This is a genomic window from Streptomyces sp. NRRL F-2664, from assembly GCF_000719345.1.
Taxonomy (GTDB): Bacteria; Actinomycetota; Actinomycetes; order Streptomycetales; family Streptomycetaceae; genus Streptomyces.
Genome location: NZ_JOFX01000003.1, coordinates 225,660 through 282,320, shown reverse-complemented (window position 1 = coordinate 282,320; position 56,661 = coordinate 225,660). Strand labels below are relative to the sequence as shown.

Here is a 56,661-nt window from a genome sequence, read left to right as displayed (position 1 = left end):
GAGCGGTTGCGGCCCTTCTGTTGACGGTGGTCCGCGGTATCGAGGCGGTGGGCAAGGCCGGCCTGGACCCGGAGACGCTGCGGACCATTGCAGACACCGCACTGGCGGTCCTGCCCGTGCCCGAGGGGCGGAAACGCCTCGCCACCGGGCGCAGTCCGGCCCGCGAGAACTCACGTGGTGCCGTCACGGCTTCGTCGTAGTGGGCGCGGGATGTCGGGTCGGTCGGCGCGGCGGACGCGGAGTGGGAGAAGGCCTGTGTGAGCTGCTCGTTTCCGCGTCGGGATGGTTGCTCGCCGTGGATCGAGGAGCCCGAGCTGCGGGTCGCTGGGGCGAGGCCGGCGTAGGCGGCGGACGGGAAGCTGGATCCGTCGTTGCGGGCCGGGGCCGAACTGGTCGATGGGTTGAGCACGGCCGGGGTATGGCGTGGAAATACCGCACCAACTCGCCCCGGCGGGGCCGGCCCGCCGAGCTCGGGCCGTTGCAGACCGCCCACAAACGCTTCATGAGATCGGCGTCGACGGCACGGGTGAGATGATCACTGCCGCCGTCCTGTCCTTTACCCCCGACCCTGAGGCGCTGAACGACAGAGCGGCGGCGCCCTCCCGGAAGGGGGGCGCCGCCGCCGGTCCGTGCTCCCCGGTCAGTAGGTGTAACTCAGGCCCGACTTGTACGGGGTCAGGGTGCGCTGGGACACCACACCGCGGTAGGTGTACCAGCCCCACTTCTTGCACATCGTCTGGTAGCTCAGGGTGTTGTACGCCCCCGACCCCACTCGCACGCGGGGGTAGATGACGTTGTCGCCCCAGTCGCCGCCGGCCGGACCGCTCGAGTAGGCGTCCACGGCCCAGTAGACGCCGACGACCGATCCGCCCGCCGGACAGTTCCAGCTGCCGAAGTTGACCCAGACGTTCCCGCCGGACCAGGCGCTGGCCGGGGCGGCGCTCAGGCCGACGACCCCCAGCGCCATGAACGAGCCCGCCAGCACGGCCCGGCACTTCCGCAACAGTGATCCACGCATGTGACCTCCCCAGTGACGGCTGCGCGCGTTGGTGCGCCGCCGCGCGCAGCAGCCTCCCATAATCGGCCACCCGATGGTCCGACTTTCGCTCAAATTACTTCTATATCGAACTATTGCGTGATATACGGACGCTCGTGCGGCAGGAGTGCGGCTCCGTAGGCGGTCTGGTCCGCATGCAGGCCATTGCCCCGCCCAGGCAACGACTCAGGCGGCAGGGCTACTTCTGGCCGACGGCGCCGAGCCGGGGCGGTCACGGTTGCCGTCGCTGTCGCTCCGCAACGAACTGCTCCAGGACCGCCGCGACTTCGTCCGGGACAACCGCTCGGACATCGCCACCCTGGGCGACAACCACGGCCGCGCCGTCGACACAGAGTCCTGGGGCCGCCGCTGGCTCCCCGTCCTGCGTAGGCCCCGGACGCTTGCCGCCCGGGGGTCCTGCCTGACGGGCCCGTGGGGGCGTTGCCTCACCGGGTGACGGCCTGCACTGCCGCGCGTAAGGGGCGGCGCGGAAGGGGGTGTCGGTGGTGGCGGTGACCATGGAGGGATGAGCGCCGGTATCGCACCCAGGGGCTCGCGCGCGGGTGTCGAGGGGTTGTGCGAGAAGGTCCCGGGCGCCCTCGCGGCCGCACATACTCCTGGAACTGCTTCAAATCACCGCCTCGGGCACCGTTGAGCAGTCCGCCTGCGCCGCCCGGGCCACCGCCCGCTGTTCCGCTCGGGCCGCCGGCTGTTGTCCCGCCCGGGGCGTCACCCGGCCGCTCGGTTCCCGCGACCGCCCGCTCCTGGAATGCCGCCCTGGCGCCCTGTCCCGGCGGCATGGCCCCCTGCGGTTCGACTACCGCGTCACCCCGACGCGCTGCTCGCCGGAGCGGCCATCAACGCGGGAACGCGCGCCGTGATCGCCCGCGGGCCTGTTCTGCTGTGGCTGGCGGGCGGGACCGGAACGGCCGGCTGCATCGAGCAGTGCAAGGCGGCTGGAGCTGGACGTTCTCTGCACTGTGTTGAGCGAGAGCGAGGTGGGGGACCGCCAGGCGTGTCAGGGGCTCGGCGGCTTTCTCGGCGCTCGGCCGGCCTCATGGGCCCAAATTTCTCGAGCGCCTGGCGAGTCTGATTCCTGGCGGCCTTCCAGCGCCCTACCGGCCCCTGGCTCCGGCGCATACGAGTGCCCGGCAAGCCTCAGGGATGCGGTGCGGTCAGGTACCGCTGGATCGTCGGTGCCAGCCATGCCACGATCTCCGCCCGCGCCAGCCCCACCGCCGGCGGCATCCGCAGCACGTACCGCGTGAGCGCCAGCCCCAGGAGCTGCGACGCCATGAGTGCCGCCCGTGCCGGGACCTGCTCGGGGTCGGGGCACACCTGCCGGGCGACCGGCAGAAGCTGGTCCCGCAGGATGCCCTGCATGCGCTCAGCCCCGGCCTGGTTGGTCACGCCGACCCGCAGCAGGGCGGTGAGGACCTCGTTGTCCTCCCACATGTCGAGGAAGTGCTCGACGAGGATCCGTCCCGCGGCCTGCCGACGGTCCGCCCCGCTCACGTCCGGAAGCCGTAGGTCGATGGCGACGGCCGCCGCGAAGAGGCCTTCCTTGTTGCGGTAGTACCGCATCACCATCGACGGATCGATGTTCGCGTCCTTGGCGATGGCGCGGATGGTGGCTCGCTCGTAGCCGTCGGTCGCGAAGCGCTCGCGGGCCGCCGCGAGGATCGCGCCGCGCGTGGCGTCGGAGCGGCGGGGGGTGCCGTTGCCGGGAACCGGGGAGGTGTTGTCGCTGCCGTTCATGCCAACAAGCGTAGGCCAACGGACGTAGGTCAACAACTGTTGGCCAACAGGTGTTTGCCAACGACTGTTGACGCCGGGCTCAGCGCCTCGCTATCGTCGTCAACGAGCGTTGGCCAACATCTGTTGGCGATAGACGACGACAATGCAAGCGTTGGCAACAGGAGGCCACCATGAACGGCACCGCCACCCACCGCACCGTGATCGTTGTCGGCTCCGGCCCCACCGGCCTCCTCCTCGCCGGTGACCTCGCCACAGCCGGCGTCACCGTGACCCTCGTCGAGAAGCGGCCGCGCAAGATCAGTAACCTCTCCCGCGCCTTCGGGGTGCACGCCCGCACACTGGAGCAGCTCGACGCCCGCGGCCTCGCCGACGAGCTCCTCACCACCGGGGACACCATCACCGGCCTGCGGCTCTTCCGCCGCCTCTCCCTCGATCTGAGCACGCTGCCCTCGCGTTTCCCGTTCCTGCTCATCACCCCGCAGTACGAGGTCGAGCGGCTCCTGGAGCGGCGGGCCCGGGAGGCCGGGGTCGAGTTCGCGTACGAGAGCGAGGTCGTGGGGCTGCGGCAGGACGACGAGGGGGTCGACCTCGACGTGCGCGGCGCGGACGGGTCGGTCGTCACCCGCCGGGCGGCCTATGTCGTCGGCGCCGACGGCCACCGGAGCGCCGTGCGGGAGGCGATCGGCCTGGATTTCCCCGGCGTCTCCGTCATCAAGTCGCTGATCCTGGCCGATGTCCGGCTGGCCGAGAAGCCCGAGGGCGTCCTCACCGTCAACGGGCGCGGCGACGCCTTCGCGATGATCGCCTCCTTCGGCGACGGCTGGTACCGGGTCATGGGATGGAACCGCCGCAACGAGGTCTCCGACGACGCCCCGCTCGACCTCGACGAGGTCAAGGAGATCACCCGTCGTGCCCTGGGCGCCGACTACGGTATGCACGACGCCCGCTGGCTCTCCCGGTTCCACAGTGACGAGCGCCAGGCGCCGCACTACCGGGTCGGGCGGGTCTTCCTCGCCGGGGACGCCGCGCACATCCACTCCCCGGCCGGCGGGCAGGGCATGAACACCGGCCTCCAGGACGCCGCCAACCTGAGCTGGAAGCTCGCCGCGGTCGTCCGGGGCCGGGCGCCCGAAGGGCTCCTCGACAGCTACGAGGCCGAGCGCCACCCGGTCGGCAAGGCGGTGCTCCGCAGCAGTGGCGGACTGGTCCGGCTGGCCCGCGCGCGGAATCCGCTGCTGCGTGCAGCCCGCGCCCTTGTCTCCGCATTCGTCGACATGGCCCCGCCCGTCCAACGCAAGGCCCTGGGGCAGATCACCGGGATCGGCTACGCCTACCCCGCCCCCCGCGGCGCCCACCGCCTCACCGGCACCCGCGTCCCCGACGTCGCCCTGAAGGACGGCCGGCTCTACGATTCTCTGCGCGGCGGCCGGTTCGTGCTGATCACTCCCGGGACGTACGAAGGCCCCGGTGTCCGTGAGGGGTGGCTCACCGTGGAGCGCTGGGCGGGCGACCGCCGGACGACCGTCCTGGTACGGCCCGACGGATACGTGGCCTGGGCGGCGGAGGGTGCGGACGCGGCGGGGATCGAGGAGGCGGTGGCCCGGTATCTGGGCGAGAACGTGTCCCCGTGATTCGTTTTCGGTGGATCGGATACGCCCGTCCGGCTGGTGATCACTGATGCGATGTGGGACCGGATCAAGCCGTTGGTGCCGGCCGATCCGGTCCGCGGCCGGCGAGGCGTTCGTGCGGCAGACCCATCAGCCCGGCATGGAGGCTGAGGTCGACTTCGGCGATGCGCCCTGGCGGCTCGCCGACGAACTGTTCAACTGCTGCCTGTTCACCTTCCGCCTGTCCTGCGCGGGCAAGGCCGTCCACCGTGTGAGCGCCTCCTGCGGGCAGGAGCCTTCTTCGAAGGGCCTGTGCAGGCGCTCCGGACGTTGGGCGGCGTCCCGGCAAGCAGGTCCACTACGACAATCTCCGTTCGGCGGTCGCCCAGGTGCTGGGCTGAGCCGGGCGAGGATGGCCGGCTGATCACTCCTCGTTCCCGCCCGATGGCCCGCGGCCCTCCGGGCGCCGGGCCGTCACCGTGCAGGTTGCCCGATCTCTTCCGACCCGGACGGCTGTCGCAGCCACAGGTCGAGAGCCGCATAGTCGCTGTCAGTCATACCGAGGCGGGCATCGACTCGGTGGAGCAGTGCGTGTCCCGAATGGTGGGCGGCGACCCAGGCCCGGTCCGTGTCGGTGATCTCGTCATCGACCCAGACGAACGGCCGCCCCGCCGCCCATTCGACCAGGGCACGGGTTTTCCAGTGCAAGCCGTCGCGTTCGTCTTGCTCATCGGTATCGACCGGCTCTGGCCAGACCACCACGGCCAGCTGACGCAGACCGATCAACGGAGCAATGCACTCGTTCGCGTCATCCATCCATGTCGTGGCCCAGACCACCTCGCACGGAAGGGCGGCCAGCTTGGGCCCGTGCTCAGGATTGATCCTGGTCAGGAGCGGATTCGCGTCGGCTCGCAGCGAGACCTGTCGCATAAGTCGGATACGGCTCCGATTGTGCGCCGAATGGTATGAGCGGTCCGTCGACATCAAGGAACAGTAGGGGACGACGCAGAGAGCTGGTCACGACAGCACGATAGGCGACAGGCGCGAGGGGGCACTGCCCCGATTACGACTCCGTACAGCCCTCGCCTGCATTGAGTGCTGCCATCTCTCGGGTTCTGGCTCAGGTTCTGTGGAGTGGTCACCACGAGCTGGGGTGAGGTGAGCTCCAGAGCCCGGTTGTCTTGTCCGGCAGCCATGGGGTTGAGCCATCGTTCATACCAGGCGAGAAAGTCCGGGGCTGGGGAGACGTCCGGGCCCCAGAAGCCGTCCGCGATGCCGATGAGCATGCGCCCGGTGAGAGGGCCGGTCATGCCCATGAGGACGAGATCGCTGCAGCCGCGTTCGATGCAGGAACAGGTCACCACGGCGGGTGGGGCGATGGGCTCGGCTGAATCCTCTTGAGCCCGTACTGGCGTCTCTGGAGTTCATCGTGAAGAGCGTGCAGTCCTGCAACGGGATCAGTCCGTAGTACGGAGACGCACCACTGCCGCCCATGTGAGTGAGCCAGTCTCGATATGGCTGCGGGAGTTCCATGTCGTGCTCGGCCTGAAAGGCGTCTGCCCGACCTTTGGTGAGGCGGGGGCCGAGGCGAAATGCGTGCCGCTCCTCGCCGAAGGAGTGGCTTCGGTTGCGCGTGTAGGGAATGGGTGCCAGCTTGCGTCGCAACCGCGGGATGCGGGAGTCCATGCGGGCTCTTCTCTCGTGTCCCCGCCCCCACCCTTGGAGAGCACGCCTGCAACCCTGAGCGCCACCACGCCGCACACCGTGCGTGTGCCGGCCACGCAGAACGAGACGCGTGTCCGCGGTTCCGGCCCACGTGTACGTCATGACACACGCCGTCTGCCAGTCGGGGAAGGTGGGCGTGGCCGCCCTCGATTCCACCCGCATCCAGCAGCACCGGCGCGGGGGATGGGCCCCGTACCGGGCCCCTGCTGCTCCCGTCTCTGGAGGGACGCGCGGCAGGTGGAGGGGGCGGTGCTGCGGCGCCTGCAGTTCGAGGGGAAGGCCGTACACCTGCGTGCCGCCCGCATGGCGCAGGGCGGGCACACCGAGTCGGTGAGCCTGGACCGGGTGCTGCCGTCCGAGCTGTGGGTGCGGGCCGCTTTGAGGCGCATCGGTGATCCGGACTCGGCGGCCGTGACCTGCTGGGCCTACCAGTACACCGGGGACGACGCAGGCCCCCGCCTGGAGTGGCCCCCCGCCCCTCTCACCTGTTGCCGCGTGCGTGGTGGCAGCAGGTGGTCAGGTCCGGACTCAGCAGCCCCATTGCGAGGCTGTTGAGCGAGCCGGGTTCCGCGGGGTCTGCTGCACGGCATCGTCGGGTCAGGGGTGCGGGGCGTGGAGGGGCAGGGCGGCGGTGACGGTTTTCCCGCCGCGGCGGAAGCGGATGAACACCGTCGGCGCGAGGGCCTTGACCAGGCGCCATCCGAAGCGGCCGGGCGTGCTCGGCGCGTGCGGCCGCGCATGGGGCAGGCGCAGGGAGTGGTCGGACACCTCGATGGTGATCCGGCCGGCCCGGTGGTGGACGTCGAAACCGGTGACGCCGCCCGCGTGGCGGATGGCATTGGCGACGAGTTCGCTGACCACCGTCAGCACGTCCGTGACCACTGCCGACGGCGCATCGCAGTCGGCCAGCACGCGCTGGGCCCGCTCCCTGGCCTGCCGACAGCTCATTCCGGCCGGGAGACCCGGACCACTCGACGAGGACCTCATGCGGAGCCCCTGCCCCCGCCACCGCAAGAGATGCCGGGCGCGAGCGGGATTCAGCCGGTGAGGCCAATGGCAGCTGGTGCGGGAGCGGTCCCTGAAGGGCCGTCGGCGGCCGTGCGGCCCCCGCCAGGCGTTGTCCTACGCTGCGATACGGGTCAGTGCGGCGGCCATCTCTCGAACGGCGTTCTCGGCGTCGGCGAACTGCCCCGGGGCCGGGTAGGTGGTGTGGAAGGCCGGTCCGTCGTCCGCCGGCAGAGCCCGCCAGTGGAGGACCGGCGAGAGCGCCTCGATGCATGCGGCGAGGAACCAGGCGAGGCGGCCATGGGTGCCGGCCAGCGCCATCGCCAGCGCAGCCAGGGCCTCGCGCAGATGCGCCAGCCGTTGGATGTCCGGCAGGGCCTGCTGATGGTGCGCGTCGCCGATGGCCGTGCTGAGGCCGGCCGCCGTTGCCAGCGCCAGGTCCCGGTTGCCCGGCGTGAGGTCCCACGCCTGCTCCCTACCCGGCTGCTCCGCCTCTTCGATCAGTGCCGCGACTGCCGACTCCACCTTCATGGCTGCACGATAACCCGTGTCGATCTGTGTCTTCGCCCGCCGGGAGACCGTGCTCGCCGAGCAGAAGATGGTTCTCTCGCGATCGGGGCCGAGGCTGCGGTTCCTGCGCGTACGGTCGACCGATCCGGTGTCGTCAGGGCAGACGCGGGCCAGAGGGCAAGAGAGGGGCGACGACCGCACCGCTGATACGGCCGCGCGAGCCGCAGAGGGTGCATCGCGGTGGGGACCGCCGTTGGCGGCCGAGGTCGCGCCGGCCGGGAGGCCGTACGCACGCAGTACCTGCGCCGCACTCCCGAGTTCACCAGCCACCAGGTCGACACCATCAGCCCTCACTCCTGGCTGGGGACCTCTCCGGCCGAACCCCGGCTGATCCGAGCACCGGTCCGTCCGGGAGGGCGGGAACCCGGGGGCGCTGACCAGGGTCATTTCGGCGCGCGATAGAACACTGACCTGTGGGTATCCAGGAGCGCGAACGCAAGATGTATCGGCCGCTGCGGCGGGCCGGCCTCGAGGTGATCCCGAACGCCGCGCCGGACGGCACGATGCCGTTCGTGTACGGATACGGTCCCGAGGACATCGTCGGTGGCTTCTCTCACCGGTACGAGACCCCACGGCTTGTCGAGCGTCTCAACGAGGACTGGTACGACCTGGCCGTTTCCCTGGGTCTTTTCGACCAGCGGCGCGAGTTCCTCGTCCTGCTTCCGGAGGGCACCCGTACACACGGTGCCTTCTTGCGGGACTTGCACAGGGGCAGCCGCGCCGCACCGGCGGTATGGACCAAAGTGCGGCTCCTGGAGCGCTGGGACATCATGGGCCGGGGTGCGGCCTCGGCGTTCCTCGGCATCCACGCGGGCCACCCGGGTTTTGGCATGATGGCGCTCGACAGCAGCGTGTACCTCTGTTGCTCGACGGGTGAGAGGGGCATCGACGTAGTCGCGGTGGGTCACCCGGACCGTTCGGAGAACGTCCTGCGGCAGTTGGAATGGTTCGCGTCCCGGAGGGACAGCTCCGACCGCGAGTTGCAGGAGCGGATCGCCGTCTGGCTCGCGGGCCGCGCACGGTTGCCGCTGTCCAGCTGATCACGTGACTACTCCATGGCCCAGTCGTCCAAGTGGTCACGGGGCGGGGTGACCTGACAGATGCAGAACGGGAGCGGCTTCGGCCCCACCGGATCAGCGACTCGGTGCCGTCGTCGGTGACCCACACCTACGACAGCGCCGACCGGCTCACCGGCGCCGGCACCGCGTACGACGCCTTCGGGCGGACCACCGCGCTGCCCGGAAGCACGCTGGAGTCGCACGTGCGCATGCCGCCCCCGTCCGCATGGGCGTCCCCGAGCCGGCGGGCTCAGCCGGAACAGCCCCGTTCACACGCCGGGAGCGGTCTCCGCGCCGCCGGCCTCGGGGGGCGGAGGGTGCGTGCCCTGCGGAGCTCGTCGGCGACTTCGTGCGCCCGGGTGGGGTCGTAGACCGTCGCCGTGGACGTCGAGGCAGCCCGGGGCGTGTACGAGTGCCTGCGGACGGCGTGGCGATCGGCGATGTCGTCGACCGCGGCGGCGGGCACCTGCCACAGGGCGGCGAGGTCCGACTGCGTCCACCACTCGGACGGCGGTGGAGAGGTCCGGTCGATCTCCTTGCGGTACTCCACTCCCACCCGCGAGGGACCCAACCGGCCCGTCAACCAGTCGAGCAGCAGCTCCCTGTCGACCAGGGACAGCGGGGCGCGGAGGGCGGGCTCGCAGTCGAGCGTCCCTCCGCGGCGTTGCAGCACCACTTTGATCGACGTGCGCCGCCCGAGTCGGAACCGCTCGACGACGGCGACGCGCTCCAGATCGGCCACCGCAATGGCCGACGACCGCAGGAAGTGCGCGATCACGAGGCGCGTCGTGTCCTCGTGGGGCCGGAACTCGATCCATCGGATCTGCGTGGCCGCCACCACCCACAGCGAGCCCACGGCGAGCCCGACCACGGCGAGGACGGCCAACCCGAGGACGACCCGGACGAGGGCCCACGCCACTGCGGACTCCGTGAGCACGGCGACGAACAGGAACGCCAGCAGGAGGGGGGCCGCGATGCACAGGGGGACCAGGACGCTGGAGCCGAGCGCGACACCCGACTCGCGCAAGCGGCTCGGCAGGAACACCAGCCGCTCACCCGCTGCTGTCCTCGACACAACTCCCGCCAGCGGGTCCGGGTCACGAGTGGCCATGGGACGAATACAGGCACCGGCCGCGGAACCGGTAAGGGCGCGGACAGCCCGGTGCCTCGGCGACCGATCCGGCTGTGCCACGACGCGGCGGGGTCGTTCGGCCGACGGTCCTCACTCCGGCCCGGCCGTGGCGTCAGGCCTTGCGGGCCAGCAGGAAGCCCTGCGGGCCGTGCTCGTGGGGGGCCGGTCCGCGGAGCAGGCGGGCCACCTCGGTCAGGCCGGCTCCGGCCAGCAGGGCGGCGATCCGGTCGGGCGGCATCCGGTACACGTCGAGGTCGACGGGAAGCCCGTACGCCTGCTCCAGCCGTACCCGCTCGTCACCCGCCTCGAAGGCGACCAGTGCGTGACCGCCCGGGGCCAGCACGCGGGCGAACTCCCGGTAGAGAGCGGGTTGTTGCGCAGGCGGCGTGTGCAGGGTGGAGTACCAGGCGAGGACCCCGCCCAGTACCGCGTCGGCCACGTCCAGCGCGGCCATCGAGCCGACCTCGAACCGCAGCCCCGGATACGTCCGGCGGGCCACCGCCACCATCGCGGGCGACAGGTCCACGCCGAAGGCCCGTACGCCCAGCCCGCCCAGGTGCGCCGTCACCCGTCCCGGCCCGCAGCCCAGGTCGGCGACGGCTCCGCCGCCGCCCTCCGCACCGCGCACGCATTCCGCGAAGGCGGCCAGCATGGCCCGGTCCAGCGGCTTCCCGGCCAGTTCCGTGCCGAGCTGCCGCGCGGAGGCGACGGCGACGGCGTCGTAGGACGCCCGTACGGAGTTGAGGTACGAGGAGGCTGTCATGCCCCTGAACAGTAGCCCGCCCGGCGGCCCGGATCATCCTCCGCTCAGCGGATTGGGTAGTTCCGTCCACTGGTCGCCCGGGACCGCCGGGCTCAGCCGCATGAGGGTGAGGGCCTTGGTCGGCAGCGGCCGGGTCAGCAGTGACGCGGTGTCGGCGGTGGCCGGCAGCGCGGTGGCCTCCGCGAACGCCTCGGCGAAGGCTCCGGCCGAGCCCGCCGTGGCACCGAGGGCCCCCGTCAGCAGGGACCCGAAGAGCTTGCGGCGCAGCACGGTCACGTCGTCGGTGACCAGCCTGCCCGACAGCGGGGGCACCGGCAGCCCGTGCGCCCGCAGCCGGTCCGGGCTGATCCGGATGTCCGCCAGGTCGCGGTAGACCAGCCGCAGGGGCTCGCCGTCGGGGGAGAGGACGACGAGGAGGTTCTGCCCGTGGGCCTCCAGGGCCACGCCGAGCTCCAGCACGCGCAGGCACACGGACAGGGCGAGGCGGGCGAAGCGGGCCCGCCAGGCCGCCGACCGGGCCGGTGGGTAGCAGGCCAGGGCCGCCACCGGCAGCACCTGCTCACCGGCGGCCGCGTCGGCGTACGCCTCCGGCGGCTCGCGCAGCACGGCCGCGAGGTCGGGACTGTGCGCGGTCGCCGCACCCAGCGTACGGGTGATGTGCAGACGCCCGTCGAGCCGCTTGGCCAGGCCCTCGGCGAAAGCGGACAGGGCCGCCGCCGTCTCGACGGAGTAGACCGAGATGTCCCGGACCGAGGAGGTCAGCCGGGCGTTCAGCGCCGTCTTCACGTGCGGCCCGCCGTCGACCGGCGCCAGCGTCCGCAGGGCCATCAGCGGATGCGCCGAGAACCCGGCCGCCACCCGCTCGTGCTTCAGTACGTGCGCGGCCTGCCACGGGTGCACGGGAAGCAGGACGCGTCCGCCGGCGTCCCGCAGCCGCTCCGGCCAGTCCCCGGTGACCAGGCATTCCCCGGCCCGTACGGAGACCAGGCCGAGGTCCACCACCGGTCGGTGCTCGGGCGCGTAGGCCAGCTGCTCCGCGACCGAGAAACCGGGCCGCGAGCGGCAGTTGGGATGGTACGGATGGCCGTCCACCACCCGCTGCTCCCACTCCCGGACGGTCCGCGCCGCGCGCTCCCCGCCGGCGGGCGGCTGCCCGGCGCGGGACAGCGCGAGCGACGCCGTACTGGAGTCCAGTTCGGCTGCGAAGTCCTCCCCGTGGGGGACGCGCAGCGCTCGGACGAGCTCTCCTGCCCCGCGGTGGGCCCTGCCGTCCAGCAGCAGCCGGTCCACGTACGGTGCGGTCGCGTACGGGTCCGGTGGCGGGCCCTCCAACCGGCGTCCCCCCGTCAGCAGCAGCACCAGGCCGTCCGGCCCCGTCTCCCGGCCCACCACCCACGGCAGGGGCTCGAAGGCCAGGGCCCGCCACAGCCGGGTGAGCACGGCCGCGCGGGCACCGCGCAGCGCGGCGTCGTACGCGGGTGCGAGGGCGGGCCGTACGGTGGCCAGTTCGGCGGCGACGGCTTCTTCGGCCACGGAGGAGGGAATGGGCATGCTGGGCTCCGCCTTCGGAATGTCGCTTCACGGGATGATCAAGTAATCATTGCGGATACCGACGATCATGGCTGGTCGTTCCGCTTGGCGGAGCACCGGCCCACCGGATGGACCGAATGGAACCAGTGGACCTCAACGCCGCCGCCGACGCCTACGCCGCCGCACCGCTCCTGAACTGCCTGCTCCGGGAGGCGGCCGAACCGGCGGGTACGACCGACCCCGAGGGTGCGGAGGACCGCGCGTGCGCTCCCGACCCCGAGGACGCGGCCGCCCCCACCGGCGCGGCCGCCCCCACGACCCGGACCGGAGCGGGGCCCGCAGGCGCGGCCGTGTCCGTGCACCGGCTGCGGGGGAGCGGGCGGCTGCTCCGCGTGCACGGAGGCCGCCGCCCCATCCGTCCCGAACTGCGGACGGCCGGCGGCTGGCACCCGCTCAGCCACACCGAGCTGGTCAAACTCGTGTCCGACGAACTCCGCCGGTTCACCGGCGTCAGCAACGACGAACTCCCCGTCGAGATGACCGACAGCCGCGACGCGCTCCTCGCGCTGCTGACCGCCCGCGCCGCCGCCGAACCCCCGGCCGACCCCTACGTGCTCTCCGAGCAGTCCCTGGTGACGGGCCACCCGCACCACCCCGCTCCCAAGGCCCGGGGCGGGGCGCCGGCCGGGAGCTGGCTGCCGTACGCGCCCGAGGCGCACGCCCGTTTCCCGCTGGTCTTCCTGGGGCTGCGCGAGGACCAGTGCGTCGAGGAGGGCGGACCGGCCGTCTCCGAGAGCATCGACTCCCTCGCGGGGCTGCTCGACGGGCCGCGCCCGCCGGCCGGCTATCGGCTGCTGCCGGCCCACCCCTGGCAGCTCGACCTGGTGGGTGACCACCCCGAGGTGCGGGAGGCGTTCGCCGACGGGCGACTGCTGCGGCTCGGCGAGAGCCGCCGGCCGGTCTGGCCCACCGCGTCCATCCGGACCCTCCACGTGCCGGACGCGACGGCCGACCTCTTCGTGAAGTTCAGCCTCGACGTGCGGATCACCAACGACGTGCGCCGGCTGTGGCGGCACGACCTGCTGAAGCTGCGCCGCACCGACGCGGCCGTCGCGGCGGGCTTCGCCGCGCTGCGCCGGACCGGCTCGGACGCGGCCTGGCTCTCCGACCGCGGCTACCGCACCGCCGCCTTCGCCTTCGAGGAACTCGCCGTCCTGGTCCGCGACGGCCTGCGCGCCCACACCGCGCCCGGGGCCACGCCGCTGCTGGCCGCCGCGCTCGCCGAGGGCGGCCCCGAGGGCCTGCCGGCCGCCGCTGCCGACCCGGTCGCCTGGTGGCGGGCGTACCTGCGGCGGGTCGTGCCGCCGGTACTCGAACTCTTCGCCCGGCACGGCGTCGTCCTGGAGGCCCACCTCCAGAACACCCTGGTGGCGGTCGACGCGGCGGGCCTGCCCGTGCAGGCCCTCTTCCGGGACGCCGAGGGCGTCAAGCTCCTGCCGGACCTGCCGCGGGCGGACGGCTGGCAGCGGCTGGTGTACTGCCTGGTCGTCAACCACCTCTCGGAGCTCGCGGGTGCGCTCGCCGATCGGTATCCGGACATCTCGTCGCTGCTCTGGCCCGCCGTACGGGAGGAGCTGCTGCGCTACGACTCCCTGCGCGGGCTGCCCGAGATCGCCGCGCTCCTCGCGGCCCCGACCCTGCCCGCGAAGACCAACCTGCTGCTGCGCTGGACCCGGGCCGACGGTGCGGACGCCCGCTACCGCCCGCTGCCGAATCCGCTGCGGGAGCGGTGAGGGCCGTCCCTCGTCCGGCCCCGGGGTCGGGAACCGGCCAAGGTGGGCGGCGTACCGCGCTCCGCTCTCACCCAAAGGTATAGACCAATGCTAGGTTGGTCGGGCACCGCGCAGCCCTTGACCACCCGTCAGAGGAGAAGCCATGCCCTCCCCTTCGCGGGGCGGCGGCCCGGCCGCCATGCCCAAGTACCAGCGGATCGCCGCGGCGCTGCGCGGCGAACTCGACCGCGCAGCGCGCATCCCCGGCGGAAAACTGCCCTCCGAACGGAGTCTGGCCGCCCGCTACCAGGTGAACCGGCAGACCATCAGGGCCGCACTCCAGCACCTGCGTGAGGACGGCCTGGTGGTGACGGGGCGCCGCGGCTCCCGCCCGGCCCTCCCGACGGACGTCGGCCCCACCGCGGTCGACCCCACCGCCGCCGGCCCCACCGCCGTCGATCCGGTCGCCCTGCGGCCCGCGCCCCGGCGGCCCGCCCTCACGCGCGACTGGGTCACCGTGGTCACCGTCCCGCCCTCCCTCGCCCTCCTCCTGGGGATGGCCGGCGGGGACCGCACCCTCGTGCACCACCACCGCGAGCGCGGCCCGGCAGGCGAGACCCTCCGGCACGCCGTCACCTACTTCAACCCCGGCGTCGTCGCACGCAGCCCGGAGCTGGCCGCCTGCCGGAGCCGGGCGGGTCAGGCCCGGGACCAGGACCTGGCCTCCCTCCAGGACTGGCTGGAGCAAGCAGCGGCGGGCGGCCGGGTCGCCGAGACCATCACCGTGACCCGCACCACGCACCCGCCCGCACCGGCCCCCCTCTCCGCCGCTGCCACCGCATACGCGTCCGGCGGCGCATCCGGACCCGCCTGCGGGCTGACCGTGCGGCGCACCGTCCACGCCCCCTCGGGCCTGCTCCTGGCCGTGACCGACCTGGCCTTCCCCACCTGGGACCACTTGACGTTCCACCGCGACCACCGTTACCCCGCCACCGCGGGCTTCCGCGTCGTCCGAGACCGGTTTCCCTGACCGGTGGGTGCCCCGCTGCGGTCGGCGGACTCGCCGCCCGACCGGTCCGGGCGGCGGCTCCGTGCTCCGGACTGCCTCCCGGGCGCCCGCGCAGGCCCGACGTCCGGCGCGCCGCCCTCGGCATCGACAGGTGCGGCGACGCGAACGGCCGGGGGGTGCTCTCCTACGTGCCGGTGAAGCCGATGCGGGCGAGGAGCAGGGCGATGTCGTCGTCGGCGGATGTGGGCACCAGGTGGGTGATGAGGGAGTCGCACAGGTGGCTCAGGGATCCTCGCGGATGACTGAGCAGGCGGGTCAGCTCGTTCAGACGGTCGTCGATGTCGCGGCTGCGGGTCTCGATGAGGCCGTCGGTGTAGAGGGCAAGGACACTGCCTCGGGGCAGGGTGATGTCGGTGGTGGTGAAGTCGATGCCGCCGACGCCGAGGGGGACCCCGGCCGGAGTGTCGACCACATAGGCGTTCCCGCCGGGTTCCGCCGCGACCGGGGGCGGATGTCCGGCGCGGGTGACGGTGCAGTGTCCGGTGGCGGGGTCGCACACCAGGTAGAGGAAGGTCGCGAGCATCGGCTCGGCGAGGTCGGCGAGGGTGGCTTCCAATTGGCGCAGCAGCGCGATGGGAGACATGTCGAGGCGGGCGAGAGCCCGGACGCTGGCGGACAGGCGCCCCATGACGGCTGCGGCCGCTATGCCGTGGCCCATGACGTCCCCCATCAGGAGGGCCGCCTTCCCTCCGGGCAGTTGCAGGACGTCGTACCAGTCGCCGCCGACTTCGTTGAGGTCGCTCGCGGGCAGGTACCGGTGAGCCGTCTCCATGTCCGGGGGCGGGGTGATGTGCTGCGGCAGCATGCTGCGCTGGAGGATGACCGCTGTGTCGTGTTCGTGGCGGTACAGGCGTGCATTGTCGATACTGACGGCGGCTCGGGCGCACAGTTCGCCGGCGAGGGTCAGGTCGTCGCGGCCGTAGGGCTCGGCGGTGCGTGTGCGGTAGAAGGTGGCGACACCGATGACCAGTTCTCGGGCGATGAGCGGGACCATCATCAGGGAGCGGACGCCCGCAGCGTGCAGCTGCGCGGGTTTGGGCGAGTAGCGGGCGCCGAGGCCGATCCGCTCTTCGAGGCGGGTGATCAGGTGGGACTGCCGGGCCACCAGGGGGTGGGTGTACGGGGCGGCCGGGGGGAAGGCGAGGGTTCTGCCGAGCGGGGCCAGCAGGTTGCTGACGGCGGAGCCCGTGAGCGGTGCTTTGCCCAGGCGCCGCAGGTCCACCCCGCCGGCGAGACCGGCGCCCGGTTCGTCGCCGCGTGCGAGGGCGTCCAGCACGTCGACGGTCACGGTGTCGGCGAGGTACGGCACGGCGAGATCGGCCAGCTCCTGGGCCGTGCGCTCGAGATCGAGACTGGCGCCGATGCGAGCGCTGGCCTGACTGAGGAGGGCGAGGCGGCGGCGGGCCGCTTCCACCTCGGTCCGGGCGCGATCCTGCTCGGTGATGTCGACCACGGAGGCGATCACACCGACCGACCGGCCTGCGGGGTCCTCCAGGCGCACGTAGGAACACGACCACACGTGGTCGTGGTAGGGATCGGCAGGGGTGCGGCCGGTGCGGATCCGGTCGCGGACGGCCTCGCCCCTTTCGAGCGCCCGGCGCATCGCGTCTTCCATCTCCGGGGCGTTCACCTCGGGGAGGACCTCGGCGAGGCGTCGACCGAGGTGGGCCGCCTCGCTCAGCCCGTTCATGGCCTCCAGTGCCGCATTGACCTGCAGGAATCGCAGCTGTGTGTCCATGATGGCGATGCCGACCGGTGAGCGTGCGAACAGTCCGTCCCATATGGCCGACGATCCCCGGATGCGCCGGGTGGCGTGTGCGTCGGCGGCGAAGACCTGCACCGCCGACGCACCCTCGCGTCGGTCCGGGACGGGACCGGCCCAGATTTCCAGTTCGATCGGATGCCCGTCGCGATGCCATGCGGTGACCGTTCCCACCACACCCCGACCGGTGGCCGCCGTCTCCCACAGGGACCGGCCAAGACCGGGGTCGGCTGCCGGGTGCAGCAGATCCGCGATGTGCCGCCCGACGACCTCCGGCGCGGTGTAGCCGAGAAGTTCCTGCGCGGCCAGGTTCCAGCGCACGATCGACCCGTCGGAACCGGTGGCCATCTGCGCCAGGGGCAGCGACCCCAGCCGCCCCCCGGCATTCTGGGCGGCGCTGCTGATCAACTCCTCAAAGGGCATCTCGTCATACATCCGGCCCTCCTCCGCTCGGGCGGAGTACCGCACTGTCAACGGTGGAGCGCGGCACTGTCAGGCATCCCACCAGGCCTGTACGGCTGGAGCGGCGGTCGGCGGGGCCGCCCCGAAAAGCTGCGCCGCACGTGCCCACTACCCATCGTCGCCCCCGCCACCGGAAACCACCGGGTGCAGCGAACCGGAACGCGTCTTCGGCAACACGGCCACCACGACGTCCGCCCGGGACGCGGCGGGGGCCGGCTGCCAGCCGCCGGACGGCTCTGCGCACACCCCGCCACCGCCGGGGAACGCGCCGTCACGGTCCCCGCCGCTGCGGCATCGGAGGCGGTGAGCACCACCCGCACGATCCTGACCCCTGCCACCGGGGGGTCGAACTGCGCGAACCAGATGTGCTCGGATCGAGGAGACAGGCCTCGGGGGTCGATGCCGGGACCGCCCGCGCGTGTCCCTCACGTGAGGTGGATCACGTGCGAGTTTGCCGAAGTGAATGCCGGGCATCGGCACATCTGGAGCGGAGCCACGCCCTCCGGTACGTCGTGCCGGGGGGCCGTCGCGCGTGCGGGCGGATCCCGTCCCGCTCCACGGCCGCGCCGGACCGATCCGCGCGTGCCGTACCCGGTACGACCCGCGAGGTGTATGTGTCCACGCTCCAGGCCGAGCACGTCTACAAAGTGTTCGGCGACCGGCCCGACGACGCCGTGCGCGCACTCGAAAGCGGTGGTGACCGTGCCGAACTGCGCGCCGCCGGAGCCACGGCCGCGGTCGTCGACGTCTCCTTCGACGTCGAACCCGGCCAGATATTCGTCGTGATGGGCCTGTCGGGATCCGGCAAGTCCACCCTGCTGCGCATGCTCAACGGCCTGCTCCGGCCCACCGCGGGACGCATCCTCTTCGACGGCCAGGACCTCACCGCGCTCAGCGCGCGCGAACTGCGCCACGTCCGGTCCACGAAGATCTCCATGGTCTTCCAGCACTTCGCTCTCTTCCCGCACCGGAACGTTCTGGAGAACGCCGGCTACGGACTGGAGGTCCAGGGTGTACCCCGCGCCGACCGCGAACGCCGCGCCGCGGAGGCCCTGGCCCTGTGCGGGCTGGAAGGCTGGGAGACGGCCTGGCCCGACGAGCTCTCCGGCGGCATGCAGCAACGGGTCGGCCTGGCCCGCGCCCTGGCGACCGACGCCGACCTGCTGCTGATGGACGAATCCTTCAGCGCGCTGGACCCGCTGATCCGGCGCGACATGCAGGACCAGCTCCTCGAACTGCAGCGCACCCTGAAGAAGACCATCGTCTTCATCACCCACGACCTCAACGAGGCCATGCGCCTCGGCGACGGCATCGCCGTCATGCGCGACGGCCGCATCGTCCAGCAGGGCACCGCCGAGGACATCCTCACCCGCCCCGCCGACGACTACGTCGCCTCCTTCGTCCAGGACGTGGACCGCTCCCGCGTGCTGACCGCCGACGCGGTGATGACGACGACCCGTCCCCACCGGCCGGGCGCGGACTCCTGCGGTTGCCCCACGGTCACCGCCGACACCCCGCTCGCCGACCTGTGCGCCGTCAGCGCCCGCGTCCCCCACCCGGTCGCCGTCACCGACACCGACGGCGCCGTCGTCGGCTCCATCCCCCAGGACCGCCTCGTCGCCTTCATCGGCGACGAGCAGCGCGCCCCCGTCCGCTGTGCGGAGGTGGCCGCCTGATGCCCCGCATGCCCCTCGGCGCCTGGGTCGACAGCGGAGTCGACTTCCTCCAGAGCCACCTGTCCTGGCTGTTCGACGCCATCAGCGCCCTCGTCACCGGCGTCTACGACGGCCTCGTCGCCGTCCTCACCGCCCCGGCCCCGCTGCTGTTCGCGGGCATCCTCGCCCTGGCCGCCTGGTGGCTGCGCGGGCTGCTCGCAGGTCTGCTCGCCCTCGCAGGTCTGGCGCTCGTCGACTCCGTCGGGCTCTGGCCCGACGCCATGGCGACCCTGTCGCTGGTTCTGGTCGCCACCCTGGCCACCCTGGTGTTCGCGATCCCCCTCGGCATCCTCGCGGCCCGCTCCGACCGGGTCAGCGCCGTCCTGCGGCCGTTCCTGGACTTCATGCAGACCATGCCGGCCATGGTCTACCTGATCCCCGGCATCATCTTCTTCGGGGTCGGCGTCGTGCCCGGCATCATCGCGACCATCGTCTTCTCACTGCCGCCGGGCGTACGGATGACCGAACTCGGCATCCGCCAGGTCGACGCCGAACTGGTCGAGGCCGCCGAGGCATTCGGCACCACCCCGCGCGACACCCTCGTCCGCGTCCAGCTGCCCCTGGCGCTGCCCACCCTGATGGCCGGCATCAACCAGGTCATCATGCTCGGCCTGTCCATGGTCGTCATCGCCGGCATGGTCGGCGGCGGCGGCCTCGGCGGCGCCGTCTACCGGGCCATCGGCAACGTCGACATCGGTCTCGGCTTCGAGGCGGGCCTGTCCATCGTCATCCTCGCCATGTACCTCGACCGGATGACCGGGGCCCTCGGCCGCCAGGTCTCCCCGCCGGGCCGCCGCAGCCTCGCCCGGGCCCGGTCCGCCGCCACCGGCGCCGCCCGGGTGTGGAACCACCGGCCCCGGCCCGCGTACGCCGTCACCGGAGCCGTCGTCCTGGCCCTGGTCGCGGGCGGCCTCAACACCTTCACCGGCTCCACGGGCGAGGACGGCCGGGAGGGCTCGGAGAACATCGGCAAGGGCCGCACCGTCTCCATCGGCTACATCCCGTGGGACGAGGGCATCGCCTCCACCTTCCTCTGGAAGGAGCTCCTGGAACGCCGCGGCTTCAAGGTCGACACCCGCCAGCTGGAGGCCGGCGCGCTCTACACCGGGCTCGCCGGCGGCGGCCTCGACTTCCAGACCGACGCCTGGCTGCCCGTCACCCACGCCCAGTACTGGGAGAAATACGGCGACAAGCTGGAGGACCTGGGCTCCTGGTACGGTCCGACCTCCATCGAGCTCGCCGTCCCCTCGTACGTGAACGACGTCCGCTCCGTCGCCGACCTGAAGGGCAAGGCCGGCCGGTTCAAGGGCCGCATCATCGGTATCGAGCCGAGCGCCGGCGCCATGGCCCTGCTCAAGGACAAGGTCATGAAGGAGTACGGCCTGGAGGGCGAGTACCAGGTCGTCGACGGCTCGACCCCGGGCATGCTCGCCGAACTGGGGCGGGCCTACGAGAAGAAGGAGCCGGTGGTCACCGTGCTGTGGTCGCCGCACTGGGCGTACTCCTCCTACGAGCTGACCAAGCTGGAGGATCCGAAGGGCGTCTGGGGCAAGGGCGACGGCATCCACACGCTCGCCCGCAAGGGCTTCGCCGCGGACGAGCCCGAGGTGGCCGCCTGGCTGCGCTCCTTCAAGCTCACCGAGGAGCAGCTCACCGGCCTGGAGGCGCGGATCCAGCAGACCGGCAAGGGCAAGGAGCAGCAGGCGGTCCGCGCCTGGTTGAAGGAGCACCCCGAGGTCGCCGAGCTGTCCTGACGCGCCGTTCGCCGCCGCAGAACGCCGCGGGCGCCGGTGCACGCGGATCCCGTACGGGGACCTGCGCGCACCGGCGCCCGCGGCGCGCTTCGGTGCCCGGCACTCAGGGGACCAGCACGCGCTCCGGTGCCTCGGACCCGGTGCCGCCCACCGCTCCGCCGCCGGTGGCCGCCGGCCGGGGCCGCAGCGGCCACCACAGGGACCGGCCCAGCAGCACCGCGCACGCCGGTACCAGGACGATCGACAGGACGAACGCGGAGAGCAGGATGCCCAGCCCCGTCGAGAAGCCGATCTGCTGCGTGGCCGCGACCGGGTTGACCGCGAGGCTGCCGAAGGAGGCGGCCAGCACCAGCCCGGCGGTCGCCACGGCCGGCGCCGTGTGCCGCACCGCCCGGGACACCGCGTCACGAGCCGGACCGGGCCGCTCCATCTCCTCCCGGATCCGGTCCGTCACCAGGATGTTGTAGTCGGTGCCCAGCGCGACCACGAACAGGAACAGCACCAGCGGCAGCGTGAAGGCCACACCCGGCTGGTCCAGCCCGTGCTGGAAGACCAGCGCCGCCGCCCCCAGCGTGGCGGCGAACCCCAGCCCCACCGCCAACATCAGGATCAGCGGCGCGAGCAGGCTGCGCAGCAGCAGGAAGAGGATGAGCGCGATCAGGACCGCCGCGACCGGGAACACCAGCCGCAGGTCCTCGCCCACCGCCTCCGAGACGTCGGCGAACACCGCCGCCGTACCCCCGACATGGGCCTCCGTGCCGGCCGGCTTGTGCGCCGACACCGTGTCGCGGACCGCGCCGGACGCCAGGTCGCGTGCCTCCTGGCCGTGCGGGTCGGCGTTCGGGAACAGGTCGATGCGCGCCGCCAGGCGGTCCTCGCTCAACACCGCCGGGGCGACCTGCCCGACGCCCTCCACCCGGGCGAGCGTCCCGGACAGGGCGTCCACGCGGCCCGTGGTGAGCGGGGCACCGTCCGACGCGCTGACGTAGACGCTGATCGGGTCCGACACGCCGGCCGGCATGGCCCGGGCGATCTCCGCCGCGGTGGTGGCGGCGGCCGTCCGCTCACCGTCCGCGCCGCCGGAGCCGTAGTCCATCCGTATGCCGGCCGTGCCCGCGGCGAGCGCGCCCAGCAGCACCACGGAGGCGAGGGCCGCCGTGCGGGGGCGCCTCACCAGCCAGGTGCCGAGGCGGGCGGCGGACCCGCCGCGGGGCTCGCGCCGGTGGGCCCGCGAGGGCCAGAACATCCGGCGCCCGGTGACGGCGAGCAGGGCCGGCATGAAGGTGAGGCTGCCGAACAGCATCACCAGCACCGACACCGCGATGGCCGGGCCGAGCACCCGGAACTGCCCGAAGGACGCCACCCCGAGGGTGGCGAACGCCGCGACGATGGTCAGGGCCGCCGACGTCACGGCCGTGCCCACGCGGCCGGAGACCTCGGCCGCCGCCACCCGCCCGGCCTGCTCCGGCCGCCGCCGCAGCTGCTCGCGGAAGCGGAACAGCAGGAAGAGGAAGTAGTCGATGCCGATACCCACCAGCACGACGTTGATCAGCTGAGGGGTGGACGGGTCGAGGGTGACACCGGTCAGCATCGCGACACCGACCACGGTCCCCGTCGCGGCTCCGCCGATGACGGACACGACGATCAGCGGCAGCAGCGCGGCGAGCACGCTGCGGAACACCAGGACGTGCAGCAGCACGATGACCCCGAGCATGACGAAGCCGACCACCCGGGCCCGGGTCTCCTCGGCGTCGATGCCGTCGACGGTCGTGGCGAGCCCGCCGGTGTAACCGGTACGGAAGCCGGCGTCGGCGAAGGCCGCCCGCGACTGTTCCCGGAAGGCCCGGTAGGTGTCCTGGAGTCCGGGGTCCTGGGGGTTGCCCGTCAGTTCCACGGACAGCAGCCGGAACCCGCGGTCGGGAGCCGTCATCGCCGGGGCGATCCTCGGGGTCTGCGAATGGTCCTGGGTGAACGGCAGCTCGTCCTCCGGCTTCGGCATGGCCACCCGGTGGCGGCCGAGCTGCGCGGCCTCCTCGTCGATGCGCCGTTCGTCGTCGGCGCTCAGTTGCGCGCCGTCCGGCCGGGCCACCAGCACGGTCAGCGTGTTGGCGTCCGGCTTCACCCCGAACCGCTCCTCGGCGATCTTCAGGGCCGCTGCCGAGTCGTAGGACGGAGGCAGGAAATCAGCGGTGTTGCTCTGGGTGGCGCGGAAGACGAGCGCCTGGCCGGCGATCGTCAGGGCGATGCCGAGCAGCGCCCAGAGGGCGATCACCTTCCACGGATTCCTCGTCGAGAACCCGGTCAGGGCGCGGATCACGTGACTCCTCAGGTCGGGACTGGCGACCGGGGGTTCCCGGCCGGCCTCCAGACCATCAGGCGGGGGCCGCGCGATCGTCGGCGTACGGGAGGAACCCCGCCCCGGGAGCAGGGTCCGGCCCGCGACCCCGACCAGGACTCCGGTCCTGGTGGAGCACCGGCCCACGGGACGGCGCCACCGGTCGGCCGGGCTGCAAAAATGGATCGCGAGGAACCGGCACGAACCGCCTCCCGCACCGGCGGGAAGGCCCGCCGGCGGGGGAGGACCGGCAAGGATGGACAAGGGCGCCGACAGACTGCGCTGGACGCGCAACGACGCACTCGTGGCGATCGGGGCCGCGGCGGTGGACCTGCTGGGCTTCGCGCTCGGACCCCCGACCGAGGGGATCCCCCTCACCCTCTCCGCCGCCTGCGCGGTGGTTGCGGCGGCCATGTGCCTCCTTGCCCGCCGCAACCACCCGGTCGCTGTGCTCGCGGCGGTCCTGCTCCTGGGCGTCGTACCCAACCTGGCCGTCCCGGACATCACCCCGCATTTCCCGCTCGCGCCCGCCGTCGCCCTCTACTCGGTGGTCCGGTTCCGCCGGCCCGCCGTCGCCGCGACGGCCGTCGTCCTGACCGTGCCGCTGGTCTCGCTGGGCCAGGGCGGCACGCTGTTTCCCGCCGGCTGGTCCGTCGTCGCCAACGCAGCCGCAACGGCCCTGGTCACCGGCGCGGCCGTGGTCATCAACCGCTGGCAGCGGGAGGTCGCGGCCGACCACGCCCTCCGGGCCGAGCGTGCGGTCGCCGAGGAACGCCGCCGCATCGCCCGAGAGCTCCACGACATCGTCGCCCACCACATCACGGCCATGCAGCTGATGGCGGGCGGCGCCCGGGCCAACCTCGCGCACGACACCGAAGCGGCCCGGGAGGCCCTCGTCACGCTGGAGGACTCCGGGCGCATCGCTCTGCGCGAGATGCGCCAACTCCTCGACGTGCTCCGGGCGGGCGAGGAACCGGACGAAACCCCTCCGGCGCCCCAGCCGGGCGCCGCCGACCTGGAGCGGATCATCACCGAGTCACGGCTGGCCGGTACGGAGACGGTGTTCACCGTCGACGGCCCCGTCCGCCCGCTGCCGCCCAGCGTCGGCCTCACGCTCTTCCGCATCGTGCAGGAGGCACTCACCAACACCCGCAAGCACGCCGGGGAGGCGCGGGCCGACGTCCGGCTGACCTACCGCGCCGACGAGGTCGCCGTGGAGGTGTGCGACGACGGGGCCGGAGCCGCGCCGCCCGTCGCCCGGCCCGCCGCCGGCACCGGGTACGGTCTGATCGGAATGCACGAACGCGTGGCCCTCCAGGGCGGAACCCTGGAGGCGGCCGCACGCGACGGCGGCGGATTCCGGGTGGCGGCCCGCCTCCCGGTCCCCGCGGGGCGGGGCGGCGAAGGAGGGGAACGACACCGATGATCCGTGTGCTCATAGCCGACGACCAGCCGCTGGTACGGCGGGGCCTCGCCCTGATCCTCGGCCCCGACCCGGAGTTCCAGGTGGTGGGGGAGGCCGAGGACGGCGCACGCGCCGTGGCCCTCGCCGGGGAACTGCGCCCCGACGTGGTCGTCATGGACATACGGATGCCCGTCCTCGACGGCGTCCAGGCCACGGCGGAACTGGCCCGCACCCTCCCCGACGTCCGCGTCCTGGCACTGAGCACCTTCGACATGGACGAGTACGTCGTCGCCGCCCTGCGCGCCGGAGCGTACGGCTTCCTCCCCAAGGACGTCTCCCCCGAGGAGCTCGGCGCCGCGGTCCGCATCGTGCACGCCGGCGAGGCGGCTGTGGCACCACGGCTCCTCACCCGGCTGCTCTCCGCCTACGTCCGTACCCCCGCACCCGCCCGGGCCGCCGCGGCAGCCGCGGTCCCGCCCGACATGACTCCGCGCGAGCGGGAGATCTGGCAGCTCCTCGCCACCGGCCTGGACAACGCGGAGATCGCCGCGGACCTGGACATCAGCGTCTCCACGGTCAAGAACCACATCACCGGCATCTTCGGCAAGCTGGGCGTCCGCGACCGGGCCCAGGCGGTCGTCGCGGCCTACGAATCGGGCCTCGTGGCGGCCGGCAACGGGAGCGGTTGATCACGAAGTGCCCGCAAGAACGCCGGAATCCTCCTGCGGTCCCCACCTCTGACCAGCCGTAACACTGGATGATCCGCCCGTGCGGACCGGGCCCCGTCCGTGACACAGTGCGAGCAGTGACCGCCCGACCAGGGAGCCTCCATGCGCGATCCGCACGTCACGCCGCTCGCGGCCGCCCCCGTGTGCCCGCCGGAGCCGGGCCCGTTGCCCTGCTGTCCCGTGTGCGGCGGCGTGCCGGACCGCATCTCGTGGCGGCAGCGCGCGGGGGAGCCGGTGCTGCTGGTCTTCGACCCCTGCGGCCATCGCCGGAGCACTCCCGCCCCGCCCGTCCTCGCGGTCACCCCGCCCCGCGCACACGGTCACGCCGACGCTGGCTGAGCCGGCGCCCGCGTGAGCGCGGAGGTCAGTCGGTGAACACCTGCACGATCCGGTCGCCGGAGACCGCGACGCCCGTCTTGGTGTAGCTGCAGTTCTTGATGTTGGGCGCGTGCCACGAGCTCTTCAGCCACCCGTCGACGTGCACCTTCTCGTCGCCCGATCCCCACGCGATGTTCTCGGCGGAGGCGTTGAAGGTCGCCCCGGCCTTCTTCAGCCGGTCCTGGATGCTGGACCCGTCCGAGCCCACGTGGTTGGTGGTCGTGTCGTTGGCGTACTCCTGGGCCGCGGCCTGGACCTTGGGGTCGATCGTCAGCGGCTGGCAACCTGCGGCCACCCGGGCCTCGTTGACCAGCTGGAGCACCTTGCCCGGGTCGGCCTGGAGCGGAACGACCGCACGCGTGCCCGCCGTTGCCGGCTCCGCGGCGGCGGCGGCTCCGGCACCGACGGCGCCTGTGAGCACCAGCAACGAGGACGCGCACACGGCGGTGCACCCACGCCGTACCCGGCGGGATCCGAAAGCCATGGGATTACCTTCCTTCTCGACGAGAAGCGGCAGACGCGGCGCACGCCGCCGCCGTCACCCCCCATCCCTGCCGATTCTCCGCCGCCCCCCACCCACCCGCATCTCCCGACCGAAGAACGCCAGGTCAGGCCGGGCCTGAGCGGTCCGGCGTCAGCGGCCGGACCGGGACGTCGCCGGGAACGCCGGATCGCCCGAACCCGTGAGCCCGGGACGGGCGCGGACCGACCTGCCGGTGAAGCCCGCGCCAGGTACGGCTCAGCGCAGCACGGCCGCGAGGAGATCGGCGCCCAGCGCCGTCAGGTCGGGCAGGTTCAGGGTGTAGCGGACGTAGCGGCCGCGCCGCCGGGCCGTGAGCAGACCGGCGCGGCGCAGGACGGCGAGGTGACGCGACACCTCCGGCGGTGACAACTCCCAGGCGTGCGCCAGTTCGCGGGTGGTGTGCGGACCCCGGGCCAGGGTGCGCAGCAGCCGCAGCCGGACCGGATGCGCGAGCGCCTCCAGCCGGAGCGTGACCGTCTCCAGTGACACCGGCTCCGACGGCTCCGGCTCCGCCACCGGGTACTGCACCACCGGCTGCCAGCCGGGCGAGTGCACCACCGCCAGGTGCGGGCCCCCGAAAACGCTGGGTATGAAGGTGACTGCGCTGCCGCGGGCGGCGGTCGCCTTGTCCGGAAGCTTGTCGAGGACAATGCAGTCGCCGTCCGGTGCCAGTGAGACCGCACCCGAGACCGCCGCCAGGGCCGCTCCTTCCCCGTGCCGCCTGAGCAGGTCGTTCTTCACCCGCAGATCGGTGGCCATCCGTACGGCGACGTCCGCCCAGGCGGCGTCGAAGAACGCCTCGGCGCACCGTTCGAGGGTGGCGCGCACGCGGGCCCGTACGGCGGCCGGATCCGCCAGCAGCCGTGCCGCGAAGGCCTCCTGCCGTACGCCGCGCGCCTGCGCCAGATCGAGGGCGCGCTCCCGCGCGGCCGCGTCGGTCAGCGGCGAAGCCGCCCCCGACGGCACCCGGTTGCTGCCGCAGGTGGTGACGAGCGCCGCCGTCACATACCGCTCGTCGTCGATGCGGTCCACGTCGTCCAGCTCCTCGGCCAGGGTCGGCCGCGGCCGGGCGGGGAGCAGGAAGTCGGCCTGCGAGGACCGCCAGAGGAAATCCGCCTCCCGCAGGCGCTCGGCCAGCTCCTGCGGCATCGCGGCCCGTACCTCTGCGGCCCACCCGGCGAGCCGCGGATGGTGCCCCGGCTCCGCCAGCACGTGCAGCACCGCGGTCAGTTCGGCCAGCGGGGAGGCGGCGAACCTCAGCCGTCCGGACGGCAGGCCACCGATGTCGATCCTCAACGTCACCCGCCCAAGCATCCCCGACCGGACCGCCCGCCACGTCAGCGGGTTGACGATGTCCGTCAACCCGCGTGCCCGCCCGGCCGCCGAACCCCACGGTGACGCCATGCGAACCGACACCAAGCTCCGGCCGCGCGCCCTGGTCCGCGCCTCCGGAGGTCCCCGTTACGCCGTCGCCCTCGTCGTGGACGCCCTCGGCACCGGCCTGCTACGCCCCTTCCTGCTGCTCTACGGGGTCATGGTGCTGCGGTTGTCCGCGCCGGCGACGGGTATCGCCATGACGGCGGGGATCGTCGTCGGCCTCGTGTGCATGCCCGCGGTGGGGCGATGGCTCGACAGGGGCGCGCGCAGCTCGGTCGTGGCGGCGTCGATGCTGGTACGGGCACTGGGCGTGGCGCTGCTGCTGGCCACCCCCGCCAAGCACGTCTGGCCGTTCGCGACGGCGGCGCTCCTCCTCGGAGTCGGCAACCAGGCATGGCCGGCCGCCCACGCGGCTCTGGTGGCCACCGTCGCGCGGGGCAGGGAACGCGACACCGCGCTCGCGGCGGGCCGTGCCCTGCGCAACGCGGGGCTGGGCGCGGGCGCGCTCCTCGCCACCGCCTGCCTGGCGGGCGGTGCCACGGCCCTGCGGGCGATGGCGCTCGCCACCGGGATCGCCTACCTCACCGCAGCGGCCCTGGCGTGGTCGGTCCGGCTGTACGCGCCCACGGCCACCCCGGCCGATGACGAGGCCGCGGGGCCCCTGCCCCGGATGCGCGGGCTGCTGGCCGCCAACGTGGTCTACGTCTTCTGCCTCAACGTCCCCGAGATCGCGCTTCCCCTGGTGCTGGTGACGCAACTGCATGCCTCGCCAGCGTGGCCGGCGGCCGTGTTCGTCGCCAACACGGTGCTCGTGGTCACCCTGCAGGTACCGCTCACCGTCCTGCTGTCGCGCTTCCCGCGGCGCACGGTACTGGCCCTGGCCGGCGCGGTTCTCGCCGTGTCCTATCTCGGGTTCCTGGCGGCCGCCTCGCTGGGGGGCGGCTGGGCCGCCCCGGCCGTCGCCGCGGTGTCCGTGGTCTGCACCCTCGGCGAGATCGTCTACGCCGGCAGCGCCACGGCGCTGGTCACCGCCCTCGCCCCGGCGCGTGCCATGGGGCGAGTCCTCGCCCGGTTCGAGCTCTCCACGGGCTTCGGCCTCGCCGTCTCCCCTGCGGTCATCACCGCCCTCGCGCCCCACGGTCCGGCCGCCCTCTGGGGCGGACTCGCCGGTGCGACGATGGTGTCCGCCTCGGTGGTCGCCACCGAACAGGACCGCCCCGCCACCTCACCCACAGGTGACGTCCGCCCACCTCTTCCTCAACCGGGGGAGAGCAGGCGGAACTCGTCGCCCTCCGGGTCGGTCAGGACACTTCTTTGCCGTGTCCGACAACCCTTTCGGGCGCCCTGACTCGGCCATGACAAGGGTGTGAAACGATTACGCTGCGCCCATGGGATATGCGTTTACGTTCGAGCGGTCGGCCCCTGGCGACACGTTCTCCTTGAACAACTGGCAGATGGGATTCGTCCGGGAAGCCATGCGGGAGGCCGGTGCCGCAGCCGGACAGGGTTTGGAGCAGGTGTTGCGTGCGCCGGGACTGGAACCCACCGGGCGGACAGCGGACATGGAGAAGTTCCTGTCGAATTCGAACTGGCACGTCAGCGGCGAGGAGGCGGGCTTCATCGCATCACGCTTGCGCCTGGCGGCGAGCAAGGACGTGATCTCCGATCTGATGTCGTTCTTCGACGACGCGCCCGACGAAGTCGAGCAGTGGATCGAGGACTTCGCCGCTTTCAACGAGCGGTCGGTCCCGCACGACGGTTACCGCGTGAGATAGCGCCTCGCCCCGGAATCGGGCCATCACCCGCGGGTCGGGCAGTCGACCATTCGACCTCCCTGCCTTTCTCGATGGCGCCGGACGCGACCTCTTCCTCACCCGGCGCCGGGTGCCCGCGGTGCCGGACCGGACCCGTGACCCCCGAGCACGGTCCGGCACTCCTGCCGGGCCGGCTCGCTCAGCAGGCCCCCCAACCGGGTGAAGAAGCACAGGAGTTCGCCGCCCCACGCCTCCCGGAAGGCAGGATCGATCCGTGCCAGGTCGAGCTCGTTGGCCGCGGACAGTTCGGCCAGGTCCCGCCGCGCGGCCTCGGTCGGCGTGTGGACGCACCCCGTGAAACGGTCCCGGAAGGCAGCCTCCGCGCGGTCCAGCGTCGGGTAGGAAGCCGCCCGGTCGCAGGAGGCGTAGAGGTACACGATCGACTCGGCCTCGGCACCGATCACCGCGGCCGCCTCCGCACGCCGTTCGAGGGGCAGCAGCGCCACGGGGAATCCGTCGGTGCCGTACAACGCGTGGCACAGGCCCGCCCGTTGCAGGGCCGGGCGGGCGCCCCAGGAGGCGAGCAGCCCGCTTACGCGCTCCAGGTGCGACAGCAGGGTCCCGCCCGGGTGGGCGATGTCCTGCGCACCGAGTTCCCTCAGCCGTGCGACGACTCGTTGCGGCATCGGCCCTCCTGGGGTCGTGGTGGTGGGTCGGCACCCGCCCACGCCTGCCGCCCGGTGTCCGGACACCGTGGCGGAGGCGGGCGGGTTGCCGCCCGGGCCCTGCATCGATCGTGATCCACCCCAACACCCCAGTCAATCCTCCTGTTTGCTCCGCGGATCCAAGGAATACCTTGGGGCTCATGACCCTCGACGACCTTCGCGTGTTCGTGGCCGTCTGCCGCGCCGGCAGCCTCAGCGCCGTCGCGCGCGACCTCGGCTGCACCCAGTCCGCCGTCAGCCAGCACGTCCGCCGCCTGGAGAAGCAGACCGGCACCAGCCTCCTGGAGCGGCACGCCCGCGGCGTCGTGCCCACCGAGGCCGGCCGCATCCTCCGGGCGGCCGCCGCAGACGGCATCGCCGGCCTCGACGGCGCGCTGCGCCGCGTGGAGGACCTCGTAGGGGGCGGGGGCGGGACGGTGCGCGTCACCACCGGCGCGACGACCGTGCGGCACTTCATGTCCGAGGCCGTCGTCTCCTTCCGCCGCAGCCACCCCGCGGTGAGCCTGGAGTTCCAGACCGAGAACTCCAGCCGGAGCTGCTTCGACGCGCTCGCCGCCGGCGACCTCGACCTCGCCTGGATCACCATCGGCGCCCCCGTCCGCGGCATCGAGCAGCGCCCCGTCATGGAACTGCCCTGGGTCCTCGCGGTCGGCGCCGACGACCCCCTCGCCCGCCGGGCCGCGCTCACCCCCGCCGACCTCGCCGGTGTCCGCCACATCCGGCTGCCGCAGAACTCCGCCTCCCGTGCCCACCTCGACGCCGCCCTCGCCGAGTCCGGCATCCACGTTCGCTCCGACACCAGCGTCGCCGACTGGGACACCGCCCTGCTCCTCGCCGAACTAGGCCTGGGACACGCCGTCGTGCCCGCGCTGCCCGGCTGGCGGGTCCCCGGCTCCGACGGCCCGCTGCGCCTGGTGCCCGTCCCCGCCCTGCCGCCGCTCGCCGTCGGCTGGGCCGTCCGCCGCTGGGCCGCCCTCGCCCCGCCGGCCCTGGTCTTCGCCGACGAGGTCGCCCGCAGCTGCCGGGCGCGCGCCGCCGGGCAGCAGTGACGCCGCCGCCAGGCCCACCGCGGCCAGCAGGGCCAGTGCCACCAGCGACGGGCCGTGCACCCCGGCGCTCGCGGCGACCGCGATGCCGAGCGCCGGGCCGACGTTCATGGCCGTCTGCTTCAGCCCGCCGACGACCCCGGCGTATCCGGCCGGGGCCTCGCCGACCACCGCCCCGGTGGCGGTGACCATGACGGTGGTGAAGCCGGCGCCGAGCACCGCGAAAGCCGGCCCGGACGCGGAGCCCAGCCCGGCGATCCCGGCGACGACCAGGACCGTACCGGTCAGCGCGGTGCGGCGCGGCCCGAACCGACGCAGGGCCGCCCCCGCCACCGGAGCCCCCGCGACCATCACCAACGTCATGGGCAGCACCCGCAGCCCGGTGTCGAGGGCGTCCAGCCCCTGCACGTCCTGGAGCCGGAACGTGGCCGTGAACAGCGCGCCGAACAGGCCCGCGGACACCACCAGCAGCAGTGCCATCGAGGCCGTCACCGCCCGCGCGCGGGCCACGGCGGGCGGCACCAGTGGCAGTGCGGAGCGTCGTTCCCGCCGCACGAAGAAGACGCCGAGCACGGCGGCGCCGGCGAAGCCGAGCAGGGTCGGCCCTGCGGTCCACCCGTGCTGCGGTACGCCGACCAGCGCATGCACGAACACCGCGAGGGCCGTCGCCAGCAGGGCGGCACCGCCCAGCTCCAGCCTGCCCGCCGCCGCCCGCGGCGGCGCGGGGGCCCGTACGGCCAGGGTCAGTGCGGCGACCACCACGGCGACGGGCACGTTGACCACGAACACGGCCCGCCAGTCCCAGTGAGCGACCAGCAGGCCGCCGATCAGCGGCCCGGCGGCCGCGGCCAGCCCGATCGCGCTGGTCCGCACGGCAACCGGCGTGGCCAGTCGGTCGGGCGGGTACGCGAGCCGCAGCAGCGCCAGCGTCGCCGGCTGGAGCAGCGCGCCGAACACGCCCTGCACGGCCCGCAGGCCGATCACCCAGCCCACGCCGTGGCGCACACGATGCCCGCCGACGCCGCGGCGAAGCCCAGCACGCCGACGCACAACAGCCGGGCGTGCCCGTACCGGTCTCCGAGCCGTCCGGCGACGACGAGGAAGGCGGCCACCGCCAGCATGTAGGCCGTACTGGTCCACTGCACCTGCGTCACGCTCGCCCCGAGGTCGCGGCTCAGGCTCGGCTGCGCCACCGTCAGCACGGTGCCGTCGAGGGCGACGAGCATGGCGCCCGCCACGCTCACGAGCAAGGAGATCCGCTGCCTCATGCGGGCACACCTCCGTCGTGCGCCGGCCCCGGGAGCACACCCCCGAGGTGGGCGTCGACGGCCGCGCCGACGAGCCGTTCGACCCCCGCGACCCCGTCCTCGCCGAGGACCAGCGGCAGGCTGCCCCAGTGCCACAGCTGCGCCACGCCGTGCCAGTTGGCCCACAGGGCGGCCGTGGTGACGGAGGGGTCGGCCGCCCCGCACCGGCCGACGAGCGCGACGAGCAGGGCGAAGAGGGGGAGGGTGGACTCGCGCAGCCGGGGCTCGTCCGAGGGTGTCTGCCCCGCGCTGTCCAGCAGGTCGTGGCGGAACATCAGCTCGAACATCCCGGGGTGCTCCAGCGCGTAGCCGACGTAGGCGCATCCGATCGCCCGCACCCGTTCCCTGGGGGCCGACTCCCTCGCTCCGGCGGCCGCCTGCGCGAACCTCTCGCCGAGATCGGCGAAGCCGCGCCGGGCGATCGCCGACAGCAGGGCCTGGTGGGTGGGGAAGTAGCGGCGCGGCGCGCCGTGCGAGACGCCGGCTCGGCGGGCGATCTCCCGCAGCCCGAGGGCTCCGGTGCCCTCGCTCATGACGAGTTCCGCACCGACGTCGATCAGCCGTTCCCGCAGGGGTCTGTCCTGGTCCATGGACCCTGTCTACCAGCGGGAGTAGACAGTGTCTACTCGGTGGGGGCGGGGCCTTCGGCGGCTGGTGAGGACGCGGGGCCCGGCGCGGGGGATGATGGATTGGGCGGAGGCCCGAGGAGGAGGTGCGTGCCATGACGGAGCACGAGGGAGGTCCCTCGGCGCGGGACCTGGAGGAAGGCCGACTCCTCAAGGAGCTGGAGGCCATCCACCGCACGCGCCACGAGACCCTGCTGCACGGGTCCGACGATGCGCTGGTCACCCATACGAAGCGGATGAACGAGCTGGAGCACGAGTACGTGCGCCGTCACCCGCAGCGCGCCCAGACCGCCTCCCGCACCCGCTCGGGCGCCCGCGCCCGCACCAGCGACGAGAGCTGACCGCCCGCGTTCCGCGCCGAGGCAGGCGCGCCGCCGCCGGGCCCCGGCGGAGAGGGGGCCGGTCACCCCGTACGGGCTCCGGCAGTGAGGGGGCCGGTCACCCCGTACGGGCTCCGGCGGAAAGGGGGGCCGGTCACCCCGTACGGGCGCCGGCCCTCACTCCGATCGCTCCGGGGCCCACCGCGAACCGCCGACCGCGCCGGGCCGGAGTGCCGCGGTGGGAGCCGGCCCCAGGGTGGTGGTGCCCGGCGCCGCCCGGTGACCCAGTCCCGTGCGATAGGCGTCCATGGCCGCCTCGACCCGCCCCGTCCGCCGCAGCAGGTCGCCCAGCAGGCGGCACAGGTCGGCGAGGTCGCCCGTCGCCCCGCTGCGCTCCAGCAGGGCCAGTGCCTGGACATAGTGTTCCTCGGCGCGTTCCGCCTCACCGCGCTCCTCGGCCATCAGGCCGAGGAGCCGGTGCGCGCCGCCGGCGTGCACGGCACCGTGGCTGTTGCCCAGGTCCAGGAGCGCGGCGAGCAGGCCGGCCGCCTCCTCCTGGCGGCCCAGCCGGCGCAGGACGTCGGCCAGCTCCACCTCCACCTGCGCCGTGTACAGGCCGGCCCGCCGGGCCGACAGCATGTCCCGGGCCGTGCGCAGCTCCCGCTCGGCCGGTCCGAGCTCGCCGCTCTGCGCGAGGACGTAGCCGCGCATCCAGTGGCAGTGCGCCAGGTCGGTGCTGAGCTGCAACTGCCCGTAGATCTCCTGGGCCTTGGCCAGGGAGGCGTCGGCGTCGGCCGTCCGCCCCTCGGCGAGGAAGGTCCGGGCCACCTGCCGGTGCATGCCCGCCACCAGCGCGGGATCACTGACCCGCGGTGCCAGCGTGAGCGCCAGTTCCGCCGAGCGGGCGGCGCGGGCGTGCGCGCCCATGTCCATGTACGGCCCGATCACCGCGGCGTGCAGCAGCACCAGCGCGTCGGGGTCGGCCAGCCCGCCCGCACCCAGCTCGTCGATGGCGGACTCCAGCAGGTAGCAGGCGTAACGCAGCTCCCCCGCGAGCAGGTGCGCCACGGCCCGGCCGCGCACCGCCCGGGCCCGGCGCGGTAGCGGCTCGTCCGCCACGAGGCGTTCGGCCTCCTCGAAGTGACCGATGGCGCAGGCGAGTTCACCGGCCTCCAGGGCACACTCGCCCAGCCCGAGGCGAGCCTGCGCCTGCTCGGGTACGAGCCCCAGCTCCTCCGCCTCGGCGAGCAGCTGCCGGTAGCGCTCGGCGGCCTCGTCGGCCGCGCCGGTGGCCAGCGTGCGCTGCGCATCGGTCAGGGCGAGCCGCAGCTCCGTGGCGAGGTGGGCGGGCCTGCCGGTGGCCAGCTCCTCGTACGACGTGCCCAGCCGGTCGGCGAGGAAGCGCAGCGCGGTCTCGGAGGGGCGCACCTTGCCCGACTCCAGGGTGGAGACGTAGGCCGAGGTGTAGGAGGGGTGCGCCAACTGCCGCTGTGTCAGGCCGCGTTCCGCACGCAGGCGCTGGACCCTGCGGCCGATCTCGCCCGGTTCGTCCATGGAATCCCCCTCGTTGCTCGAACTCCCCGACATTGAACCGGAGTCCGCCATTGCGCGGCACCGTCGGGCGGCCTAGTTTAAGCAGCCGATTCATCGCACTTATCAAGCCGCTTAACTTCCGTTCCCAGGGGGAGACTTCATGCATCCGGTCAGAGGCAGGACCAGAGGAACGGCACGGCGTGCGTCGCTGCGCGCGGCGCTCGCGATGGTCGTCGCGACCGCCGCCCTGGTGGCGGCCGGCCCGGCGGACGCGGCGGACGACCCGGCCGGGACCCGCGTGGAGGTCGAGATCCCCGGGCCGGAGCAGGGCGGCGACGCCGGATCCGGACACCTCCTGGTGCCGGCGGCCGGCAGTCCGGCGAAGAGCCCGGGCCGGCTCACCGAGGCCGAGCGTGCGGCCGACGGCGGGGTCAGGAAGGTCCTGGACAACGGGCCGACGGCGGACCGCTTGGACGTCGTCGTCATCGGCGACGGCTACACCGCGGCCGAACTGCCCCGGTTCCACGCGGACGCCGAGCAGAAGTGGGCGGAGGTGGCGGCCGTCGAGCCGTACGCCACCTACCGCGGCCTCTTCAACCTCTGGACGGTCGACGCGGTCTCCCGCGAGTCGGGCGTCTCCGGCGACCCGGACCCCGCGACCGTCCGCGACACCGCCCTCGGCTCCTCCTTCTGGTGCGGCGGCATCGAGCGGCTGCTGTGCATCGACCAGCCCAAGGTCGACGCGTACGTGGCGAAGGCGCCGGAGGCCGACCTGGTCGTCGTCCTGGCCAACAGTGCCAAGTACGGGGGAGCCGGCTACAACGAGCGCAGCGCCACCCTCGGCTACGAGGGGATATCCACCGCCTCGGCCGGCCATCCGAAGTCCGGCCAGGTCGCCATCCACGAGACCGGCCACTCGCTGGGCAAGCTCGCCGACGAGTACTTCTACCCGGGCGTGCCGGACTACGAGAAGTACACCGGGCCCGAGCCGGTCGAGTCCAACAGTTCCGGCCTGACCGCCGACCGGATGGCGGCGCAGCGCAGCAAGTGGTACCGCTGGCTCGGCGAGGAGTCGCCCGACGGCGGCACCGTCGGTGCGTACGAGGGCGGCAACTACTACGTGACGGGCCTGTACCGGCCCACCGACAACTCCCTGATGCGGGTCCTGGGCAAACCCTTCAACCTCCCCGGCGTCGAGGCCATGATCGGGGGGTTCTACCAGCACGCGAAGATCGCCACAGCGCTCACCCCGACGGACCGGACCCTGCGGCTGGGCCGCACGGCGAAGGTCCGCGTTCCGGAACTGGCCGGCGCCGACGGCCGCCGGCTCGTGGTCCGCTGGTACCTGGACGGCAGGGAACTCAGGCGCCTGGAGGGCCGCACCGAGGTGTCGGTGGCGGAGCTGTGGCTGTTCGACCTGCGGACCCACCGCCTGTCGGTGACGGCGGAGGACCGCACACCGTCGGTGCGGGACCCCGGGATCGCCCGTACCCTCCGCTCCACCGTCGACTGGAAGGTCCGGCTGTAGGGACCGCGTACGTCGTCGCGGGCCGGCCCGGCGACGGGAGCGCGCACGGCGGCGGCCGGCGGCCGCGGCGGCCACCGGCCGCCGCGCGGTGGGTGAGGGGAGCCGCACGCTACATGGGGTCCATGCCCCGGTCGTCGATGCGGCTCTCCTGCTCGCTCTGCTCCTGCAGGCGGCGGGCCTTGTCCTGGAGCCGGCGGCGCTCCTCGGGGTCGGTGGACCGCTGGGCGGCCTCGTTCAGCTCCTGGGCCTTGTTGCGCATCTGCTGGACCCGGCCGCGGGACTCGCCTGAAACGCTCATGATCGCTCCTCGTATGGGGGGAGAACGGGCGGATACAGCGAACCAGCACCGCCGCGCAGCCGCATCTCGAACCGTCACCGAAGGTGATCCGCCGAGGCCCGGGCCGGCCCGTCCGGTCAGTACAGGCCCGGGCGGGCGAGGTCCTCGTCCGAGTCGGCCCCGAGCGCGGTGGTGAGCGTGAAGAGCGCGCCGTCGGGGTCGCGGAGCGTCACCCAGCGTTCCCGCGCGTTGGAGGCGATGTCCGAGACCATCCGCCCGCCGAGCCTGGCGGCCGCCTCGATCGCCGGCCGGAGGCGGGGTACCCGGAAGTGCACGTGCCAGCGCGGCCGCGTGTGCGGCGAGTAGGCGGCGAGCTCGACGGGACCGCTGTTCAGGCGGGCCACCGGTTCACCGCCCTGCCGCAGGACGACCTGGTCGTCCTCGTAGGAGACGCTGCAGCAGCCGGGCCGGTCGGTGGCCCATTCCAGGACCGCGCCGTAGAACATCGCCGCGTCGAGGGCATTGCGGGTGCGCAGCTCCAGCCAGGCCGGGAGGGGGCCCTTACCGGCCCGCCAGTCCGCGGCCACGTCGCCCTCCCAGATCCCGAAGACCGCCCCGTCCGGGTCGGCGACGAGCGCCGCGCGCCCAACGGACTCGAAGGAGACCGGGCCGACCGCGATGGTGCCCGTGCGCTCCCGGATGCGGTCGACCGCCACGTCGGCGTCGTCGACGGCGAAGTACGGGGTCCACGCCGCCGCGACCCCCAGATCGGCGGCCAGTGCGCCGATGCCCGCCACCGGCACCCGGTCGTGGAAGGCCACCGAGAAGGCCCCGCCCAGGCGGGCCGGCCGGAACCGCCACCCGGCCACCGCACGGTAGAAGCGCTGGGCCGTGTCGAGGTCGCGCGTCATCAGGCTCACCCAGCACGGCGCCCCGAAGACCTCCCGCGTCGAAATCTCCACCGCACGCTCCGTCCGTCGAGGCACCCGTCGTTCCATTCTGGTCCTTTTCGGGACGATCATCGCGGGCCGCGGGCTGCGACGCGCACACGAAGTGGCCGAGGCTCACGTTCCGTGTCGGCCCCGTCCGCCTCCGCACGGCGATAGCCTCGGTTTCGCGGACACCACTGCGCAGCGTCGGAAGGCAGGTCTCCCATGCCCGGATCGCAGGTTCCCGTGATCGATCTCGGCGCGTGGCGCTCCGGCGGACCGCGGGAGCGGGCCCGTACGGCCGCCCGGGTCGACGAGGCCCTGTGCGCGGCCGGATTCCTGCTCGTGACCGGCCATGGCGTCGACCCCGCGCTCCCCGCCGCCATCCGCAGCACGGCACGGGAGTTCTTCCGGCTCCCGGCCGCCCTCAAGCAGCAGTACGCCGTCACGGTCGGCGGCCGCGGCTGGCTCGGACCCGGCGCCGAGGCCAACAGCTACGCCGAGGGCACGTCCTCGCCGCCCGACCTCAAGGAGTCCTGGTCCTTCGCGGCCGACGAGCCCACCGGCGACGCCGCCGTGGATGCCGAGTGGTTCCGGCCCAACACCTGGCCGACGCAAGCCCCGGCGCTCCGGCCGCTGGTCACCGCGTACCTGGAACGGATGAAGGCCCTCTCCGACGAACTGCTGGAACTCCTCGCCACCGCCCTCGGGCTCGACGAAGACCGCTTCACACGCCACACGGGACACCCCACCTGGGGGTTCAACATCAACTGGTATCCCGGCACGGACACCGTCGGCACACCCCTGCCGGGCCAGTTCCGCATCGGCGCCCACACCGACTTCGGCACGCTCACCGTCCTGGACCGGCAGCTCGGCTCGGGAGGCCTGCAGATCCACACCGACGCCGAAGGCTGGCAGGACGCGCCCTTCGACCCCGCCGGGCTCACCGTCAACATCGGTGACCTGATGGCCCGCTGGACCGGCGACCGCTGGCGGGCAGGCCGCCACCGCGTGCTGCCCCCGCCCACCGACGCCCCGGCCGAGGAACTGATCTCCCTCGTCTACTTCTACGAATGCGACGCGCACACGCGGGTGGAGTCCCTGCCCGCGCCCATCGGCCGCGTCGTGCACGACCCCGTGGACTCCCACACGTACCTGCGGGAGAAGCTCCGGGCCATCACCGTCCCCGCAGGCACTCATACTTCGGAGTGACGAACGGCGCGCAGCCCTCCCCGGGACGGACAGCGGGATCAACCGGCAAGGTGACGACCGACCCGGCCGCGGTGCATAGCGTCGGACCATGACCATGACCATGATCACGACCAGAAGCCGAACCGTCGCCGCCGCCGCGTTACTCGCCCTGCTCCTGCCGCTCCCGCTCGCCGCGGCCGGTACCGCGGCCGCAGCCGCAGCCGGTACCGGTACCGCGGCCGGTACCGCAGCCGGCCCGCCGCCTCCGCCCGCCGCCGAGCGCAGCCGCCCCGCCGTCGAACTCCCGCGCCCCACGGGCCCGTACGCGGTCGGGCGGGACGACCTGCACCTGGTGGACCGCAGCCGGACCGACCCGTGGGCCGGCTCGGGACCCCGCGAGCTCATGGTCACCATGCGTTATCCGGCACGGCGCGACACCGGTACCCCTGCGCGCTACCTCACGCGCGAGGAGGCCCGGCTGCTGCTCGCCGACCGGGGGCTGGAGCAGGCCGTGCCCGTCGAGACCCTGACCCGTACCGCGAGCGCCTCCCGCTCCGGCGCCCGTCCCCTGGCAGGACGCCACCCGCTGGTCGTCCTCTCGCCGGGCTTCACCGTCCACCGCGCCACCCTCACGGCCCTCGCCGAGGACCTGGCCTCCCGCGGCTACGTCGTCGCCGCGGTCGACCACGCGTACGAGAGCGTCGGAACCGCCTTCCCCGGCGGCCGTGTGCTGACCTGCCTGGCCTGCGACAAGGCGCAGGAGACCGGCATGCGGGCGGTCAGCGACAACCGTGCCCGCGACGTGTCCTTCCTGCTGGACCGCCTCACCGGACCCCGCCCCGCCTGGCGCCACGCCGGCCTCGTCGACCCGGGCCGCATCGCCATGGCCGGCCACTCCATCGGCGGCGCCTCGGCGATCGCCGCCATGGCGACCGACCCGAGGATCCGCGCCGGGGTCAACATGGACGGCGGCAACGCCACACCCGTACTCGACGGCGGACTCGGCGGACGCCCCTTCATGCTCCTGGGCGCGGAGCAGCGGGGCCCCGGTGGCAACGCGAGTTGGGACCGCGACTGGCCGCAGCTCGACGGCTGGAAACGCTGGATCACCTTCGACGGCTCCGGCCACTTCACCTTCAGCGACTTCCCGGCCATCGGCGAGCAGCTCGGCCTGAACGACCCCGAGAATCCGCTGCCCGGCGCCCGTTCCGTCGAACTGACCCGCCGCTACGTCGGCGCCTTCCTCGACCGGCACCTGCTCGGAGAAACTCGGCCCGTCCTGGACGGCCCCTCCGCCGACGCCCCCGAGGTCCGCTTCCACTCCCCGTAGGTCGTGCGGCCGGCACCTCGATGCCTGGTCGGACACGCATGGCGTCCGCCACGGCCTGCTCCAGGGCGGCCCGGTCGCTCAACCGCCAGGCCGGAACCGGCTCCGGACGTCCCTCCTCCACAGCCCGGCGAGCTATTCCGAGGCGTCGGGGCCCGTGCGGTGAAGAACGCGGCGGTCGAGGACGATGGTGTTGCTGGATCGGACGACGCCGTGGAGGTCTGCGAGGTTGCCGTCGAGGTGGATGGTCCTGCCCTCCGTGCGGTAGGTGCCCGTGTTGACGCCGATCTTGAATGCGGGGCAATCGTCCAGGTTGCAGATCACGTCGTTGATCTGCTCGAAACGGCCGTCCGCGGTGAAGGTCAGCTGCTGGGTGTAGAAGGTGATTCCCGGGCGGTTCTTGTCGACCGGCTCGGTCCACCGCCCTGTCAGCCGGGCCTGCTCTGCGGCAGCCGGGGCATCGGCTCCCCAAGCCTGGGCGGCAGCAGAGCCGCTGGTGGCCGTCATGGCGGCCATGAGCAGCAGTGCCGTGCCCAGCGCTGACCGGCTCGTCTTCTTCGTCTGCGCGCTCACGCTCATCTCCTCGTTCGTCGGTCCGTGGTCCGCGGTGAGTGCCGTCGGCGTGGCCCGACCGTATGCGCTCAGACGCCGACCCCGTTCCACCTCCCCGGGGCCGCGTCTCGTTTCGGCTGCTTCGACGGACGCGCTGAACACTCCCCACGCGGACCCGGGGGCCGGAAGGCCGGGGCCCCTTCCGTCATCCGGATGGAGCACACCCGCGGAGCCCGATTGGCCGAGAGCCACCGCGCGCTCACGGTCACCGCCCGGACCACGTGAAGCCGTCCGGCAACACGGGCAGACCATGACGCGGGAAGCGACAGCCCCGGCTCCTCGGCTCACGGCAGGCTGGGTTCCGAGGCGGCGTGCACGCTGCCACTGCCGCTCGTCGTGCCCGGCGCACGCGCCGGGAGGCGTCGTACGGCCGGGACGCAGAGAAGCGCGAGCGTGGCGGGGACCGCGATGACCGTCATCGAGTACAGAGTCGGTCGCAGGCCGAGGGACTCGGACACCGGACCGGCCAGCACCAGTCCCACCGGCATGAGGCCCGTCGACAGCAGATGGTCGTAGGAGCTGACGCGGGACAGGGCCTGCTCGGGCACGTGCGTCTGCAACGCCGTCTCCCACAGGACGAAGAAGAGGGACACCGCCACGCCGGTGACCGCCTCAAGGACCGCGATCACCACCAGTGGTGCGCCGGATCCGATGATGATCGCCTGACATGAGGCGACAGCCAGCGCCGCAGCGGCCAGGGCCATGGGTCGAGCGATCTTGAGCCGGTAGGCGCACACATCGCCCACAATGGCCCCGACACCGAAGGCTGTGACCACCACTGACCAGCTTGCCGTACCGCCCCACTCACGCTCGGCCAGCACGGGCCCCAGCACGAAAACCGACGGCAGTACGACGACGTGGTAGACCGCCATGCCGGCCAGGCCGGAGAGCACCCACGTCCGGCTGCGTACCTGAGCCCAGCCGGCGCGCAGTTCCGCCAGGAAGGACTCGCCTGCAGCGCCCTTCGCCGTCCCGGATGCCGTTTCGGATGCCGTCTCGCGGGGCTTCAGCCCGGCCAGGAACGCGGCGCTGACTGCGAAGGTCAGGGCGTCCAGGGCCAGTGCGCCGCCGGGGCCGGCCAGTGCGACCAGTCCACCGGCCAGGGCCGGGCCGAGCACCAGCCCGGACGACTGCACCAACCCGCGCAGGGCGTTGGCCTCCCGCAGCCGGTCCGGGGCGACCACCAGCGGCACCAGTCCTGTGGAAGCGGGCATGAAGAACGCATCCGCCGTGCCGAACACGAGCATCAGCAGGGCCAGGTGCGGTACCTCGGCCACACCGGTCAGCAGCAGTACGGCAATGAGCCCTTGTACGGCGAACCGCACCAGGTCGGAAGCCAGCATGATGCGGTGCCGCCGGAAGCGGTCCGCCCACACCCCGCCCACCAGGGTGAACAGCAGCATGGGCACGAGCCCTGCGGCCGCCACCAGGCCGACGTCAGAGGCGGACCCGCCCACCGACAGCACGGCGAAGGGCACGGCCACGAACGACACACGGTCACCCAGCACGGACAGGGACTGCCCCATGAACAGGCGCGCGAACTGCGGTTCGTCGCGCAGCACGCCAGGGATCAAGGATTTCATGCGGTGACCGTTCAGCGACAGGAGGGCAGATGGTGCGGCGCCCGATCGTAGGAAGGACCGGCCCCGCCGGTCACGTGAATTTCCTCCGGCCGGACATCCACGCCTGAGACGCTCTTCCGATGTGGAGAGAGAGGGTCACGAAGATCGTGCCCGAGGCGGAGCTGGGCGCCCCTGCCGGGGAGGGCGCCCCGGTGGCCGTGGAGAAGGCGCTCGGACAGACGCCGCATCCTACGCTCGGCGCAGACCGCGCACACGCAACGGATGGGCGGGCCGCGCGCACCACGTCGGCGAGGCTCATGGCAGAAAAGTATCCCTCCGCGTCACTCCTGACTCTGGGGAGGAAGGAAACCGGCCGCAAGCATGGTGCTCGTGACCCACGCAACCGGCACCGTGCAGATCGTCCATGTCGATGACGTCGACCCGACCGAAGTGGCTCCCGGCATCCTCCGCAGGCCCTTGCCCGCCACCGAGCGGGCGCGCGGGTGGGTGTACGACTTCGCCCCGGGTGCGCAGTGGCCCGAGGAGGACGTGCACGAAAGCGAGGAGCGGTACTACGTGGTGTCCTGCGAGTTCATCGACTGCGGCCGGCGCCTCGGGGCGGGCAGCTACGTGGTGTTCACACCGGGCAGCGTCCACCGCCCGCGCACGGAGATCGGGGCACGCGTGATCGGGATCACCCTCCTCGGGTGACCTGCCGGCCGCACCCCCGCCGCCGGGGTGCTGAGGCGGCGGCCGGGTGAAGTCACCGTCGTCCGGGGACGGCTCCCGTCCGCCGACCCGGCCGGAGCGTACGACCGACCGTGCCACCCACCCGACGAAAGGATCTCCTCCTGCCATGCTCGGCACACTCATGCTCATCGCCGTCCCGACAGTGGTGTGGAGGCTGCTCGGTGCGTTCGGCGTCGGACGGTTCGCCACCTGGAGGGTGTCCGTCCTGCACGGCATGGCGGTCATGCTGTTGTTCACGGCGAGCGCCCACTTCGTGCCCTCCGCCGTCGGCCCCGTGCCCGGCCACCACGACTTGGTCGCGTTGGTCCCGCCCTTCGTGCCGTTCCCGCGCCTGGCGGTCTACGCGACGGGCGTCCTGGAACTCCTCGGCGCCGCCGGCCTCGTCCGCGAGGCCACTCGGCCGACGGCCGGGCTCGGCCTCGCCGCACTGTTCGTCCTGATGCTCCCGGCCAACATCTACGCGGCCGTCGCGCAGGTGCCGTTGGCCGGCGAGCCGGCGACGCCGCTCTGGTTCAGGATTCCCGAACAGGTGCTCTTCATCGGGATCGCGCTGTGGGCCTGCGTCCCGACGCGCACCGACGCCGCCCGGCGGACCGACGGACTCCCCGGCGGACCTGTCGACGGCCGCCGACGCCACTCATAGCGTCCGGGCGGCCCACACCGCCGCAGTGGCCGATTACCGCTGGTCCTGCGGGTTTCGGCAGGATGGGGGCATGACCGAGATCCGTACCCCCCGACTCCTGCTCCGCCTCTGGACCGACGACGACCTCGTCCCCCTCTCCGAGATCCATGCCGACCCGGAGGTGATGCGCTGGGTCGGCGACGGCTCGACCCTCGGCCTCGACGAGACGGCCGAGGCGATCGAGCGCTGGGAGGAGGAGTGGGACGAGGAGGGCTTCGGGCTCTTCGCCGTCGAGCTGCTCGGTTCCGGGGAACTGATCGGAGCCGTCGGCCTCTCGGTCCTGGAGGACCTGCCCGACGCCCGCGCCGACGTGCAGATCAGCTGGATGCTGGGGCGCCAGTACTGGGGTCAGGGCTATGCCTCCGAAGCCGCCCAGGCCACCTTGGAGTTCGCCCTCCAGGACCGCGGCCTGGACCGCGTCGTCGCGGTGAACCGGCTCGGAGACACCGCCTCCGAGAACGTGATCCGCAAGCTCGACATGGTGCGGGAGCGCGAGACCACCGACCCCCGGTACGGGCACGCCGTCCACGTCCACGGCATCGACCTCTCCGAGTACGAGGCCTGACCAGTTACGAGGCCTGACCTGGTACGGGGCCCGAGCCAGTACGGGCCGTGCCCCCGGACGGCCGCCCGGCCCGCGTCACGGGCGGCCACGCCCGGGTACGGCCACTGGAGCGGTCGTCGACCCGGCACGGGGCGCCCCAACGCCTGCCCGCGGGCAACCGGCCCCTGGGCATCGCCGTGCCGCGACCCGGATCAGGGGGCCGCGCCGGGGGCCACGGCGCCGCCGCCCGCGCGGATCGCCGCGAGGGCCGCGGCGTGCAGGGCGGCCGGTGCGCCGTGGTGGGGCCGCGGGCTGCCGGTGAGGGTGTACCACTCGTCGGCGTCCTGGTACTGGACGTCGAAGCGGACCAGCCCGCCGCCCGCCACGGTGGTGCGCAGGGTGAGAGGACCCGTGACGACGCCGACCTCATCGGTCATGGCGCCGCCCGGACCGGCCGGCACGTCGTCCTGCCAGCGCTGCGGCACGCCGGTCATGAGGTGCAGGTGTCCAGCATCGTGGTGAGCATCTTCTTCTCCGGTTCGGTGACGGTCAGCTCGTAGGCGGATTTGACGGTGGTCCAGGCGCGTCCGTACTGGCACCAGCTCGAACGGTCGGGCGGCTGCCACAGGTCGGGGCTCTGGTCGCCCTTCGACCGGTTGGAGGCCGCGGTGACCGCAAGCAGCTGAGGGCGGGTCAGGTCGTTGGCGAACGCCTTGCGGCGGGCGGCGTCCCAGCCGGACGCACCGGAGCGCCAGCCCTCGGCGAGGGGCACGACGTGGTCGATGTCCAGCTCACCGGCGTCGGTGACGACGGCTCCGTCGTACAGGCTCTTCCACCTGCCGGAGACCGCCCGGCACTCGCCGTCCCGTTTCACCTCGGCGCCGTCCCGCTGGAGGACCGTCTCGCGGGTGTCGCACCTGTCGCCCTGCTCCGCCCAGTGCGTGAACCTGGCGCGGCTGTAGCCCGCCATCGTGCCCGCGGGCGCCACCTTCAGCGCGGCCAGGCGGGCACGCGCCTCGGCGGCGGTGACCAGGCCCGGCAGCACGTCCCCGCCGGTCGGCGCGCCGCCCGCCGGACCGCCCGCCGGTGGCGCGGCCGACGAGGCCGACGGCTTCCCTTCCGGGTCCCCGCCGCCCGCTCCGTCCGGCACGGCCGGGCCCGAGCAACCGGCCCCGCCGACCAGCAGCGCGGCCAGTAGCGCAGCCGGTACCCGTATCTGACGTCCCATATCCCCACCCCCGAGCCCGTACCGCTCCGCCACCGTCCGGGAGAGCCTACCCAGAATCGGACATTCGACTTATGGCGGCCCCTGGCGGCGGGTGTTGTCAGTGGCCCTCGCTAGTCTCCCGACATACCGCAGCTCAGGGGGGTTTTGGTCCCCCTGTCAGGGCTGCGCTGCGACAGGTACGGACAGGCGGAGGGGCACAGTCTGATGGCATGGCTGGCGGCGGGCGAGGGGTACGAGATCGCCCTGGTGGAGGGGCGGGTGGCGGCGAGGTCCGTCACCGGCCGGGCAGCGGGACGGCAGTTGAAGACGCTGCCCAAGGCACTGAAGGACCATCCCGAGGTGGACCGGCTGCGCCGGCTCGCCGAATGGCTCGACCGGCACGCGGCGGCCTGCGTCGCCCAGGCCGACGCCTGGATGGTGTCCTCACTGCCCGTCCCCACCGAACTGCTCGCCCGGGTCTGGCCCGACGAGGCCTGGCAGAACGCCCTGCGCGACCTGGCCGTCGTCGGTGACGACCCCGACGAGGTCGGATTCCTGCGGGACGCCACCGCCTCCGGCGAACTGAAGGTGGTCAACCTCGACGGCGAGACCGTACGGCTCTCGCCGCGCACGGTGACCCTGCCCCACCCGGTGCTGCTGCCCGACCTGGACGACGTACGGGAGTTCGCGGCCGAACTGGGCATCGTGCAGCAGGTCGAGCAGATCCACCGCGCCACCTGGCGCAAGCCCGCCGAGGTCTCCGCCACCGCCACCGAGGTCCGCGACTACGCGGGCGGGGTCTTCCCCACCCGCTTCGGCCTCGCCGCCCGCGCGACCGCACTCGGCTACCGGGTCTCCGGCGGCTACGCCACCTGCAAGGTCCGCGACGCGGGTGCCGGCACCGGCACCGAGGCGGCCGTGTGGATCGGCGAGCCCTACTACGACGACGAGACCACCACCGGCGCACTGAGCTGGCACGACGAGGACGGCCGGGCGGTGGCGCTGGCGAAGGTCGGACCGGTGGCCTGGTCCGAAGGAATGCGAATGGCCGCGGCGCTGTACGCCGGGCGCAAGATCGAGGAGGGCGGGGACGCATGAGCAGGAACCTGAGAGACACCGCGGCGACGGGGGCCGAACTGCTGCTGCAGGCCGGCGCCGTCCTCCCCAGCGGCACCGCCGGTGCCGGAGCCGACGCCGTCGACCTGACCGCACGCAGCTACCGCCACCCCGGACTCGACGAGGACCGCGTCGTCGTCCGGCTCGCCCCCGCCGAACTCGGCGCCGCCGAGGACCTCGCCGCCGGCTTCCTGGGCCTCGTACGCGACGAGGGCGAGCCGCCCGTCGTCGGCCTGAGCCGGCGCCAGTCACTCGGCTTCCCCGAATGGGTCCTCGTGCACCACCCCGAGGACGGCCACCACGCGCTCGCCGTCGTCCCCGAACTCGACCGGATCGCCCGGCAGGCCAAGACCAAACCGAAGGCCGCGCTCGACGCCTGCCTCGAACTGGCCGACCGCCTCGCCGCGTCCGTGCCGCACTTCCTGCCCCTCTTCCATGAACAGGCCGCGCGCCTCTTCCTCGCCGTCGAGAACACCACCTACGCCGCCCAGCTGTTCGGCCGCGCCCGCACCGCCGAGGCCCAGCACGGCCTGGCCGTCGACGAGGACCGCCTCGACTCCGTCTTCCTCGAATTCGCGCTGGCCGGCGCCCTGCCGGTGAAGGTCCTCGCCGGCTACGGCAAGGCCCTGGCCGGCCGCGTCAGCCCCGCCGAGGCCTACGAGCGCTTCCGCCGCCTGTGCGTACGCCGTACCGCCGGCGGACTGCCGCCCTCCGCGCAGGCCGCCGTCGAACTGCGCCGCCTCGCCCGCAGCGCGGGCCTGACCGGCACCGAGCCCGAGCAGGACTACCTCGCCGAACTGCTGGCCCTGCCCGCCACCCTGCGCGCCGCCCTCGGCTGGTGGAAGGCCCACCGCACCGCCCTCGTCGCGCTCGCCCGCCGGGTCCCCGCCGTACGCGGCACCCTCCTCGGACTGACCCCGCCCGGCGGCGACGGCGACCTCACCGACCTGTGGCTGGACGTCCTGGAGGAGTCCGGCGCCACGGCCGGACTGGCCGACGGCGACCTGCCCGAGGAGGAGCGCTGCGCCGACGGCACCGCCGGCTGGCTCGAGCGCTTCCACACCGCCCGCCACTCCGGCTGGGGCCGCCGCCCCTCCCACCCGGTCCTCCTCGACGTCGTCGAGCGCTGCGCCCCGCAACTGCGCGCCGAACTCGACCGGCCCGGGCGGGAGGCCGGCCTGCGCGTCGGCGTCCAGGACGCCGACCTCCTCGACCTGCTGCTCACCCTCGACGTCCCGGTCGCCACCCCCGAGGAGGACAAGACCAGGCACCGCCACGACACGCTGAACCTGTCGGACTGGTCCGCCCGCGCCGAGCGCCGCGACCTGGCCGCGGTCGCCGCGGACCCCCGTTTCCAGCCCGCCTTCCGCCGGGCGCTGAACGCCATCGGCAACGGCGGGGCCGACATCGTCCGCAACGTCGCCGCCTCGCCCGGCACCCGCCCGCTGCTCGCCGCCTGGATGGCCGACGTCGCCCGCGCCTCCGTCGCCGCCGGCCTGCCCGGGGTGCCCGACGCCATCGAGCGGCTCACCTGGCTGCCCGTCGAGGCACTGGCGCTCGCCCCCGAGGAGGTCGCCGCCGCGGCCGCCGCCGACCTCGGTGAAACCCTCGCCCGCACCCTGCGCGGCGGCCTCTTCGAGGAGCTGGCCTGGCCCTCCTGGGAGGAAGCCGTCGCCGAACTGACCCCCGGCAGGGACCGCGACGGCCTCACCGTCGTCGAGGCCTGGCCGTACCTGGTCGTCGCCAACGCGGCCCAGGTCCGCGTCATCGACGCCGACTCGACCGTCCTCACCCACGACCTGCGCGTACCGGCCGGCTCCCACCGCCGCACGGGATTCCACTACGTCGACGGCGAACTGCTCGTCTTCTGGTCCGACTGGAGCGCCAACCGCATCGAGGGCTACTGGCAATCCTCGCCGGGCACCGTCTTCACCCTGGAGACCAACCGCAACTACTGGTCGCTGCGCAGCGACCACATCTCCCTCCAGCTGCCCGGCGGCGGACGCACCACCGGTGGCGGAGTCCTGCACGCCGGCGACACCCGGCTGCCCGACGAGCGGCCGCTCCTGTCCGACGGCACCTCGTACTGGGTGTGGCGGCAGCGCGACCACGACAACGACAGCGGCTGGCTCGAATACGACCCGGCGAGCGGCACCTGCGGGCGCTCCTCCGTACCCGCCTTCTTCACCGACACCCTGCGCACCTACGGGGCCAAGGCGTCCTCCGGGTACTCCAGCGTGCTGCTGCCCACACCCACCGTCGAAGGCTCCGTGCTCGGCGCACCCGTCGACGGCGTCCTCGGCTGGCACGCCGTACGCCTCTCCGGCAACGGCTGGATCGGCACCGACACCGCCGGACGCACCGTCACCGTCCCCGAGGGCGGGGACAGGCCGGCCGCGGCCCTCACCTTCCCGGGCGGCGACGACCGCCCGCGCGCCCTCTCGCACAGCTGGCGCACGCTGGCCCTCACCGACCCCGACGGCGTCGTCACCGCCCACACGCGCAACGACCGCCACGACATCCCCTTCAGCACCGGCAGTGTGGACCTCCCGCCGCTCTCCCACTGGTACGCACTGCGCCCGCGCGACCCGCAGGGCTCGGCCGCGCTGCGCACCGCCGACCGGGAGAGCGTCGGCGCCCTCCTCAAGGCGGCTGCCGCGGTCTCGAAGGCGACCGAGCTGCCGGACCTGGTGAGCGCGGCCCTGCCGCAGGTCACCGACCCCAAGCTGATCGGCGGCATCGTCGAGGTGCTGCGGTTCGCCCTCACCCAGCAGAAGGCCCTCGACGCGATCTCGGCCCGGCTCGACGCCGGCACCGCCCCCGTGGACGAGCGCGAGCCGGGACCCTCCGACCAGCTGCTCGGCGAAGCCCTGAACGGGCTGCTCGCGTCCGGCCACCACCGCTACGGCAGCGACCGCGACGGCGCCCACCACACGCTCGGCCTGCTCGACGCGGCCCGCGGCGCGACCGACGTCGCCGCCGTGCCCGGGCTGCTGCACTTCGACACCCCCGCGCTGCCCTACTCCACCTTCACCTGGGCACCGCTGCTCGACCAACCGGCGGCCGCCGCCTACCGGGCGGCCGCCACCACCACCCCGGAGCAGCAGCGGGCTGCCCTCCTCACCCTCCTGGGCGCGGTGGACACCCTCGGCATGGCCTCCGCGCGGGGCTCGGCCGACCGCTGGCGCCGGGTCGTGGTCCATCTCGACCACGCCCACCTCACCGGCCCCGACGGCCTCGACCGCAACCGCTACCACCGCAGCCTGCTGCCGCTGGGCGGCGGAGCCGTCCTCGCCCTGACCGAGCAGGGCGACTCCGTACCCGACGGCCACGAGTTCGGCGCCCTCTTCCACGACCCCACCGGACGCTTCACCGTCCCCGGCCCCTACACCCTGCGCCGCGCGGCACCCGTCGGCGACCCGGACCGGGGCCCCGGCTGGCTCACCGGGTTCCTCCGGGCGGCGGCCGAGCACGGCCCGGCGCCGTTCCGCCCGGAGGCCGCGGAGGAGTTCTCGCGGCTCACCGGGGTCTCCGGAGCCCTCGCCCGCCTGGTGGTCGCCGGTCTGCCGCACATCGACAGCTGGGACCGCAACTTCCTGCCCGCGGAGGTCCGTACCGCCCTCGGCGTCAAGGCGACCGACGCCGCCTGCGCCCGGGACGAGCTCAAGGGCCTCGGCGCGGAGGTCCGGTGCGCCGTGGTCGCGGCCCTGCTGCCCGCCGACCCGGCCGGCCTGTGGAGCGAAGGCCCCGACGTGGCGGCCGCCGCGGAGGTGTGGAACCGGCGCGTGGGCCGACGCACGCCCGTACCGGACTGGCTGGCCACCGAGGCCGCCCGCGCCGTCCGCGGCGGACGGCCCGCACACCGGGTGCTCGCCGCCGTCCTGGACCCGGCGGCCGCGCACGAGCTCTCCACCGACGTGCCGTGGATCGTCAAGGGCGACCACGTGGAGCCCGCCGTGGCGGTCGCCGACCCGTTCACCGCGCAGGTGCTGACCTCCACCCTCGCCATGTGCACCTGGCTGGCCCACCGGCTGCCCGCCGGCGACCCCGTGCGGGCGTCCCTGCCACCCGCACTGACCGCCGTGCGGCAGCGGCTCGCCTCACCCGAACTGCTCCTGGAGATCGCCCACTACACCAGCCTGCCGGACTTCCGGAAGGTCGCCGGCACACCGACGGAGACCGCCGAGGGCCACGAGCGCTACGGCGCGGTCGTCATGGCCACCCACGACGACCGGCCCAAGCCGGCGGTCCGCCCCGCCCTGCTGGACTCCACCGGCTCCGACCCGTACCTGCCCGCGCTCCGCGGCGACGACCAGCGGCCCCTCGTGGTCGAGACGGCCCTGCGCGCCGCCCACGACCCGCGCTTCGCCGCGCTGCTCGCCGACCCGGGCACCCCCGCGGCCGGCACGGTCGACGCGGACGGCACCTGGTGGCCCCAGGACCCGAGCCGCTCGGTTCCCGACCTGGTGGAGGAGGTGGGCACCGCGTACGGGCTGGGCGCGGACGCGGCCGCCCTCTACCTGGCCCTGCTCGCCATGCCCGACCCCACCGACCGCAACACCGCCCGGTGGACGGGCTGGAAGCCGGCGCGCCTCAAGGCCGCCCGTGCCGAACTGGCCGCCACCGAGCTGGTGGTGACGGCCGACCGCGGCCGGGCCGGACGCTCGCTGTTCCTGCCCGGCGGGTGGACCGACATGCCCTCCCCGGCGCTGCCGGTGGAGCAGTGGAAGCTGCCGCTGTACGGCCTCACCGCAGGCGGCCGCCCGCCCATGGGCGTCCTGGCGCCGGCCGAGCCGGCCGCGGACCTCTACCGGCGGGCCTGGCAGCGGGTCCGGGAGGGCGATGTCCCGCGCTTCGAGGAACTGAAGGTGAAGCGCACCCGCACCCGCCGCCGCTGACCCGGCCGGTACCCCGTCACCGGGCCGGCGCCGCCCACCTGACACGGTGGGCGGCGCCCGCCCCGGCCCCCACTTCGTCCACGTACAGAGGAACCCCATGACCGTCACCGCACCATCCGCCCCCGCCGCCCGGCAGGTGCTGCCCGCCGAGGAGCGCCACGCCGCCGAGCTCGCCTTCCTCGCCGCCCACGACACCGGCCCCCGCCCGCCCGGCTGGGCGCTGACCCCGCGCGCCGTCGTCACCTTCGTCTGCGGCAGCGACGGCACCGAACTGGCCCTGGCGAAGCGCCGCACCGGCCTCCCGGCCAAGCTGGCCATCGCGCCCAAGTTCGTCGGTGAACGCGCCCTGGTGGAGAGGTGCGTCGTCACTCTCGCCGGGGAGCGCGGCCTGCTCCTGACCGGCGAGCCCGGCACCGCCAAGTCGATGCTGTCCGAACTGCTCGCCGCCGCCGTCTGCGGTACGAGCGCCCTCACCGTCCAGGGCACCGCCGGCACCACCGAGGACGCCTTCCGCTACGGCTGGAACTACGCCCTCCTGCTCGCACAGGGGCCGACCCCGCAGGCGCTGGTCGACTCCCCGGTCCTGTCGGCGATGCGCACCGGGCGCGTGGTCCGCGTGGAGGAGATCACCCGCTGCCTGCCCGAGGTCCAGGACGCGCTCGTCTCGATCCTCTCCGACCGGCGGGTCAGCGTGCCCGAACTGACCGCCACCGAGGACGCGGTCGTCTCCGCGGCTCCCGGCTTCACCGTCATCGCCACCGCCAACCTGCGCGACCGCGGCGTCTCCGAGATGTCCGCAGCCCTCAAGCGGCGTTTCAACTTCGAGACCGTCGCCCCGATCGCCGACGCGGACGCCGAAGCCACCCTGATCCGCCGCCAGGCCGTCGCCGCCGTCGAGCGGGCCGGTGCCGCCTTCGGGGTCGACGACGCCGTGCTCGACGCGCTCGTCACCGTCTTCCGCGACCTGCGCTCGGGACGTTCCGCCGAGGGCTGGGACGTGGAACGCCCCGGCACGGTCATGTCCACGGCCGAGGCCGTGCAGGTGGCGGCCTCCCTGGGAGTCGCCGCCGCGTACCTGCCGGACGGGGACGTACTGGACCTGCTGCCCGGGCACCTGCTGGGCGTCGTCCGCAAGGACGACCCCGCCGACCACGGAAGGCTGCTGGGGTACTGGGACGGCCCGGTCCGGCGCCGCGCCGAGGACGGCTCGGCGATGTGGCGCCGCCTCTGGGACCTTCGCGGGAGCCTGCGTTGACGCACACCGACCCGCGGGCCGCGGTCGAAGCCCTCGCCGCGGCCCGCGAGCCCTACCTGATCGGGGTACGGCACCACAGCCCCGCGCTGGCCGCGGTGGTGCCGGCCCTGCTGGACGCCTCCGGAGCGGACGTGGTCTGCGTCGAACTCCCGGCGGACTTCCAGGCGTGGCTGGAGCACCTGGCCGACCCGGAGACCGTCGCCCCCGTCGCCCTCGCGGGCACCGGGGAGGACGGCCGCCTGGCGTTCTACCCGTTCGCGGACTTCTCCCCGGAGCTGGCCGCCGTCCGCTGGGCCCGCCGGTCGGGCGCGGCCGTCCTGGCCTGCGACCTCCCCCTGTCCGACCCGGGCTGGAGTCCCGCCCCGGCCGTCCCGCACCCGTCCCCGGGCACGGACCGCCCCGACACCGCCCCGGCCTGCGACTCCGGCACCGCCCCCACGCGGGACGCGGCCGCCGCCACGGACCCGGGCACGGCGCGGGGCGGCTTCGCCGATGCCCTCAGCGCCGCCGGGACGGGCCGGGACGGCGACGACATGTGGGACCGCGCTGTCGAGGTCCTTGCACCGGGCTGCACCCCGGAAGCCGTCCGCCGCGCCGCGCTCGGCGTCGGCTGGGCGCTGCGCGAGGACGGCCCCGTCCCGGCCCGGGACCTGGCCCGCGAGGCCCACATGCGCACCGTGATCGCCGGCGCCGCCGCCGGCGGCCGCCGCGTGGCCGCGGTCGTCGGCTCCTTCCACGCCCCGGCCCTCGCCGCCCCGCCGACGGCCGCGGCACCCGCCACGGCAGCAGCCCACGGCGCGGCCCGCCCCGGCGGGTCCGCCGGGCCGGAGGCCGGTGCCGAAGCGGGGGCCGCGGTCGCGCCGCGCCGGGCGCAGGGGCAGGGCGCCGGGAGCGGCCCGGCCCCGGCCGGGCCGGTGGACACCGCCGTGACCTCCCTCGTGCCGTACTCCTTCGATCTGCTCGACGCCCGCTCCGGTTACCCCGCCGGCATCCGCGACCCGCTCTGGCAGCAGGTCGTCCTGGACGCCGGAGGCGACCCCGTCCGGGTCCGGGAAGCCGCCTCCGTCGCCGTCACCGCGCTGTGCAGGGAGCTGCGCCGTGCCGGCCACACCGCCGGCACCGGCGAAGCCGCCGAGACGCTGCGGCTGGCCTGTGACCTCGCCGTCCTGCGCGGGCTCCCCGCGCCCGGCCGCGGGGAACTCCTGGAAGCCGTGACCAGCGTGCTCGGCCAGGGCGAGCCACTCGGCCGGGGCCGGGCCCTGGCCCACGCCCTCGAAGCGGTGTTCGTCGGCACCGCCCGCGGGCGGATCACCCCGCACGCCCCCCGCTCCGGCCTCGGCCCCTCCGTCGAGGCCGAACTCGCCGAGCTGCGCCTGCCGTGTCCCGAGGACCCCGCCCCCCGCGAGGTCCGCCTCGACCCGCTGCGCTCCGCGCTCGACGGCCGCCGCGAGGTCCTCCTCCAGCGCCTCCTCGTCTGCGGGGCCTCCTACGGCGAGCCCCTCACGGTCGCCGCCACCGGCGACGGCACCGCCCTCGGTACCAAGTGGCGGCTGTCGTGGACGCCTTCCGTCCCGGCCCGGCTCGACCTCACCGGCGTACGCGGCGTCACCGCCGCCCAGGCGGCCGCCGGGACGCTCGCCGAGACAGCCCGGCGGGCCGCCGCCGACGGCGGGCCGACCCCGGCCCAGATCCTCACCGGGCTGGCCGCCGCCGCGCGGTGCGATCTGCCCGAACTGGTCGACGTGCGCCTCCAGGAGGCGGCCACCGCCCTGCCGGGGACGGCGACCCTGCCCGAACTCCTCAACGCCCTCGACCTGCTGGAGGCCCTGCACCGCGGGCACCTGCCCGGCACCTCCGCCGCATCCCGCGCCGCTTGTGCCGCCCTCACCGGCGACCTCCTCGAAGCCGCCGTACGCTCGCTGCCCGGCCTGGCGGGCAGCGAGGACCCGGCGGACGCCGCCGCTCTCGTCGCCCTCGCCGACCGGGCCGCCGCCCACCACCTCGGCCTGCGCACGGACGCCGCGCTCGCCGCCCTGGCGGCCTCGGCCTCCCCGCTGATGCAGGGAGCCGCCCTGGCCGTGCGGGTCCTCCTCGACCTCGACCCGGCCGAGGCGCTCGGCGGCCGCGTCGCCGGCTGGCTGGACAGCGCCGGCACCGCCGACAGCCGGCGCGCCCTGACCCGCCGCCTGGCCGGACTCCTCACCGCCGCCGGGCCGTTGCTGCAGTCGTCCCCGGCCGCCCTGACCCCACTCCTGGACCGCGTCGAGCACCTCGCCGACGAGGACTTCCTCGACCGCCTGCCCGCCCTGCGCGGCGGCTTCGACGCCCTTGCACCGGCCGCCCGCGACCGCCTGCTGGAGACGGTCACCGAACGCCTCGGGGACCGCATCGACCTCGCACTCGACGCACCTCCCGCCCTGCTCGCCCTCTGGGCCGCCGCCGACGCCGCCGGGCTTGCGGCGCTCAAGGCCCTTCCGCTGCCCCAGGCCCGGCAGCCGGCCGCCGACCCCGACCCGGCAGCGGCAGCGGAACCGGAAGCGGCCGCCGGCCCGACACCGACGGCCGCCGACGCACCGCCCGCCGGCAGCCCGGGGCAGCAGGCGCACCGGCTCGCCCCCGCCGACCGCTGGCGGCTGCTGCTCGGCCGCGAACGCGACCGGCTGCCCGCCGGCGCCCGCCGTTACGCGCACGCACTGGACGAGCTGTACGGCTCCGGGCACGGCGAGGGGGCCGGCGACCTCGGCACCGGTCGGGGCCCGGGTCGCGGCGGCGGCCAGGAGGCCTCCTTCCCCACCGCCCGGGAGTGGTCGCAGGAGCTGGAGGCGCTGTTCGGCGCCGACGTGCGCGAGGAGGTACTGGCCGGCGCCGCCGAAGCGGGCCGCACCGACGTGCTCGCCCAGCTCGACCCGGAGGCCGTGCGGCCCTCCGTGGACCTGCTGAACTCCGTACTGTCCCTGGCCGGCGGACTGCCGGAGGCCCAACTCGCCCGGCTGCGGCCCCTGGTGAAACGACTGGTCGACGAACTCTCCAAGGAGCTGGCCACCCGGCTGCGCCCGGCCCTGTCCGGCCTCAGCACCCCGCGGCCCACCCGCCGCCCCGGCGGAACGCTCGATCTGGCCCGCACCCTGCGCGCCAACCTCGCGCACGCCCGCCGCCGTGCCGACGGCTCCGTGGTCGTCGTACCGGAACGGCCCGTCTTCAGCACCCGGGCCGGCCGCGAGGCGGACTGGCGGCTCGTCCTGGTCGTCGATGTGTCCGGCTCCATGGAGGCCTCCGTCATCTGGTCTGCCCTGACCGCGGCCGTCCTGGGCGGCGTACCGACCCTGTCCACCCACTTCCTCGCCTTCTCCACCCAGGTCGTGGACCTCACGGACCGCGTCGAGGACCCGCTCTCGCTGCTGCTGGAGGTGCGCGTCGGCGGCGGCACGCACATCGCGGCCGGTCTCGCCCACGCCCGTTCCCTGATCACGGTCCCGAGCCGCACCCTCGTCGTCGTGGTCAGCGACTTCGAGGAAGGCGGCCCGATCGGCGGGCTGCTCGGGGAGGTCCGCGCCCTGGCAGCCTCCGGCGCCCACCTGATGGGCTGCGCCGCACTGGACGACACGGGAACCCCCCGCTACTCGGTCCCGGTGGCGCGGCAACTCGTCGCGGCCGGTATGCCCGTGGCCGCCCTCAGTCCCCTCGCCCTCGCCCGCTGGGTCGGCGACCGCCTCCGTGGAGAGTCCCGTTGAGCACCGTACTGCCGCCCGTCGCACCCGAGGTGCTCGCCGAAGCGGTCGGGAACCTCACCGCGCGGCTGCGCAAGAAGCTGGACGACGCGACCGCTGCCTGCGCGGACACCGGCACCCCCGAGAGCGACGGGACCTTCAGCTTCCGGTTCGGTGAGGACGCCGTCGTCACCCTGCGCCCCGGCCCGGCGGGAACGGTCACCGAGGCTGGACAGGCCACCTGTACCTGTCTGCTGGCGCCCCGGTGCCTGCACCGCGCCGCGGCACTCGGCGCCGCCCC

At 73.7% G+C, this 56,661-nt stretch carries 48 protein-coding genes and 4 pseudogenes (2 of these 52 running past the window's edge); 27 read left to right on the top strand and 25 right to left on the bottom strand.

All coding sequences use genetic code 11. The features are described from left to right. On the top strand, positions 1-24 hold the 3' portion of the coding sequence (locus tag IF89_RS47495) for a TetR family transcriptional regulator C-terminal domain-containing protein (RefSeq protein ID WP_234327664.1). Its footprint begins 333 nt before the window's first position; 24 of the gene's 357 nt are visible here — the last part of the coding sequence; its start codon lies beyond the left edge, outside the window; the stop codon is at positions 22-24. A gap of 2 nt (positions 25-26) precedes the next feature. Further along, a complete protein-coding gene (locus IF89_RS49595) occupies positions 27-200 on the top strand; it encodes a hypothetical protein (protein ID WP_420706881.1) in 174 nt (57 codons plus the stop codon). A 56-nt stretch (positions 201-256) separates the two neighbouring features. On the opposite strand, the pseudogene IF89_RS49590 reads toward IF89_RS49595, so the two are convergent. Both IF89_RS49590 and IF89_RS0105810 read right to left on the bottom strand, forming a co-directional pair. Further along, positions 257-409, bottom strand: a pseudogene (locus tag IF89_RS49590) (transposase); the annotation flags it as partial. Positions 410-640: 231 nt separating this feature from the next. Then, the gene (locus tag IF89_RS0105810) at positions 641-1,018 is read right to left on the bottom strand and encodes a hypothetical protein (RefSeq protein ID WP_158717812.1); all 378 of its coding nucleotides are present in this window, start codon (positions 1,016-1,018) and stop codon (positions 641-643) included. Positions 1,019-1,274: 256 nt separating this feature from the next. Here IF89_RS0105810 and IF89_RS0105805 point away from each other — a divergent pair, with 256 nt between their 5' ends. Further along, on the top strand, positions 1,275-1,493 hold the full coding sequence (locus tag IF89_RS0105805; RefSeq protein ID WP_030762151.1) for a hypothetical protein: 219 nt from the start codon (positions 1,275-1,277) through the stop codon (positions 1,491-1,493). A gap of 701 nt (positions 1,494-2,194) precedes the next feature. On the opposite strand, the gene IF89_RS0105800 is transcribed toward IF89_RS0105805, so the two are convergent. After that, positions 2,195-2,794 carry a TetR/AcrR family transcriptional regulator gene (locus IF89_RS0105800; protein ID WP_030762148.1) on the bottom strand — a complete coding sequence of 200 codons (600 nt, stop codon included), beginning with the start codon at positions 2,792-2,794 and terminating at the stop codon, positions 2,195-2,197. 170 nt (positions 2,795-2,964) lie between these two features. On the opposite strand from IF89_RS0105800, the gene IF89_RS0105795 reads away from it, so the two are divergent. Further along, on the top strand, positions 2,965-4,425 hold the full coding sequence (locus tag IF89_RS0105795) for an FAD-dependent monooxygenase (protein WP_043193043.1): 1,461 nt from the start codon (positions 2,965-2,967) through the stop codon (positions 4,423-4,425). Positions 4,426-4,489: 64 nt separating this feature from the next. Here IF89_RS0105795 and IF89_RS45840 read toward each other — a convergent pair whose 3' ends face one another. The 5 genes and pseudogenes from IF89_RS45840 to IF89_RS0105775 form a co-directional block, all read right to left on the bottom strand. After that, the gene (locus IF89_RS45840; RefSeq protein WP_158717811.1) at positions 4,490-4,669 is read right to left on the bottom strand and encodes a hypothetical protein; all 180 of its coding nucleotides are present in this window, start codon (positions 4,667-4,669) and stop codon (positions 4,490-4,492) included. Between the two features lie 206 nt (positions 4,670-4,875). Further along, a pseudogene (locus IF89_RS37735) lies at positions 4,876-5,422 on the bottom strand (HAD domain-containing protein). A gap of 124 nt (positions 5,423-5,546) precedes the next feature. Next, positions 5,547-6,087: pseudogene (locus IF89_RS47480) on the bottom strand (SMI1/KNR4 family protein); the annotation flags it as partial. A 636-nt stretch (positions 6,088-6,723) separates the two neighbouring features. Then, a complete protein-coding gene (locus tag IF89_RS0105780; protein ID WP_051806825.1) occupies positions 6,724-7,074 on the bottom strand; it encodes an ATP-binding protein in 351 nt (116 codons plus the stop codon). A 174-nt stretch (positions 7,075-7,248) separates the two neighbouring features. Continuing rightward, positions 7,249-7,662, bottom strand: coding sequence for a hypothetical protein (locus tag IF89_RS0105775; protein ID WP_030762137.1), 414 nt, complete (start codon positions 7,660-7,662; stop codon positions 7,249-7,251). Between the two features lie 452 nt (positions 7,663-8,114). On the opposite strand from IF89_RS0105775, the gene IF89_RS0105770 reads away from it, so the two are divergent. Then, positions 8,115-8,741, top strand: coding sequence for a hypothetical protein (locus IF89_RS0105770; protein WP_234327663.1), 627 nt, complete (start codon positions 8,115-8,117; stop codon positions 8,739-8,741). A gap of 268 nt (positions 8,742-9,009) precedes the next feature. Here IF89_RS0105770 and IF89_RS0105765 read toward each other — a convergent pair whose 3' ends face one another. The 3 genes from IF89_RS0105765 to IF89_RS0105755 form a co-directional block, all read right to left on the bottom strand. Further along, positions 9,010-9,870 carry a hypothetical protein gene (locus tag IF89_RS0105765; RefSeq protein ID WP_158717810.1) on the bottom strand — a complete coding sequence of 287 codons (861 nt, stop codon included), beginning with the start codon at positions 9,868-9,870 and terminating at the stop codon, positions 9,010-9,012. 133 nt (positions 9,871-10,003) lie between these two features. Beyond that, positions 10,004-10,654 (bottom strand): class I SAM-dependent methyltransferase, encoded by a 651-nt coding sequence (locus tag IF89_RS0105760; protein WP_030762128.1) that lies wholly within the window; start codon positions 10,652-10,654, stop codon positions 10,004-10,006. 33 nt (positions 10,655-10,687) lie between these two features. Beyond that, a complete protein-coding gene (locus IF89_RS0105755; RefSeq protein ID WP_030762125.1) occupies positions 10,688-12,205 on the bottom strand; it encodes an IucA/IucC family protein in 1,518 nt (505 codons plus the stop codon). Positions 12,206-12,312: 107 nt separating this feature from the next. Here IF89_RS0105755 and IF89_RS0105750 point away from each other — a divergent pair, with 107 nt between their 5' ends. Together IF89_RS0105750 and IF89_RS40645 are read left to right on the top strand one after the other, a co-directional pair. Next, positions 12,313-13,977 carry an IucA/IucC family protein gene (locus IF89_RS0105750; protein WP_030762122.1) on the top strand — a complete coding sequence of 555 codons (1,665 nt, stop codon included), beginning with the start codon at positions 12,313-12,315 and terminating at the stop codon, positions 13,975-13,977. A 142-nt stretch (positions 13,978-14,119) separates the two neighbouring features. Beyond that, positions 14,120-14,986, top strand: a complete 867-nt coding sequence (locus tag IF89_RS40645) for a GntR family transcriptional regulator (RefSeq protein ID WP_051806824.1) — start codon at positions 14,120-14,122, stop codon at positions 14,984-14,986. 163 nt (positions 14,987-15,149) lie between these two features. On the opposite strand, the gene IF89_RS0105740 is transcribed toward IF89_RS40645, so the two are convergent. After that, positions 15,150-17,222 carry a SpoIIE family protein phosphatase gene (locus tag IF89_RS0105740; RefSeq protein WP_030762117.1) on the bottom strand — a complete coding sequence of 691 codons (2,073 nt, stop codon included), beginning with the start codon at positions 17,220-17,222 and terminating at the stop codon, positions 15,150-15,152. Positions 17,223-17,863: 641 nt separating this feature from the next. Here IF89_RS0105740 and IF89_RS0105735 point away from each other — a divergent pair. Further along, the gene (locus tag IF89_RS0105735; RefSeq protein ID WP_043193041.1) at positions 17,864-18,925 is read left to right on the top strand and encodes a quaternary amine ABC transporter ATP-binding protein; all 1,062 of its coding nucleotides are present in this window, start codon (positions 17,864-17,866) and stop codon (positions 18,923-18,925) included. Further along, positions 18,925-20,718: an ABC transporter permease/substrate binding protein gene (locus IF89_RS0105730; RefSeq protein WP_030762112.1), complete on the top strand. Its 1,794-nt coding sequence runs from the start codon at positions 18,925-18,927 to the stop codon at positions 20,716-20,718. Before IF89_RS0105735 ends, IF89_RS0105730 begins: the two co-directional genes overlap by 1 nt. A gap of 103 nt (positions 20,719-20,821) precedes the next feature. On the opposite strand, the gene IF89_RS0105725 is transcribed toward IF89_RS0105730, so the two are convergent. Then, the gene (locus tag IF89_RS0105725) at positions 20,822-23,035 is read right to left on the bottom strand and encodes an MMPL family transporter (RefSeq protein ID WP_051806823.1); all 2,214 of its coding nucleotides are present in this window, start codon (positions 23,033-23,035) and stop codon (positions 20,822-20,824) included. A gap of 274 nt (positions 23,036-23,309) precedes the next feature. Here IF89_RS0105725 and IF89_RS37730 point away from each other — a divergent pair, with 274 nt between their 5' ends. The 3 genes from IF89_RS37730 (at position 23,310) to IF89_RS0105710 (ending at position 25,525) form a co-directional block, all read left to right on the top strand. Then, entirely contained in the window at positions 23,310-24,479 is a 1,170-nt protein-coding gene (locus IF89_RS37730) for a sensor histidine kinase (protein WP_051806822.1), read from the top strand. Then, a complete protein-coding gene (locus IF89_RS0105715) occupies positions 24,476-25,147 on the top strand; it encodes a response regulator (RefSeq protein ID WP_043193038.1) in 672 nt (223 codons plus the stop codon). The genes IF89_RS37730 and IF89_RS0105715 overlap by 4 nt, the downstream gene beginning before the upstream one ends. A gap of 141 nt (positions 25,148-25,288) precedes the next feature. After that, a complete protein-coding gene (locus IF89_RS0105710; protein WP_030762101.1) occupies positions 25,289-25,525 on the top strand; it encodes a hypothetical protein in 237 nt (78 codons plus the stop codon). A 25-nt stretch (positions 25,526-25,550) separates the two neighbouring features. Here the strand turns inward: IF89_RS0105710 and IF89_RS0105705 are convergent, their stop codons facing one another. Both IF89_RS0105705 and IF89_RS0105700 read right to left on the bottom strand, forming a co-directional pair. After that, positions 25,551-26,048 (bottom strand): CAP domain-containing protein, encoded by a 498-nt coding sequence (locus IF89_RS0105705; protein ID WP_051806821.1) that lies wholly within the window; start codon positions 26,046-26,048, stop codon positions 25,551-25,553. A 255-nt stretch (positions 26,049-26,303) separates the two neighbouring features. After that, positions 26,304-27,389 carry a helix-turn-helix domain-containing protein gene (locus IF89_RS0105700; protein WP_030762095.1) on the bottom strand — a complete coding sequence of 362 codons (1,086 nt, stop codon included), beginning with the start codon at positions 27,387-27,389 and terminating at the stop codon, positions 26,304-26,306. A 100-nt stretch (positions 27,390-27,489) separates the two neighbouring features. On the opposite strand from IF89_RS0105700, the gene IF89_RS0105695 reads away from it, so the two are divergent. After that, positions 27,490-28,812: an MFS transporter gene (locus IF89_RS0105695; protein ID WP_051806837.1), complete on the top strand. Its 1,323-nt coding sequence runs from the start codon at positions 27,490-27,492 to the stop codon at positions 28,810-28,812. A 40-nt stretch (positions 28,813-28,852) separates the two neighbouring features. Next, positions 28,853-29,239, top strand: a complete 387-nt coding sequence (locus IF89_RS0105690) for a hypothetical protein (RefSeq protein ID WP_030762089.1) — start codon at positions 28,853-28,855, stop codon at positions 29,237-29,239. A 95-nt stretch (positions 29,240-29,334) separates the two neighbouring features. Here the strand turns inward: IF89_RS0105690 and IF89_RS0105685 are convergent, their stop codons facing one another. Then, positions 29,335-29,904, bottom strand: a complete 570-nt coding sequence (locus IF89_RS0105685; RefSeq protein WP_030762087.1) for a DUF6817 domain-containing protein — start codon at positions 29,902-29,904, stop codon at positions 29,335-29,337. Positions 29,905-30,083: 179 nt separating this feature from the next. Between IF89_RS0105685 and IF89_RS0105680 the strand changes: the two genes are divergently transcribed. Then, positions 30,084-30,992, top strand: coding sequence for a LysR family transcriptional regulator (locus IF89_RS0105680; protein ID WP_030762084.1), 909 nt, complete (start codon positions 30,084-30,086; stop codon positions 30,990-30,992). On the opposite strand, the pseudogene IF89_RS41810 reads toward IF89_RS0105680, so the two are convergent. Together IF89_RS41810 and IF89_RS0105670 are read right to left on the bottom strand one after the other, a co-directional pair. Continuing rightward, positions 30,960-32,257, bottom strand: a pseudogene (locus IF89_RS41810) (MFS transporter); the annotation flags it as partial. The gene IF89_RS0105680 and the pseudogene IF89_RS41810 overlap by 33 nt on opposite strands. After that, complete coding sequence (locus tag IF89_RS0105670; RefSeq protein WP_030762081.1) at positions 32,254-32,886, bottom strand: TetR/AcrR family transcriptional regulator; 633 nt, start codon at positions 32,884-32,886, stop codon at positions 32,254-32,256. The gene IF89_RS0105670 and the pseudogene IF89_RS41810, both read right to left, overlap by 4 nt. Before the next feature lie 131 nt (positions 32,887-33,017). Between IF89_RS0105670 and IF89_RS0105665 the strand changes: the two genes are divergently transcribed. Continuing rightward, the gene (locus IF89_RS0105665; protein WP_030762078.1) at positions 33,018-33,263 is read left to right on the top strand and encodes a DUF6158 family protein; all 246 of its coding nucleotides are present in this window, start codon (positions 33,018-33,020) and stop codon (positions 33,261-33,263) included. Between the two features lie 156 nt (positions 33,264-33,419). On the opposite strand, the gene IF89_RS0105660 is transcribed toward IF89_RS0105665, so the two are convergent. Next, positions 33,420-34,796 (bottom strand): helix-turn-helix domain-containing protein, encoded by a 1,377-nt coding sequence (locus tag IF89_RS0105660; protein WP_051806820.1) that lies wholly within the window; start codon positions 34,794-34,796, stop codon positions 33,420-33,422. Between the two features lie 139 nt (positions 34,797-34,935). On the opposite strand from IF89_RS0105660, the gene IF89_RS0105655 reads away from it, so the two are divergent. Further along, positions 34,936-36,303, top strand: a complete 1,368-nt coding sequence (locus tag IF89_RS0105655) for a M64 family metallopeptidase (protein ID WP_078628107.1) — start codon at positions 34,936-34,938, stop codon at positions 36,301-36,303. 109 nt (positions 36,304-36,412) lie between these two features. Here IF89_RS0105655 and IF89_RS0105650 read toward each other — a convergent pair whose 3' ends face one another. Beyond that, complete coding sequence (locus IF89_RS0105650) at positions 36,413-36,601, bottom strand: DUF6381 family protein (RefSeq protein ID WP_030762069.1); 189 nt, start codon at positions 36,599-36,601, stop codon at positions 36,413-36,415. A gap of 116 nt (positions 36,602-36,717) precedes the next feature. Next, a complete protein-coding gene (locus IF89_RS0105645; RefSeq protein WP_030762065.1) occupies positions 36,718-37,491 on the bottom strand; it encodes a VOC family protein in 774 nt (257 codons plus the stop codon). A 243-nt stretch (positions 37,492-37,734) separates the two neighbouring features. On the opposite strand from IF89_RS0105645, the gene IF89_RS0105640 reads away from it, so the two are divergent. Together IF89_RS0105640 and IF89_RS0105635 are read left to right on the top strand one after the other, a co-directional pair. Next, on the top strand, positions 37,735-38,721 hold the full coding sequence (locus IF89_RS0105640; RefSeq protein WP_030762063.1) for an isopenicillin N synthase family dioxygenase: 987 nt from the start codon (positions 37,735-37,737) through the stop codon (positions 38,719-38,721). Positions 38,722-38,809: 88 nt separating this feature from the next. Then, a complete protein-coding gene (locus IF89_RS0105635) occupies positions 38,810-40,030 on the top strand; it encodes an alpha/beta hydrolase family protein (protein WP_030762060.1) in 1,221 nt (406 codons plus the stop codon). Between the two features lie 132 nt (positions 40,031-40,162). Here the strand turns inward: IF89_RS0105635 and IF89_RS0105630 are convergent, their stop codons facing one another. After that, positions 40,163-40,600, bottom strand: coding sequence for a hypothetical protein (locus tag IF89_RS0105630; protein ID WP_158717809.1), 438 nt, complete (start codon positions 40,598-40,600; stop codon positions 40,163-40,165). Positions 40,601-40,923: 323 nt separating this feature from the next. Continuing rightward, on the bottom strand, positions 40,924-42,222 hold the full coding sequence (locus IF89_RS0105625; protein WP_043193035.1) for an MFS transporter: 1,299 nt from the start codon (positions 42,220-42,222) through the stop codon (positions 40,924-40,926). Positions 42,223-42,591: 369 nt separating this feature from the next. Between IF89_RS0105625 and IF89_RS0105620 the strand changes: the two genes are divergently transcribed. From IF89_RS0105620 to IF89_RS0105610, 3 genes are all read left to right on the top strand, one after another. Beyond that, positions 42,592-42,912 (top strand): cupin domain-containing protein, encoded by a 321-nt coding sequence (locus IF89_RS0105620; RefSeq protein WP_234327662.1) that lies wholly within the window; start codon positions 42,592-42,594, stop codon positions 42,910-42,912. A 145-nt stretch (positions 42,913-43,057) separates the two neighbouring features. Beyond that, entirely contained in the window at positions 43,058-43,594 is a 537-nt protein-coding gene (locus tag IF89_RS0105615) for a hypothetical protein (protein ID WP_051806819.1), read from the top strand. Between the two features lie 70 nt (positions 43,595-43,664). Continuing rightward, a complete protein-coding gene (locus IF89_RS0105610) occupies positions 43,665-44,198 on the top strand; it encodes a GNAT family N-acetyltransferase (protein ID WP_030762046.1) in 534 nt (177 codons plus the stop codon). A 191-nt stretch (positions 44,199-44,389) separates the two neighbouring features. Here IF89_RS0105610 and IF89_RS0105605 read toward each other — a convergent pair whose 3' ends face one another. Then, complete coding sequence (locus IF89_RS0105605) at positions 44,390-44,671, bottom strand: hypothetical protein (protein WP_030762043.1); 282 nt, start codon at positions 44,669-44,671, stop codon at positions 44,390-44,392. Beyond that, positions 44,668-45,405 (bottom strand): GmrSD restriction endonuclease domain-containing protein, encoded by a 738-nt coding sequence (locus IF89_RS0105600; RefSeq protein ID WP_051806818.1) that lies wholly within the window; start codon positions 45,403-45,405, stop codon positions 44,668-44,670. The genes IF89_RS0105605 and IF89_RS0105600 overlap by 4 nt, the downstream gene beginning before the upstream one ends. A 204-nt stretch (positions 45,406-45,609) precedes the next feature. On the opposite strand from IF89_RS0105600, the gene IF89_RS0105595 reads away from it, so the two are divergent. From IF89_RS0105595 to IF89_RS0105575, 5 genes are all read left to right on the top strand, one after another. Next, positions 45,610-46,482, top strand: a complete 873-nt coding sequence (locus tag IF89_RS0105595) for a DUF4132 domain-containing protein (protein WP_030762037.1) — start codon at positions 45,610-45,612, stop codon at positions 46,480-46,482. Beyond that, positions 46,479-51,398: a hypothetical protein gene (locus IF89_RS0105590; RefSeq protein WP_051806817.1), complete on the top strand. Its 4,920-nt coding sequence runs from the start codon at positions 46,479-46,481 to the stop codon at positions 51,396-51,398. Before IF89_RS0105595 ends, IF89_RS0105590 begins: the two co-directional genes overlap by 4 nt. Before the next feature lie 97 nt (positions 51,399-51,495). Beyond that, positions 51,496-52,653 (top strand): ATP-binding protein, encoded by a 1,158-nt coding sequence (locus IF89_RS0105585; protein WP_030762022.1) that lies wholly within the window; start codon positions 51,496-51,498, stop codon positions 52,651-52,653. After that, positions 52,650-56,384, top strand: a complete 3,735-nt coding sequence (locus IF89_RS0105580; protein WP_030762018.1) for a vWA domain-containing protein — start codon at positions 52,650-52,652, stop codon at positions 56,382-56,384. Before IF89_RS0105585 ends, IF89_RS0105580 begins: the two co-directional genes overlap by 4 nt. Further along, positions 56,381-56,661: the beginning of an SWIM zinc finger family protein gene (locus IF89_RS0105575; protein ID WP_030762015.1), read on the top strand. Its footprint extends 1,615 nt past the window's final position; the window shows 281 of its 1,896 coding nt (coding positions 1-281); it begins with the start codon at positions 56,381-56,383; its stop codon lies off the right edge, out of view. The genes IF89_RS0105580 and IF89_RS0105575 overlap by 4 nt, the downstream gene beginning before the upstream one ends.

Coding starts and splice junctions, on each gene's coding strand:
- IF89_RS0105810 (WP_158717812.1), bottom strand. CDS start 1,018: ATGCGTGGATCACTGTTGCGGAAGTGCCGGGCCGTGCTGGCGGGCTCG.
- IF89_RS0105800 (WP_030762148.1), bottom strand. CDS start 2,794: ATGAACGGCAGCGACAACACCTCCCCGGTTCCCGGCAACGGCACCCCC.
- IF89_RS0105795 (WP_043193043.1), top strand. CDS start 2,965: ATGAACGGCACCGCCACCCACCGCACCGTGATCGTTGTCGGCTCCGGC.
- IF89_RS0105780 (WP_051806825.1), bottom strand. CDS start 7,074: ATGAGCTGTCGGCAGGCCAGGGAGCGGGCCCAGCGCGTGCTGGCCGAC.
- IF89_RS0105775 (WP_030762137.1), bottom strand. CDS start 7,662: ATGAAGGTGGAGTCGGCAGTCGCGGCACTGATCGAAGAGGCGGAGCAG.
- IF89_RS0105765 (WP_158717810.1), bottom strand. CDS start 9,870: ATGGCCACTCGTGACCCGGACCCGCTGGCGGGAGTTGTGTCGAGGACA.
- IF89_RS0105760 (WP_030762128.1), bottom strand. CDS start 10,654: ATGACAGCCTCCTCGTACCTCAACTCCGTACGGGCGTCCTACGACGCC.
- IF89_RS0105755 (WP_030762125.1), bottom strand. CDS start 12,205: ATGCCCATTCCCTCCTCCGTGGCCGAAGAAGCCGTCGCCGCCGAACTG.
- IF89_RS0105750 (WP_030762122.1), top strand. CDS start 12,313: ATGGACCGAATGGAACCAGTGGACCTCAACGCCGCCGCCGACGCCTAC.
- IF89_RS40645 (WP_051806824.1), top strand. CDS start 14,120: ATGCCCTCCCCTTCGCGGGGCGGCGGCCCGGCCGCCATGCCCAAGTAC.
- IF89_RS0105740 (WP_030762117.1), bottom strand. CDS start 17,222: ATGTATGACGAGATGCCCTTTGAGGAGTTGATCAGCAGCGCCGCCCAG.
- IF89_RS0105730 (WP_030762112.1), top strand. CDS start 18,925: ATGCCCCGCATGCCCCTCGGCGCCTGGGTCGACAGCGGAGTCGACTTC.
- IF89_RS37730 (WP_051806822.1), top strand. CDS start 23,310: ATGGACAAGGGCGCCGACAGACTGCGCTGGACGCGCAACGACGCACTC.
- IF89_RS0105715 (WP_043193038.1), top strand. CDS start 24,476: ATGATCCGTGTGCTCATAGCCGACGACCAGCCGCTGGTACGGCGGGGC.
- IF89_RS0105710 (WP_030762101.1), top strand. CDS start 25,289: ATGCGCGATCCGCACGTCACGCCGCTCGCGGCCGCCCCCGTGTGCCCG.
- IF89_RS0105705 (WP_051806821.1), bottom strand. CDS start 26,048: ATGGCTTTCGGATCCCGCCGGGTACGGCGTGGGTGCACCGCCGTGTGC.
- IF89_RS0105695 (WP_051806837.1), top strand. CDS start 27,490: ATGCGAACCGACACCAAGCTCCGGCCGCGCGCCCTGGTCCGCGCCTCC.
- IF89_RS0105690 (WP_030762089.1), top strand. CDS start 28,853: ATGGGATATGCGTTTACGTTCGAGCGGTCGGCCCCTGGCGACACGTTC.
- IF89_RS0105685 (WP_030762087.1), bottom strand. CDS start 29,904: ATGCCGCAACGAGTCGTCGCACGGCTGAGGGAACTCGGTGCGCAGGAC.
- IF89_RS0105680 (WP_030762084.1), top strand. CDS start 30,084: ATGACCCTCGACGACCTTCGCGTGTTCGTGGCCGTCTGCCGCGCCGGC.
- IF89_RS0105670 (WP_030762081.1), bottom strand. CDS start 32,886: ATGGACCAGGACAGACCCCTGCGGGAACGGCTGATCGACGTCGGTGCG.
- IF89_RS0105665 (WP_030762078.1), top strand. CDS start 33,018: ATGACGGAGCACGAGGGAGGTCCCTCGGCGCGGGACCTGGAGGAAGGC.
- IF89_RS0105660 (WP_051806820.1), bottom strand. CDS start 34,796: ATGGACGAACCGGGCGAGATCGGCCGCAGGGTCCAGCGCCTGCGTGCG.
- IF89_RS0105655 (WP_078628107.1), top strand. CDS start 34,936: ATGCATCCGGTCAGAGGCAGGACCAGAGGAACGGCACGGCGTGCGTCG.
- IF89_RS0105650 (WP_030762069.1), bottom strand. CDS start 36,601: ATGAGCGTTTCAGGCGAGTCCCGCGGCCGGGTCCAGCAGATGCGCAAC.
- IF89_RS0105645 (WP_030762065.1), bottom strand. CDS start 37,491: ATGACGCGCGACCTCGACACGGCCCAGCGCTTCTACCGTGCGGTGGCC.
- IF89_RS0105640 (WP_030762063.1), top strand. CDS start 37,735: ATGCCCGGATCGCAGGTTCCCGTGATCGATCTCGGCGCGTGGCGCTCC.
- IF89_RS0105635 (WP_030762060.1), top strand. CDS start 38,810: ATGACCATGACCATGATCACGACCAGAAGCCGAACCGTCGCCGCCGCC.
- IF89_RS0105625 (WP_043193035.1), bottom strand. CDS start 42,222: ATGAAATCCTTGATCCCTGGCGTGCTGCGCGACGAACCGCAGTTCGCG.
- IF89_RS0105615 (WP_051806819.1), top strand. CDS start 43,058: ATGCTCGGCACACTCATGCTCATCGCCGTCCCGACAGTGGTGTGGAGG.
- IF89_RS0105610 (WP_030762046.1), top strand. CDS start 43,665: ATGACCGAGATCCGTACCCCCCGACTCCTGCTCCGCCTCTGGACCGAC.
- IF89_RS0105605 (WP_030762043.1), bottom strand. CDS start 44,671: ATGACCGGCGTGCCGCAGCGCTGGCAGGACGACGTGCCGGCCGGTCCG.
- IF89_RS0105600 (WP_051806818.1), bottom strand. CDS start 45,405: ATGGGACGTCAGATACGGGTACCGGCTGCGCTACTGGCCGCGCTGCTG.
- IF89_RS0105595 (WP_030762037.1), top strand. CDS start 45,610: ATGGCATGGCTGGCGGCGGGCGAGGGGTACGAGATCGCCCTGGTGGAG.
- IF89_RS0105590 (WP_051806817.1), top strand. CDS start 46,479: ATGAGCAGGAACCTGAGAGACACCGCGGCGACGGGGGCCGAACTGCTG.
- IF89_RS0105585 (WP_030762022.1), top strand. CDS start 51,496: ATGACCGTCACCGCACCATCCGCCCCCGCCGCCCGGCAGGTGCTGCCC.